This is a genomic window from Streptomyces sp. NPDC001744, from assembly GCF_042892575.1.
Classification (GTDB): Bacteria; Actinomycetota; Actinomycetes; order Streptomycetales; family Streptomycetaceae; genus Streptomyces.
In genome coordinates this window covers 148,673-201,380 of sequence record NZ_JBIAUG010000012.1, presented here as the reverse complement: position 1 = coordinate 201,380, position 52,708 = coordinate 148,673, and the positions used below count along the sequence as shown (strand labels likewise).

40 protein-coding genes, 1 tRNA gene and 1 rRNA gene (1 of these 42 only partly in view) are annotated in these 52,708 nt (G+C 72.9%); 26 read left to right on the top strand and 16 right to left on the bottom strand.

The window, feature by feature from the left end; translation table 11 throughout:
- Together rrf and ACFYZY_RS16930 are read left to right on the top strand one after the other, a co-directional pair.
- Nucleotides 1-94: ribosomal RNA gene (gene rrf / locus ACFYZY_RS16935) — 5S ribosomal RNA — on the top strand; the annotation flags it as partial.
- A gap of 4 nt (nt 95-98) precedes the next feature.
- Nucleotides 99-171 (top strand) — tRNA-Thr (locus tag ACFYZY_RS16930).
- Nucleotides 172-277: 106 nt separating this feature from the next.
- On the opposite strand, the gene ACFYZY_RS16925 is transcribed toward ACFYZY_RS16930, so the two are convergent.
- The gene (locus ACFYZY_RS16925; protein ID WP_388694357.1) at nt 278-2,923 is read right to left on the bottom strand and encodes a SpoIIE family protein phosphatase; all 2,646 of its coding nucleotides are present in this window, start codon (nt 2,921-2,923) and stop codon (nt 278-280) included.
- Nucleotides 2,924-3,189: 266 nt separating this feature from the next.
- Between ACFYZY_RS16925 and ACFYZY_RS16920 the strand changes: the two genes are divergently transcribed.
- From ACFYZY_RS16920 to ACFYZY_RS16875, 10 genes are all read left to right on the top strand, one after another.
- Nucleotides 3,190-8,670 carry a HAMP domain-containing protein gene (locus ACFYZY_RS16920; protein WP_388694355.1) on the top strand — a complete coding sequence of 1,827 codons (5,481 nt, stop codon included), beginning with the start codon at nt 3,190-3,192 and terminating at the stop codon, nt 8,668-8,670.
- Nucleotides 8,671-8,965: 295 nt separating this feature from the next.
- Nucleotides 8,966-9,637 (top strand): two-component system response regulator, encoded by a 672-nt coding sequence (locus ACFYZY_RS16915; RefSeq protein WP_388694352.1) that lies wholly within the window; start codon nt 8,966-8,968, stop codon nt 9,635-9,637.
- 137 nt (nt 9,638-9,774) lie between these two features.
- Nucleotides 9,775-12,549: a DNA translocase FtsK gene (locus tag ACFYZY_RS16910; RefSeq protein ID WP_388694350.1), complete on the top strand. Its 2,775-nt coding sequence runs from the start codon at nt 9,775-9,777 to the stop codon at nt 12,547-12,549.
- A 243-nt stretch (nt 12,550-12,792) separates the two neighbouring features.
- A complete protein-coding gene (locus ACFYZY_RS16905; RefSeq protein ID WP_388694348.1) occupies nt 12,793-13,620 on the top strand; it encodes a RodZ domain-containing protein in 828 nt (275 codons plus the stop codon).
- Nucleotides 13,621-13,707: 87 nt separating this feature from the next.
- Complete coding sequence (rimO, locus tag ACFYZY_RS16900; RefSeq protein WP_388694345.1) at nt 13,708-15,201, top strand: 30S ribosomal protein S12 methylthiotransferase RimO; 1,494 nt, start codon at nt 13,708-13,710, stop codon at nt 15,199-15,201.
- Nucleotides 15,198-15,872: a CDP-diacylglycerol--glycerol-3-phosphate 3-phosphatidyltransferase gene (pgsA, locus tag ACFYZY_RS16895; protein WP_388694343.1), complete on the top strand. Its 675-nt coding sequence runs from the start codon at nt 15,198-15,200 to the stop codon at nt 15,870-15,872. Before rimO ends, pgsA begins: the two co-directional genes overlap by 4 nt.
- The gene (locus ACFYZY_RS16890; RefSeq protein ID WP_388694340.1) at nt 15,869-16,390 is read left to right on the top strand and encodes a CinA family protein; all 522 of its coding nucleotides are present in this window, start codon (nt 15,869-15,871) and stop codon (nt 16,388-16,390) included. Before pgsA ends, ACFYZY_RS16890 begins: the two co-directional genes overlap by 4 nt.
- Before the next feature lie 109 nt (nt 16,391-16,499).
- Complete coding sequence (locus tag ACFYZY_RS16885) at nt 16,500-16,874, top strand: helix-turn-helix domain-containing protein (RefSeq protein ID WP_388694338.1); 375 nt, start codon at nt 16,500-16,502, stop codon at nt 16,872-16,874.
- 148 nt (nt 16,875-17,022) lie between these two features.
- Complete coding sequence (locus tag ACFYZY_RS16880; protein WP_388694336.1) at nt 17,023-17,493, top strand: Dps family protein; 471 nt, start codon at nt 17,023-17,025, stop codon at nt 17,491-17,493.
- A 232-nt stretch (nt 17,494-17,725) separates the two neighbouring features.
- A complete protein-coding gene (locus tag ACFYZY_RS16875) occupies nt 17,726-18,013 on the top strand; it encodes a hypothetical protein (protein ID WP_388694335.1) in 288 nt (95 codons plus the stop codon).
- A gap of 156 nt (nt 18,014-18,169) precedes the next feature.
- On the opposite strand, the gene ACFYZY_RS16870 is transcribed toward ACFYZY_RS16875, so the two are convergent.
- The 3 genes from ACFYZY_RS16870 to ACFYZY_RS16860 form a co-directional block, all read right to left on the bottom strand.
- On the bottom strand, nt 18,170-18,982 hold the full coding sequence (locus tag ACFYZY_RS16870) for an Fpg/Nei family DNA glycosylase (RefSeq protein ID WP_388694334.1): 813 nt from the start codon (nt 18,980-18,982) through the stop codon (nt 18,170-18,172).
- Nucleotides 18,983-19,050: 68 nt separating this feature from the next.
- Nucleotides 19,051-23,700, bottom strand: a complete 4,650-nt coding sequence (locus ACFYZY_RS16865; RefSeq protein ID WP_388694331.1) for a DEAD/DEAH box helicase — start codon at nt 23,698-23,700, stop codon at nt 19,051-19,053.
- Nucleotides 23,701-23,891: 191 nt separating this feature from the next.
- Complete coding sequence (locus ACFYZY_RS16860; RefSeq protein WP_388694329.1) at nt 23,892-24,821, bottom strand: hypothetical protein; 930 nt, start codon at nt 24,819-24,821, stop codon at nt 23,892-23,894.
- Nucleotides 24,822-24,900: 79 nt separating this feature from the next.
- Between ACFYZY_RS16860 and ACFYZY_RS16855 the strand changes: the two genes are divergently transcribed.
- The 4 genes from ACFYZY_RS16855 (at nt 24,901) to recX (ending at nt 28,633) form a co-directional block, all read left to right on the top strand.
- Entirely contained in the window at nt 24,901-25,095 is a 195-nt protein-coding gene (locus ACFYZY_RS16855) for a DUF3046 domain-containing protein (protein ID WP_361864935.1), read from the top strand.
- A gap of 392 nt (nt 25,096-25,487) precedes the next feature.
- Nucleotides 25,488-26,618, top strand: a complete 1,131-nt coding sequence (locus ACFYZY_RS16850) for an AI-2E family transporter (protein WP_388694381.1) — start codon at nt 25,488-25,490, stop codon at nt 26,616-26,618.
- Nucleotides 26,619-26,928: 310 nt separating this feature from the next.
- Nucleotides 26,929-28,062 (top strand): recombinase RecA, encoded by a 1,134-nt coding sequence (recA, locus tag ACFYZY_RS16845; protein WP_388694327.1) that lies wholly within the window; start codon nt 26,929-26,931, stop codon nt 28,060-28,062.
- Nucleotides 28,063-28,066: 4 nt separating this feature from the next.
- A complete protein-coding gene (gene recX, locus ACFYZY_RS16840; RefSeq protein ID WP_388694324.1) occupies nt 28,067-28,633 on the top strand; it encodes a recombination regulator RecX in 567 nt (188 codons plus the stop codon).
- 400 nt (nt 28,634-29,033) lie between these two features.
- Here recX and ACFYZY_RS16835 read toward each other — a convergent pair whose 3' ends face one another.
- The 8 genes from ACFYZY_RS16835 to ACFYZY_RS16800 form a co-directional block, all read right to left on the bottom strand.
- Nucleotides 29,034-29,441 carry a rhodanese-like domain-containing protein gene (locus ACFYZY_RS16835; RefSeq protein WP_388694321.1) on the bottom strand — a complete coding sequence of 136 codons (408 nt, stop codon included), beginning with the start codon at nt 29,439-29,441 and terminating at the stop codon, nt 29,034-29,036.
- Complete coding sequence (locus ACFYZY_RS16830) at nt 29,438-30,022, bottom strand: cysteine dioxygenase (RefSeq protein ID WP_388694319.1); 585 nt, start codon at nt 30,020-30,022, stop codon at nt 29,438-29,440. Before ACFYZY_RS16830 ends, ACFYZY_RS16835 begins: the two co-directional genes overlap by 4 nt.
- Nucleotides 30,023-30,146: 124 nt before the next feature.
- Complete coding sequence (locus tag ACFYZY_RS16825) at nt 30,147-30,233, bottom strand: putative leader peptide (RefSeq protein ID WP_388694379.1); 87 nt, start codon at nt 30,231-30,233, stop codon at nt 30,147-30,149.
- 32 nt (nt 30,234-30,265) lie between these two features.
- On the bottom strand, nt 30,266-32,002 hold the full coding sequence (locus ACFYZY_RS16820) for an FAD-dependent monooxygenase (RefSeq protein ID WP_388694317.1): 1,737 nt from the start codon (nt 32,000-32,002) through the stop codon (nt 30,266-30,268).
- 331 nt (nt 32,003-32,333) lie between these two features.
- Nucleotides 32,334-33,224 carry an amino acid ABC transporter permease gene (locus tag ACFYZY_RS16815; RefSeq protein WP_388694315.1) on the bottom strand — a complete coding sequence of 297 codons (891 nt, stop codon included), beginning with the start codon at nt 33,222-33,224 and terminating at the stop codon, nt 32,334-32,336.
- Complete coding sequence (locus ACFYZY_RS16810) at nt 33,221-33,895, bottom strand: amino acid ABC transporter permease (protein WP_388694313.1); 675 nt, start codon at nt 33,893-33,895, stop codon at nt 33,221-33,223. Before ACFYZY_RS16810 ends, ACFYZY_RS16815 begins: the two co-directional genes overlap by 4 nt.
- A 120-nt stretch (nt 33,896-34,015) precedes the next feature.
- Nucleotides 34,016-34,837 (bottom strand): glutamate ABC transporter substrate-binding protein, encoded by an 822-nt coding sequence (locus ACFYZY_RS16805; RefSeq protein WP_388694311.1) that lies wholly within the window; start codon nt 34,835-34,837, stop codon nt 34,016-34,018.
- 53 nt (nt 34,838-34,890) lie between these two features.
- Nucleotides 34,891-35,676 (bottom strand): amino acid ABC transporter ATP-binding protein, encoded by a 786-nt coding sequence (locus tag ACFYZY_RS16800; protein ID WP_388694310.1) that lies wholly within the window; start codon nt 35,674-35,676, stop codon nt 34,891-34,893.
- Between the two features lie 349 nt (nt 35,677-36,025).
- Between ACFYZY_RS16800 and ACFYZY_RS16795 the strand changes: the two genes are divergently transcribed.
- Nucleotides 36,026-36,739: a response regulator transcription factor gene (locus ACFYZY_RS16795; RefSeq protein ID WP_388694309.1), complete on the top strand. Its 714-nt coding sequence runs from the start codon at nt 36,026-36,028 to the stop codon at nt 36,737-36,739.
- An 18-nt stretch (nt 36,740-36,757) separates the two neighbouring features.
- The gene (locus ACFYZY_RS16790) at nt 36,758-38,158 is read left to right on the top strand and encodes an ATP-binding protein (RefSeq protein WP_388694306.1); all 1,401 of its coding nucleotides are present in this window, start codon (nt 36,758-36,760) and stop codon (nt 38,156-38,158) included.
- A 75-nt stretch (nt 38,159-38,233) separates the two neighbouring features.
- Here the strand turns inward: ACFYZY_RS16790 and ACFYZY_RS16785 are convergent, their stop codons facing one another.
- Entirely contained in the window at nt 38,234-39,232 is a 999-nt protein-coding gene (locus tag ACFYZY_RS16785) for a TAXI family TRAP transporter solute-binding subunit (protein WP_388694304.1), read from the bottom strand.
- A gap of 243 nt (nt 39,233-39,475) precedes the next feature.
- Between ACFYZY_RS16785 and miaB the strand changes: the two genes are divergently transcribed.
- Complete coding sequence (gene miaB, locus ACFYZY_RS16780; RefSeq protein WP_388694302.1) at nt 39,476-40,996, top strand: tRNA (N6-isopentenyl adenosine(37)-C2)-methylthiotransferase MiaB; 1,521 nt, start codon at nt 39,476-39,478, stop codon at nt 40,994-40,996.
- 111 nt (nt 40,997-41,107) lie between these two features.
- Complete coding sequence (locus ACFYZY_RS16775) at nt 41,108-41,824, top strand: hypothetical protein (protein ID WP_388694299.1); 717 nt, start codon at nt 41,108-41,110, stop codon at nt 41,822-41,824.
- A 131-nt stretch (nt 41,825-41,955) separates the two neighbouring features.
- On the opposite strand, the gene ACFYZY_RS16770 is transcribed toward ACFYZY_RS16775, so the two are convergent.
- Nucleotides 41,956-42,315: an antitoxin gene (locus tag ACFYZY_RS16770; RefSeq protein ID WP_388694296.1), complete on the bottom strand. Its 360-nt coding sequence runs from the start codon at nt 42,313-42,315 to the stop codon at nt 41,956-41,958.
- A 354-nt stretch (nt 42,316-42,669) separates the two neighbouring features.
- Here ACFYZY_RS16770 and miaA point away from each other — a divergent pair, with 354 nt between their 5' ends.
- The 6 genes from miaA (at nt 42,670) to hflX (ending at nt 50,993) form a co-directional block, all read left to right on the top strand.
- Nucleotides 42,670-43,608, top strand: coding sequence for a tRNA (adenosine(37)-N6)-dimethylallyltransferase MiaA (gene miaA, locus ACFYZY_RS16765; RefSeq protein WP_388694294.1), 939 nt, complete (start codon nt 42,670-42,672; stop codon nt 43,606-43,608).
- 108 nt (nt 43,609-43,716) lie between these two features.
- Complete coding sequence (locus tag ACFYZY_RS16760) at nt 43,717-44,229, top strand: hypothetical protein (RefSeq protein ID WP_388694376.1); 513 nt, start codon at nt 43,717-43,719, stop codon at nt 44,227-44,229.
- Between the two features lie 22 nt (nt 44,230-44,251).
- Complete coding sequence (dapF, locus tag ACFYZY_RS16755) at nt 44,252-45,130, top strand: diaminopimelate epimerase (RefSeq protein ID WP_388694291.1); 879 nt, start codon at nt 44,252-44,254, stop codon at nt 45,128-45,130.
- 221 nt (nt 45,131-45,351) lie between these two features.
- The gene (locus ACFYZY_RS16750; RefSeq protein ID WP_388694288.1) at nt 45,352-47,553 is read left to right on the top strand and encodes a RelA/SpoT family protein; all 2,202 of its coding nucleotides are present in this window, start codon (nt 45,352-45,354) and stop codon (nt 47,551-47,553) included.
- A gap of 227 nt (nt 47,554-47,780) precedes the next feature.
- Nucleotides 47,781-49,271 (top strand): M1 family metallopeptidase, encoded by a 1,491-nt coding sequence (locus ACFYZY_RS16745; protein WP_388694286.1) that lies wholly within the window; start codon nt 47,781-47,783, stop codon nt 49,269-49,271.
- Between the two features lie 228 nt (nt 49,272-49,499).
- A complete protein-coding gene (hflX, locus tag ACFYZY_RS16740; RefSeq protein WP_388694284.1) occupies nt 49,500-50,993 on the top strand; it encodes a GTPase HflX in 1,494 nt (497 codons plus the stop codon).
- Nucleotides 50,994-51,076: 83 nt separating this feature from the next.
- On the opposite strand, the gene ACFYZY_RS16735 is transcribed toward hflX, so the two are convergent.
- Together ACFYZY_RS16735 and ACFYZY_RS16730 are read right to left on the bottom strand one after the other, a co-directional pair.
- Complete coding sequence (locus ACFYZY_RS16735) at nt 51,077-52,246, bottom strand: trypsin-like serine peptidase (protein ID WP_388694281.1); 1,170 nt, start codon at nt 52,244-52,246, stop codon at nt 51,077-51,079.
- A 203-nt stretch (nt 52,247-52,449) separates the two neighbouring features.
- Nucleotides 52,450-52,708 carry the final stretch of a trypsin-like serine peptidase gene (locus ACFYZY_RS16730; RefSeq protein WP_388694278.1) on the bottom strand. Its footprint extends 917 nt past the window's final position, so 259 of the gene's 1,176 nt are visible here — the last part of the coding sequence; its start codon lies off the right edge, out of view; it ends in the stop codon at nt 52,450-52,452.

The following is a 52,708-nucleotide window of genomic DNA, read 5'->3' as shown; positions in this document are numbered from 1 at the left end:
AACGCCCGGTTACATTCCGAACCCGGAAGCTAAGCCTTTCAGCGCCGATGGTACTGCAGGGGGGACCCTGTGGGAGAGTAGGACACCGCCGAACACCTGCCCTTTTAGCTCAGTCGGTAGAGCGTCTCCATGGTAAGGAGAAGGTCAACGGTTCGATTCCGTTAAAGGGCTCAGACGAAAAGGCCCCCGCCACGTGGCGGGGGCCTTTTCGCGTTTCCGGAAGCCGGAGACCGGCACACCTCTGGGGCCTCCCCCGGAAGGGAAGGCCCCCAGAGGGTCAGCGGTCGTCCGGCTCGCGGAGGCGCATCGCGAGAATCGCCATGTCGTCGGAGGCCGGTTCCTGGGCGAAGCGCTCGACCGCGCGGAGGACCCGGGCCCCGACCGCGCCGGCCGTCAGGCCCGTACACGTCTTGAGGACGTCGGCGAGGCCGTCGTCGCCCAGCATGCGGGTGCCCTCACGACGCTCCGTCACACCGTCCGTGACACAGAGGAGGACGTCGCCCGGATCGAGCGTGACCGTCTCCTCGTACAGCTCCAGGTCCTCCATGACGCCCAGGAGCGGCTGCGGTTCGGCCGCGGGGCGGACCGTGCCGTCCGGGCTGAGGCGCAGCGGGAGGGGATGGCCGGCGCAGACGACCTTGAGGATCGCGGAGCCGTCCTCCTGCGGGCGCATCTCGCCGTAGAGGAGGGTGAGGAAGCGGCTGCGGGCGCCCTCGTCCAGGATCGCCGCGTTCAGACGCTCCAGGACGGCCGGGCCGCCCAGGCCCTCGCGGGCCAGGAGCCGCAGGGCGTGGCGGGCCAGGCCCGTGACGGCGGCCGCCTCCGGACCCGTACCGCAGACGTCGCCGATGGCGAAGCCGTACGCGCCGTCGGCGATCGGGAACAGGTCGTAGAAGTCGCCCCCGACCTCGTTGCCCTCGCCGGCCGCGCGGTAGATGACGTCGACCTCGACGCCCGGGATCTCGGGGAGGCCGGGCGGCAGGAGGCTGCGCTGGAGGGACTGGCTGATCGCCACGCGCTCCGAGTAGAGGCGGGCGTTGTCCAGGGCGAGGGCGGCCCGGCGGGACAGGTCCTCGGCCAGTTCCAGGATCTCCTGGCGGAAGTGGTCCTCGGAGGGCCGGCCGAGCGTCAGCATGCCGATGACCCGGTTGCGGGCCACCAGGGGCAGGACGACCGTCTCGCCGGCGACCGTGTGCGCGGTGGCCAGGGTGGTGTCCACGTCCGTCGGAAGAGGACCCGACAGATGGTTGAGGGCCTGCGTCGAGGCGTCCAGCGCGGCCCGGTGGGCGGCGTCGCCCGGCGCGGTCCAGACCCGGGCGCCGGGGGTCGGCACCGGGTCGGGCGGGGCGATCGAGGAGAGCAGCGCCTTGAGCCCGTCGATGCGGTCCTCGTCCTCGTGGAGCACGTACGAGAGGTACGGGTCGGAGGACTGGTCCGCGATCGTGTAGACCGCGCACCAGGTCGCGAGGGTGGGGACCGTCATCTGGGCCATCAGCGCCAGGGTCTGGTCGCGGTCGAGGGTGCCGGCCAGGAGGTCGGACGCCTCGACGAGGAAGCTGAGGGAACCGCGGCGCAGGCGCTCCAGCTCGCCGAGGCGGGCCGACTCGACGGCCAGGGCGATGCGGTCGGCGGCGAACTGGAGACGGAGGGCCTCCTCGTTCGAGTAGCGGTTCGCGGCCTCGGCCGCCACGCCCAGGGAACCCGTGAGCCGGCCCTCGACCTTGAGGGGGACGGTGACCACCGAGCGCATGCCGGTGTTCTCCAGGAGCGGCACGGCGCCGGGAACGGCGGCCAGGTCCTCGTGGACGGCGGGCATCCGGGCGGAGCCGTAACGGCTGGCGCCGGTCTCGACGGGGACGCGGGCGAAGCGCTGGCGGGCGGCCGGAAGGCCGGTGGAGGCCCGTACCTCCAGCTCCGTCTCGTCGTCGGTGGCGAGCAGCAGGAAGGCGGCGTCGCCGTCGAGCATGTCGCGGGCGCGCTCCACCGTGCGCTGGAGGAGACCGTCGAGGTCCTCCGGGGCCGGGGAGCCGATGAAGACCTCGAAGGGGTCGGTGGCGCGGCTCTCGGCGCCCGGCTCGGCGGCCGGGCGCTGCGGGGTCTGCAGGACGGCCCGCTCGTGCTCGCGCACCAGGAGGCAGACCGTGGAGGGTTCGCCCTGGGAGTCGCGGACGCGCAGGTGCGAGGCGTAGACGGGGATGATCCGGCCGTCGGCGCAGCGGATGCCGTAACTGCCCTCCCAGCGGGAGAGGCGCAGTGCCTCGGCGAGACCGGTGCCGATGCCGGGGGTGTGGGGCCAGGCGGCGAGATCGCCCAGGGGCTTGCCGGTGACCTGGCCGGAGGCGTACCCGAAGAGTTCCTCGGCGTCCTCGTTCCAGGCGTCGACCGTTCCGTCCCGGTCGATCTGGACGACGGCGACGCGGACGCGGCTGTCGGCGACCGGGAGGAGGGCGTCGGGGAGCACGGGACCGGCGGAGCGGGTGCCGACGGGGCGCTGCGGGAGGTCGAGGTGGAACCAGACGTGCTTGCGGGTGGGGGAGTAGTCGACGCCCCAGCGGTGGGCGAGGGCGGCGCAGAGCAGCAGACCGCGGCCGCTCTCGCGGTCGGGGGCGGCCAGGGTGCGGCCGCTCTGGACGGGGATCTCGCGCTCCGGGTAGCGGTCGGACACCTCGACGCGGACGCTGTCGTCGGAGAGCAGGCAGAGCACGTCGGCGGCGGTGCCGGCGTGGACGACGGCGTTGGTGACCAGTTCGCTGGTGAGGACGACGGCGTCGTCCACCAGTTCGGGGTGTCCCCAGCCCTGGAGGGTGTCCCGGACGAAGGCGCGGGCGGACGCGACGGACCGCCCGACGGGCTCGAAGGTGGCAGTCGCCCGCGCGGTGATCACAGCTCTCCTCGTACGAGTCTCGACGCCCGGCTCTGCCATGCTCGGTCTGCCCCTCCCACTGCCCGGCGGTCGTGCGCGCGCCACACCGTCCCGGCCGGGCGGACCGGAGCGGCTGGACAGCCGGATGCCAGGTTACTTACCTTCGCTGTCCCCGCGGATGCCGGTCACGCGGATTCCACCCCTGGGGGGCGAGGACACCGTCGAAGCCGCCGAACTGTTATCGCCTGGTTCGGTCACGGTGAAACACTGGGCAGGCTACCGGCAGAGCCGGAGCGGTACGGTCGACCCCTTTCGGGAGGGACACGGTGGAGTCTGGCACGGCGGCGCGTCGCGGCGGAGGCAGCGGTACGCGTACGAGAGGCGGGCGTTCCCGGGGAGGGACGGTCCAGGTGGACGCGGCGGCGCTGGAGCGGCTGCTCGCCGCGCTGGCGGCGATGCGGGACGGGAACCTCCGCAGAAGGCTCACGGTCTCCGGGGACGGGGTCATGGCGGAGATCTCCGCCGTGTTCAACGAGGTCGCCGACCGCCAGATGCACGTGACCGGCGAACTGTCGCGGGTCCGGCGGGTGGTGGGGCGCGAGGGCAAGCTGTCCGAGCGCCTGGAGACGGGGCCCACCGAAGGGGCGTGGGCGGCGGCGATCGAAGCCGCGAACGCGCTCGTCGACGACCTGGCCCGGCCGGTGTCCGAGGTGGGGCGGGTGCTCTCCGCGGTGGCCGAGGGCGACCTGGAACAGCGGATGGACCTGCGTTCGGAGGGTTCCGACGGGACGGTGCGGCCGCTGCGGGGCGAGTTCCTCAAGGTGGCGCGGACCGCCAACAACCTCGTGGACCAGCTGTCCGTCTTCGCCTCCGAGGTGACGAGGGTCGCCGTCGAGGTGGGGACCGACGGCAAGCTGGGCGGGCAGGCGCAGGTGCGCGGGGTGTCCGGTTCGTGGAAGGACCTCACGGACTCCGTCAACACCATGGCGAACCAGCTGACGGCCCAGGTGCGGGACATCGCGCTCGTGACGACGGCGGTCGCGGACGGCGACCTGTCGCAGAAGGTCACCGCGAACGTCGCCGGGGAGATGCTGGAGCTGAAGAACACCGTCAACCGGATGGTGGACCAGCTGTCGTCGTTCTCCTCCGAGGTGACCCGGGTCGCGCGCGAGGTGGGCACCGAGGGCGAGCTGGGCGGCCAGGCCGAGGTGGCCGGGGTCGCCGGCGTGTGGAAGGACCTCACCGACTCCGTCAACACGATGGCGGGCAACCTCACCAATCAGGTGAGGGGGATCGCCGAGGTGACGACCGCCGTCGCCAACGGGGACCTGTCGCAGAAGGTCCGGGTCTCGGCGCGCGGCGAGATCGCCCAGCTCGCGGACACGATCAACCAGATGACCGAGACGCTGCGGACGTTCGCCGACGAGGTGACCCGCGTCTCGGGCGAGGTCGGCGCGCAGGGCCTGCTCGGCGGGCAGGCGCAGGTGCCGGGCGCGGCGGGCACCTGGAAGGACCTCACGGACTCCGTCAACACGGTCTTCCGGAACATCACCACACAGGTCCGTGACATCGCGCAGGTGACGACGGCGGTGGCCAACGGCGACCTGTCGCAGAAGGTCACGGTGAACGTGGCCGGGGAGATGCTGGAGCTGAAGAACACCGTCAACACGATGGTGGACCAGCTCTCCGCGTTCGGCTCCGAGGTGACCCGGGTGGCCCGGGAGGTCGGCGTCGAGGGCCTGCTCGGCGGCCAGGCCGAGGTGCCGGGCGCGGCGGGCACCTGGAAGGACCTCACCGACTCGGTGAACACCGCCTTCCGCAACCTGACCGGTCAGGTCCGTGACATCGCGCAGGTGACGACGGCGGTGGCCAACGGCGACCTGTCGCAGAAGGTCACCGTGGACGTGGCCGGGGAGATGCTGGAGCTGAAGAACACCGTCAACACGATGGTGTCGCAGCTGTCGTCCTTCGCGGACCAGGTGACCCGGATGGCCCGGGACGTGGGCACCGAGGGCCGGCTCGGCGGCCAGGCACGGGTGGACGGGGTCTCCGGGCGCTGGCGGGAGCTCACCGACTCGGTGAACTTCATGGCCGGCAACCTGACCTCGCAGGTGCGCCAGATCGCCCAGGTGACGACGGCCGTGGCGCGCGGCGACCTGTCGCAGAAGATCGACGTGGACGCGCGCGGCGAGATCCTGGAGCTGAAGAACACCATCAACACGATGGTCGACCAGCTCTCCGCCTTCGCGGACCAGGTGACCCGGGTCGCCCGCGAGGTGGGCACCGACGGGCGGCTGGGAGGGCAGGCGCAGGTGCCCGGCGTGGCCGGGGTGTGGCGCGACCTGACCGACTCGGTGAACGGCATGGCCGGGAACCTCACCACCCAGGTCCGCAACATCGCGCAGGTCGCCACGGCGGTCGCGCGCGGCGACCTGTCGCAGAAGATCGACGTGGACGCGCGCGGCGAGATCCTGGAGCTGAAGAACACCCTCAACACGATGGTGGACCAGCTCTCGAACTTCGCCGAGCAGGTGACCCGGGTCGCCCGCGAGGTGGGCACCGAGGGCATCCTGGGCGGCCAGGCCGAGGTGCAGGGGGTCTCCGGCACCTGGAAGGACCTCACCCAGTCGGTGAACTTCATGGCGAACAACCTCACCATCCAGGTGCGGAACATCGCCGAGGTCACGACCGCGGTGGCCATGGGCGACCTGTCGAAGAAGATCACGGTCGACGCCCGGGGCGAGATCCTGGAGCTGGTGACGACCGTCAACACGATGGTCGACCAGCTCTCCAACTTCGCGGACGAGGTCACGCGCGTGGCCCGCGAGGTGGGTACGGAGGGCATCCTGGGCGGCCAGGCGCGCGTGCGAGGCGTCACGGGCACCTGGAAGGACCTCAGCGACAACGTCAACCTGATGGCCAACAACCTGACCAGCCAGGTGCGGAACATCTCCCGGGTCTCGGCGGCCGTGGCCAACGGAGACCTGACCAAGAAGGTGACCGTCGAGGCGCGCGGAGAGGTCGCGGAGCTGGCCGAGACCGTCAACACGATGGTGACGACCCTGTCGTCCTTCGCGGACGAGGTCACCCGGGTCGCCCGGGAGGTCGGCACGGAGGGCGAGCTGGGCGGCCAGGCCCGGGTGCCGGGGGTCTCCGGCACGTGGAAGGACCTGACCGAGTCGGTGAACTCGATGGCGTCCAACCTGACCGGTCAGGTGCGGCAGATCGCGGCCGTCACGACCGCGATCGCCAAGGGCGACCTCACCAAGAAGATCGACATCGACGCGCGCGGTGAGATCCAGGAGCTGAAGAACACCATCAACACGATGGTCGACCAGCTCTCGAACTTCGCCGAGGAGGTCACGCGCGTGGCCCGCGAGGTGGGCGTGGAGGGCATCCTCGGCGGCCAGGCGCGCGTACGGGACGTCGACGGCACCTGGCGCGACCTGACCGAGTCCGTGAACGAGATGGCCGGGAACCTGACCCGTCAGGTGCGGGCCATCGCGGCCGTCGCCACGGCGGTCACCCGGGGCGACCTGAACCTCAAGATCGACGGTGTGGACGCGGCCGGTGAGATCCAGGCGCTCCAGGACAACATCAACACGATGATCACCAACCTGCGCGACACGACCCTCGCCAACGAGGAGCAGGACTGGCTCAAGGGCAACCTGGCCCGCATCTCCGGCCTCATGCAGGGCCGGCGGGACCTGGACGACGTCGCGTCGCTCATCATGAGCGAGCTGACCCCGGTGGTCTCGGCCCAGCACGGCGCCTTCTTCGTGGCGATGCCGACCGGCTCCGCCCACGGCGACGCCGAACTGGTCGGCGAGGGCGACGGCTCGTACGAGCTGCGGATGCGCGGGAGCTACGGCTACTCCACCGGGTCCATGCCGACCTCGTTCCGTCCCGGCGAGACCCTCATCGGGACGGCGGCCGAGGAGAAGCGGACCATCCAGGTCAACGTGCCGCCGGGGTACCTGAAGATCTCCTCCGGGCTCGGGGAGGCCGCGCCCGCGCACGTGATCGTGCTGCCGGTCCTCTTCGAGGGCAAGGTCCTCGGGGTGATCGAGCTGGCCTCGTTCCAGCCGTTCACCCAGATCCAGCGCGACTTCCTCAACCAGCTCGCCGAGCTGATCGCCACCACCGTCAACACCATCAGCGTCAACACCAAGACGGAGGTGCTGCTCCGGCAGTCGCAGGAGCTCACCGAGCAGCTGAAGGAGCGCTCGGCCGAGCTGGAGCACCGGCAGAAGGAGCTCCAGGGGTCGAACCTGGAGCTGGAGGAGAAGGCGGAACTGCTCGCCCGGCAGAACCGCGACATCGAGGTGAAGAACACCGAGATCGAGGAGGCCCGGCAGGTCCTGGAGGAGCGGGCCGAACAGCTCGCCGTCTCCATGCGGTACAAGTCCGAGTTCCTGGCGAACATGTCGCACGAGCTGCGCACCCCGCTCAACTCGCTGCTGATCCTGGCCAAACTGCTCGCGGACAACGCCGAGTCGAACCTGACGCCGAAGCAGGTCGAGTTCGCGGAGACCATCCACGGCGCCGGTTCCGACCTGCTCCAGCTGATCAACGACATCCTCGACCTGTCGAAGGTCGAGGCGGGCAAGATGGACGTCTCGCCGACCCGGATCGCGCTCGTCCAGCTCGTCGACTACGTGGAGGCGACCTTCCGGCCGCTGACGGCGGAGAAGGGTCTCGACTTCTCGGTGCGGGTCTCGCCCGAGCTGCCGGCCACGCTCCACACCGACGAGCAGCGCCTGCTCCAGGTGCTGCGCAACCTCCTTTCGAACGCGGTGAAGTTCACCGACACGGGCGCGGTGGAGCTGGTGATCCGGCCGGCCGGTTCGGACGTGCCGCAGTCGATCCGCGAGCAGCTCCTGGAGGCCGGTTCGCTGCGCGACCCGGAGGCCGACCTGATCGCGTTCTCGGTCACCGACACCGGGATCGGGATCGCGGCGAGCAAGATGCGGGTCATCTTCGAGGCGTTCAAGCAGGCCGACGGCACGACCAGCAGGAAGTACGGCGGTACGGGGCTGGGGCTCTCGATCAGCCGGGAGATCGCGCGGCTGCTCGGCGGTGAGATCTTCGCCGCGAGCGAGCCCGGCCGGGGATCGACGTTCACCCTGTACCTGCCGCTGAACCCGACCGAACCGCCCGCGCAGGGGTCCGGGCAGGGGGCGCAGGAGGGCGACGCCCCGCAGCAGGACGCCGGGGAGGGGGCGGACGGGGCCGTCCAGCCGTTCCCGCACTTCCCGCCGCCCGTGCGGAAGGAGGCGCGGTCGGGGGCCGGGGCGCTGTTCCGGCACCGCAGGAAGGCCGCCGCCGAGGCGACCGGGGGGCGGGACGCGGCCCCGGGGCGGCCCGGACAGCCCGAGGCCGAGCGTCCGGAGCAGGAGGTGGCGGAGGAGCCGCGCCGCACCTTCTCCTTCTCCGGCGAGAAGGTCCTCATCGTGGACGACGACATCCGCAACGTCTTCGCCCTCACCAGCGTCCTGGAGCAGCACGGGCTCGCGGTGCTGTACGCGGAGAACGGACGGGAGGGCATCGAGGTCCTGGAGCAGCACGACGACGCGGCGGTCGTGCTGATGGACATCATGATGCCGGAGATGGACGGATACGCGACGACCACCGCGATCCGGCGGATGCCGCAGTTCGCCGGGCTCCCGATCATCGCGCTGACGGCGAAGGCGATGAAGGGCGACCGGGAGAAGGCGATCGAGTCGGGCGCCTCGGACTACGTGACCAAGCCGGTCGACCCCGACCACCTGCTGTCCGTCATGGAGCAGTGGATGCGGCGGACGTGACTCCGGACCCGGGGGCCCGCGCGGAGCACCGTGCGGGCCCCCGGCCCCGGGCGACGTACTCTCGCCACGGGCGTGTGAAGGGCCCGGTCACGGGGAACCTTCTGGGCTTCCACCGCGTTTTTCCTGCGTGCACGGTGACATCGCGGTGACAGGGTGTGGCGACGGGCGGGGTGCGGCTACGATGACCGGCACAAGGACTGACGGCGCTAGGGAGTCGTCTTCCGGGGCGGCGCCCGGTGCTTCCCCCGGTCGGGGGGACCGGGGAGAGCTGTTTCCGGGACGAGGAGGACGGGGCATGGTGCAGAAGGCCAAGATCCTCCTGGTCGATGACCGGCCGGAGAATCTGCTGGCGCTGGAGGCCATTCTCTCCGCGCTCGATCAGACGCTGGTGCGGGCATCGTCCGGGGAGGAAGCGCTCAAGGCGCTGTTGACGGACGACTTCGCGGTCATCCTGCTGGACGTCCAGATGCCGGGCATGGACGGCTTCGAGACCGCCGCCCACATCAAGCGGCGGGAGCGGACCCGGGACATCCCGATCATCTTCCTCACCGCCATCAACCACGGCCCCCACCACACCTTCCGGGGGTACGCGGCAGGGGCGGTCGACTACATCTCGAAGCCCTTCGACCCGTGGGTGTTGCGGGCCAAGGTCTCCGTCTTCGTCGAGCTGTACATGAAGAACTGCAAGCTGCGCGAGCAGGCCGCCCTGCTGCGGCTGCAGTTGGAGGGCGGCGAGAGCGGTCACGGCAAGGAGTCCGCCGGTCTGCTCGCCGAACTGTCCGCCCGTCTCGCGGCCGTCGAGGAACAGGCCGAGGCGCTGTCGAAACAGCTCGACGACGACTCGGCCGACGCGGCCGCCGTCGCCACCGCCGCGCACCTGGAGCGCAAGCTGACCGGACTGCGCCGGGCCCTGGACGCCCTGGAGCCCGGTACCGGCGCCACGTCCTCCCTGCCCTCCCCGAGCTGACGCGACGTCACCGGGCGCCCCGGTCCGTCGCGGCCGGGGTGCCCGCCGGTGAGCCCGCGTCAGCTTCGCGCCCCGGCGCGGACGACACGAACGGGTGAGTGGGGACAGCCGGTTCCCGCACGGGTAACCTCGGCCCCATGGCTTCACGTACGTCCGGCAAGGGTTCCCAGGGCACGGCGGGCACCGCAAAGCCGCGCGCCGGCCGTACGGCGGGCGCCGCGAAGAAAGCGGCGCCCGCGAAGTCCCCCGCCAAGCCGCCCGCGAAGAAGGCGCCGGCCAGGAAGGCCGCGCCCGCCAAGCGCGCGCCCGCGCGGAAGACCGCGGCGAAGAAGGCCCCGCCCCGGCCCGCCCCGTCCCCGACCGGGGGCGTCTACCGGCTCGTGCGCGGCGCCTGGCTCGGTCTCGCCCACGCGGTCGGCGCGGTGTTCCGGGGGATAGGGCGCGGCGCCAAGGGACTCGACCCCGCCCACCGCAAGGACGGCCTCGCGCTCCTCCTCCTCGGCCTGGCGCTGATCGTCGCCGCCGGGACGTGGTCCCATCTGAGCGGTCCGGTCGGCGACCTCGTCGAGATGCTGGTCACCGGGGCCTTCGGCCGGCTCGACCTGCTGGTGCCGCCGCTGCTCGCCGGGATGGGCGTACGACTGATCCTCTATCCGGAACGGCCCGAGGCCAACGGCCGGATCGTCATCGGCCTCTCCGCCCTCACCGTCGGCATCCTCGGCCAGGTGCACATCGCGTGCGACGCGCCGGGGCGCGGCGACGGCGCCGACGCCCTCCAGGACGCGGGCGGCCTCATCGGCTGGGCGGCGTCCCAGCCCCTTGTCTTCATGATGGGCGAGGTCCTGGCCGTACCGATGCTGGTGCTGCTCACCGTCTTCGGCCTGCTCGTCGTCACCGCCACCCCGGTCAACGCGATCCCGCGGCGGCTGCGCGCCCTCGGCGTCAGGCTCGGCATCGTCGAACCGGCCTACGACCCGGCGGAGGACGAGGAGTACGGGCCCGAGGGGTACGGGGACGAGTGGCGGGGGGCGGAGCCGGGGCCCGCGCGCCCGGTCCGGCGCCGCGCCCCCGCCCCGGCGGAGCCGTACGGGACGGACCCGGCCGGGGCGGAGCAGGGAGCCCGGCGCGGCCGTCCGGCGCACCGCCCCGCGTTCGATCCCGGCATGGACCCGGTGGACGTCGCCGCCGCCGCGGCCGCCGCGCTCGACGGCGCGGTGCTGAACGGCATGCCCCCGTCCCCGGTCGTCGCCGACCTGACCAAGGACGTCACCGTCGAGCGGGACGCGGCCGGGGCCCCGGGGAGGACGCCCGCGCCCGTACCGCCGGCGCGGGGAGGGGAGTCGCGTTCCGGCGCCGTGCCCGACCTGACGAAGCCCGCGCCCGAACCGACCGACCTGCCGTCGCGGGCCGAACAGCTCCAGCTCTCCGGCGACATCACGTACTCCCTGCCGTCGATGGACCTCCTGGAACGAGGAGGGCCCGGCAAGACGCGCAGCGCCGCCAACGACGTCGTCGTGGCCGCGCTCACCAACGTCTTCGGCGAGTTCAAGGTGGACGCCGCCGTCACCGGCTTCACCCGGGGGCCGACGGTCACCCGGTACGAGGTCGAACTCGGCCCCGCCGTGAAGGTCGAGAAGATCACGGCCCTGGCCAAGAACATCGCGTACGCCGTGGCCTCCCCGGACGTGCGGATCATCTCGCCGATCCCCGGCAAGTCGGCGGTCGGCATCGAGATCCCGAACAGCGACCGCGAGATGGTCAACCTCGGGGACGTGCTGCGGCTCGCGGACGCGGCCGGCGACGACCACCCGATGCTGGTCGCGCTCGGCAAGGACGTCGAGGGCGGCTACGTGATGGCCAACCTGGCGAAGATGCCGCACATCCTGGTCGCCGGTGCCACCGGCTCCGGAAAGTCCTCGTGCATCAACTGCCTCATCACCTCGGTGATGATAAGAGCGACCCCCGACGACGTCCGGATGGTGCTCGTCGACCCCAAGCGGGTCGAACTCACCGCCTACGAGGGCATCCCGCACCTGATCACCCCGATCATCACCAACCCCAAGAAGGCCGCCGAGGCGCTGCAGTGGGTGGTGCGCGAGATGGACCTGCGCTACGACGACCTGGCCGCCTTCGGCTTCCGGCACATCGACGACTTCAACGAGGCCATCCGGGCCGGGAAGGTCAAGCTCCCGGAGGGGAGCGAGCGCGAGCTCAGCCCCTATCCGTACCTCTTGGTGATCGTCGACGAGCTCGCGGACCTGATGATGGTCGCGCCCCGGGACGTCGAGGACGCGATCGTCCGCATCACCCAGCTGGCCCGCGCCGCCGGCATCCACCTGGTGCTCGCCACCCAGCGGCCGTCCGTGGACGTCGTCACCGGTCTCATCAAGGCGAACGTGCCCTCGCGGCTCGCCTTCGCCACCTCCTCGCTCGCCGACAGCCGGGTCATCCTCGACCAGCCCGGCGCCGAGAAGCTGATCGGCAAGGGCGACGGGCTCTTCCTGCCGATGGGCGCCAACAAGCCCGTCCGCATGCAGGGCGCCTTCGTCACCGAGGACGAGGTCGCGGCCGTCGTGCGGCACTGCAAGGACCAGATGACGCCCGTCTTCCGGGACGACGTCACCGTGGGCACCCAGCAGAAGAAGGAGATCGACGAGGAGATCGGCGACGACCTCGACCTGCTGTGCCAGGCCGCCGAGCTGGTCGTCTCGACGCAGTTCGGTTCCACCTCGATGCTCCAGCGGAAGCTGCGCGTGGGCTTCGCGAAGGCCGGCCGGCTGATGGACCTGATGGAGTCGCGGAACATCGTCGGACCGAGCGAGGGTTCGAAGGCGCGGGACGTCCTGGTGAAGCCCGACGAACTGGACGGGGTGCTCGCCGTGATCCGGGGGGAGCCGGCGCCCGGCGAGTAGCGGCGGCGAGGGGGCCGGGTGTGGGTGCCGGAAGGCGGGGTACCCGTTCGAGATCTCGCTGAGACTCACTCGTAAGAATGGGTGAGCAACCGTTTCCTCCGGGCGTACGTCAAGTTGGACGGAGGGACAGAAGGACGTCCCAGCCTCATGGCGTACAAACACACCCGTCCGGTTGCCCCACCCTTTCGTACCACCCATAGACTGAACGTCCAGCAGGTGGCTACACGCTCGAAAGGCGCTCTCGTGTCCATCGGCAACTCCCCCGAAGACGACCGGATCTTCCCGGCAGACGACCGGGACTCGATCGGTCGCGCTCTCCAGCAGGCCCGTATCGCCGCCGGTCTCACCGCCGAGGAGGTCAGTGCCTCCACCCGCGTCCGGACCCCGATCGTGCACGCGATCGAGCAGGACGACTTCTCGCGCTGTGGCGGGGACGTCTACGCCCGCGGCCACGTCCGCGCCCTCGCGCGCGCCGCCGGCCTCGACCCGGCTCCGCTGGTCGAGCGGTTCGACGCCGAGCACGGCGGTCGGCCCGCCCCCACCCCCGCCGCCCCGCTCTTCGAGGCGGAGCGCATCCGCCCCGAGCCGCGCAGGCCCAACTGGACCGCCGCGATGGTCGCGGCCATCGTCGCCGTCGTCGGGTTCGTCGGCTTCACGATGTTCAACGGGAACGACGCCCCGAAGGGGACCACCGCGGCCGACGGCGGCCCGGCGCCCGCCCCGGAGAAGGCGACCTCGGCCGCCAAGCCGAAGCCGATCAAGCCCGTCGCGCCCAAGGCCACCGAGAGCGCGATCGCCGCCGTTCCGCGGGACAAGGTGACGGTCAAGCTCACCGCCGTCGACGACAAGAGCTGGATCTCGGCCAAGGCCCACGACGGCAAGCTGCTCTTCGACGGCCTGCTCCTCAAGGGCGAGTCCAAGACCTTCCAGGACGACGAGCGCGTCGACCTGGTCCTCGGCAACGCCGGGGCCATCGAGCTGTACGTGAACGGCAAGAAGGTCGCGGACACGTTCGAATCCGGCCAGGTCGAGCGGCTCACGTACACCAAGGGCGACCCCCAGGCCGGCTGAGCCGCCCCGGCGCCGTGATGTGACCTCCGTCGCGCGGACGAACCCTGCGCGACGGGGGAACGGCCGGGACGAAGTAGTCTTGAGCCCATGCCCGAACGCCGTACCGTCGCCCTTGTCACTCTTGGCTGCGCCCGTAACGAGGTGGACTCGGAGGAGCTCGCAGGCCGCTTGGCAGCGGACGGCTGGCAGCTCGTCGAGAACGCCGAGGAAGCGGACGTCGCCGTCGTCAACACCTGCGGATTCGTCGAGGCCGCCAAGAAGGACTCCGTCGACGCCCTGCTCGAAGCCAACGACCTGAAGGACCACGGCAGGACCCAGGCCGTCGTCGCCGTCGGCTGCATGGCCGAGCGCTACGGCAAGGAACTCGCCGACGCCCTCCCGGAGGCCGACGGAGTCCTCGGCTTCGACGACTACGCCGACATCTCCAACCGCCTCCAGACCATCCTCAGCGGTGGCAGTGTCGAGGCCCACACCCCCCGTGACCGGCGCAAGCTGCTGCCGCTCTCGCCCGTGGAGCGCCAGGAGGCCGCCGCGGCCGTGGCCCTGCCGGGACACGGCGACGCCGCCGAGCCCCCCGCCGAAGCCCCGGCCGACCTGCCCGAGGGGGTCGCCCCCGCCTCCGGCCCGCGCGCGCCGCTCCGCCGGCGGCTGGACACCAGCCCCGTCGCGTCGGTGAAGCTGGCCTCCGGCTGCGACCGCCGCTGCACCTTCTGCGCGATCCCCTCCTTCCGCGGCTCCTTCGTCTCGCGCCGCCCCTCGGACGTGCTGAACGAGACGCGCTGGCTCGCCGAGCAGGGCGTGAAGGAGATCATGCTGGTCTCCGAGAACAACACCTCCTACGGCAAGGACCTCGGCGACATCCGCCTCCTGGAGGGCCTGCTGCCCGAGTTGGCGGCGGTGGACGGCATCGAGCGCGTCCGCGTCAGCTACCTCCAGCCCGCCGAGATGCGCCCCGGCCTGATCGACGTCCTCACCTCCACCGAGAAGGTCGCTCCCTACTTCGACCTGTCCTTCCAGCACAGCGCTCCGGACGTGCTGCGGTCCATGCGCCGCTTCGGCGACACCGACCGCTTCCTGGAGCTCCTGGAGACCATCCGCGCCAAGGCCCCGACGGCCGGAGCGCGCTCCAACTTCATCGTCGGCTTCCCCGGCGAGACCGAGGCGGACTTCGCCGAGCTGGAACGCTTCGTCACCCACGCCCGCCTCGACGCCGTCGGCGTCTTCGGCTACTCCGACGAGGACGGCACCGAGGCCGCCACCTACGAGCACAAGCTCGACCAGGAGGTCGTCGACGAGAGACTCGCCCACCTCTCCCGGCTCGCCGAGGAACTCACCGCCCAGCGTGCGGAGGAGCGGATCGGAGAGACCCTGGAAGTACTCGTGGAGTCCCTGGACGAGGAGGACGGCTGGATCGGCCGCGCCGCCCACCAGGCTCCCGAGACCGATGGGCAGACGCTCCTCGTCACGGCCGACGGGGCGGAGCCCGACCTGGCTCCGGGCCGTATGGTCAGGGCGAAGGTCGTCGGCACGGAAGGCGTCGATCTGGTGGCCGAGTGTCTTTCCGAGGAGGCGGGCAGATGACCGGAGTCCCGGCATCCGCGACGGGCGGGACCGGCAGGCCGGCGCCCCGCGGCAAGCTGGGCACGGCGGCCGTCAACCAGGCCAGTCTGTGGAACATCGCGAACATCCTCACCATGATCCGGCTCGTGCTCGTGCCGGCCTTCGTGCTGCTGCTGCTCCAGGACGGCGGGCACGACCCCGCCTGGCGGGCCTGGGCCTGGGCGGCGTTCGCGGTGGCCATGATCACGGACGTCTTCGACGGGCACCTCGCCCGCGCCTACAACCTGGTCACCGACTTCGGGAAGATCGCCGACCCCATCGCGGACAAGGCGATCATGGCGGCCGGACTGGTCTCCCTGTCCTGGCTGGGGGACCTGCCCTGGTGGGTGACGGGGGTCATCCTGGCCCGGGAGCTGGGGATCACCCTGATGCGGTTCTGGGTCATCCGCCACGGGGTCATCCCGGCCAGCCGCGGCGGCAAGATGAAGACGCTCGCCCAGGGCACGGCCGTGGGCATGTACGTGCTGATGCTCGTCGGGCCGCTGGCCACCCTCCGCTTCTGGGTGATGGCGCTGGCCGTCGTGCTGACGGTCGTCACGGGCCTGGACTACGTACGGCAGGCCCTCGCACTGCGGCGGAGGGGCATGGCCGCCGAGCGGGCGGCCGCGCGGGCGGAGGCGGCGGCCCGGTGACCGGGGCCGCCCGCGTGCTCGCGCTGCTCGCCGGACGCGGTCAGACCGTGGCCGTCGCGGAGTCCCTCACGGGCGGCCTGGTGGCCGCCGAGCTGACCGGCGTCCCCGGGGCCTCGGCCTCCTTCCGGGGATCCGTGACCGTCTACGCCACGCCCCTCAAGCACGAGCTGCTCGGCGTGGACGGGGACCTGCTCGCCGAGCGCGGAGCGGTGGACCCGGAGGTCGCGGTGCAGATGGCGGTCGGCGTACGCGACCGGCTCGGCGCCGACTGGGGCGTCTCGACGACCGGGGTCGCGGGTCCCGATCCGCAGGGCGGGCAGGCCGTGGGAACCGTCTACGTGGCGGTCGCGGGCCCGGCCGCGACGAAGACCGGGCCGGGGAAAGTGGTGTCGTTGAGGTTGAACGGCGACCGGGGGGAAATCCGTAGGGAGAGCGTGCGGAGCGCGCTGGAACTGCTCCACGGGGAACTCCTGGGAAATGTGCGGGCACAGGATACGGAACAGAACGGGGGGACTTGATGTTTGCAGCCCTGAGTGAACACGACATCGCTCCCCGCACGGCCGCGTCGCGAGGCGGTACGGTGGGGCGTGAAGGATGCGGCTACGCGGTCCGAGGAGGGAGCCACCGATGATTCTGCTCCGTCGCCTGCTGGGTGACGTGCTGCGTCGGCAGCGCCAGCGCCAGGGCCGTACTCTGCGCGAAGTCTCCTCGTCCGCCCGAGTTTCGCTCGGCTATCTCTCCGAGGTGGAGCGGGGGCAGAAGGAGGCTTCCTCCGAACTGCTCTCCGCGATCTGCGACGCGTTGGACGTACGGATGTCCGAGCTCATGCGTGAAGTGAGCGACGAGCTGTCACTGGCCGAACTGGCCGAGTCGGCAGCCGCGAGCGAACAGGTGCCGGCACCCGTTCGTCCGATGCTCAACTCGGTGTCGGTGGCAGGTGTGCCCACCGAGCGGGTGACCCTCAAGGCACCCGCGAAGGCGGTCGACGTCGTCGCCGCCTGAACCGAAACGGGAAAAAGCCCCGGTCAACGCCCTCACAGGGTGTTGACCGGGGCTTTTCCCTTTGGGCTTTGCCTTGATTTGTTTGAGATGCCGGTTTCCGGAGACCCGTGCCATGGTGGAACAACGTTCGACTGGTTGGAGATTCCGCATGTCTGTCGTGAAGAGCACGCTGTCCGAAGCCGACCTCAAGACGGTCGGCAACGCACTCCAGGGGGCACTGGCCGACCTGGTCGACCTCTCCCTGGTCGCCAAGCAGGTGCACTGGAACGTCGTGGGACCGCGCTTCCGCTCCATCCACCTCCAGCTCGACGAGGTGGTCACCACCGCCCGGACGCACTCCGACACCGTCGCCGAGCGCGCCTCCGCCCTGGGGGTCAACCCGGACGGGCGCGCGGCGACCGTGGCCTCGTCGAGCGCGATCGGGACGGTGCCGGAGGGCTGGATCAAGGACGTGGACGCGGTGAAGATCCTCGTCGACGCCCTCGGCGCCGTCACCGGCCGGATGCGGGAGCGGATCGACGCGACCGGCGACCCGGACCCGGTCACCCAGGACATCCTGATCGCGCTGACGGGCGAGCTCGAGAAGCATGCGTGGATGTTCCAGGCGGAGAGCGTCTAGGAACGGGTCGGCCGTGCAGGTGCCGGTCGTGAAGACGCCGGCCACGACGGCTTCGGTCCGGGTGGTGCCGGAAGCGGTGTCCTCGGTTCCGGGCATTGGCCTACCGGGTGTCGTGTCCCCGGTCCCGGTACCGCCGGGCGTGGCGATAGGTGCGGTGCGCGCCGGGGCTCACCCCGGTGCGCCCTCCCCCAGGGTGATCCTGCCGGTCTAGCGTCGACCGCGGGAGGCGGCCATGGTACGGCGAGGGTTTCCACCGGCGGCGCTCGCGCTGGTCGCGGTCGGGCTGGTGGCCGGGGGGCTCTGGTGGTGGGCGGTGCTGCGCGTGCTGCTCGTCCCGGAAGCCGCCGGGCCGGTGGAGGGCGTGGTGGCCGCGGGCGGCTGGGGTCTGAGCCTGCTGCCCGTCCACGTGACCGCCTCGTCGGGACGGCCCAGCACGATCGCCCGGCGCATCGGCAGGATGACGCGGAGCCGTCGCAGGGGCGCGGGCTCCGACGCGGCACGAGCGCGGGTCCGAACGTGAGGCCGGTACGGGACGCGTGCGGTCGGTACGAGGGTGCGTGCGGTCGGTACGGGAACGCGTGAGGCCGGTGCGGTACATCCGTGAGACGGGTACGACGTACATGAGAGATGAGCACGGAGCCGCGAGGCACGCCATCGGGCCCGGGGGCGGCCCGCGTCACGGTGAGGAGCGCGCACCGGTTTCCCGGTGCGGGCCCTTTTGGCATCCCGGACACCAGTAGGTGATCCGGTCGCCGAGTTCCGCCTTGCGGACCGGAGTACCGCAGCGCAGGCACGGGTGGCCCGCGCGACCGTAGACGTGGAGCGGGACGCCGGGGCGACGCGTGGTGGTGACGCGCCGGTCCGGGTGGTCCTTGTTCGTGTCGAGCAGGCGGTGGGCGGTCGCGACCAGGCGCGCGGGGGTGTCGGGGTCCAGCTCCCCCACGGGGAGCCAGGGGCTGACGGCGGCGAGGAAGGCCAGCTCCGACTTGTAGATGTTGCCGATGCCGGCCAGGTTGCGCTGGTCGAGCAGGGCCTCCCCGAGCGTCCTCGCCGGATCGGCCGCCAGCCGTCGCACCGCCTCCTCCGGGTCCCAGTCGGGGCCGAGCAGATCCGGGCCGAGATGGCCCACGACACGGGACTCCTCGGCGGTACGGATCAGTTCCAGGACCGGGAGCCGGTAGCCGTACGCGGTGGACTCCGCGTTGCCGAGGACGGCCCGGATCTGGTGGTCGGGGCCGCCGCGCGGGCGCTCCCCGGCGGCGTGGATCCGCCAGGCGCCGTCCATGCGCAGATGGGAGTGGAGGGTGAGACCGCCCTCGATGCGGGCGAGCAGGTGCTTGCCGCGCGGAGTGAAGTCGAGGAGCGTGCGGCCGGTGAGGTCGGCGGTGGCGAACCGGGGCACCCGGAGGTCCGAGCGGGTCAGCACCCGCCCGGCGAGCGCGGTGTGCAGGCGGTGGGCCGTCTGCCAGACGGTGTCTCCTTCGGGCACGGGTCCATGATGCCCGGCGGCGGACGACGGGGGCGGGGGAAGGGCCCGCGAGCGTCCCTCCGGGCGGTTCACGCGCGCAGGCGGAGACCTCTGGGGGTCGCCAGGAAGCCCGCCGCCTCCAGGGGGCGGGCCAGGGGAGAGGTCAGGGCCGGAGTGCCGTTGAGCCGTTCCACCGTGACCGTGCCGAGGGAGCCGGTGCGGGCGGACGCGGCCAGGGCCTCGGCCGCCGCTGTCAGGGCGGGATCGTCCGGGTCGTCCGGCCAGCACAGCAGGGTCTTGCCGCCCCGCTCCATGTAGAGCGTCAGTTCTCCGTCGACCAGGACCACCAGCGCGCCCGCCTTGCGTCCCGGCTTGTGCCCGGCACCGGAGGGCGGCTCCGGCCAGGACAGCGCGGCGCCGTACGCGTTCGCCGGGTCCGCGGCCGCGAGGACCAGGGCGCGCGGACCGGCCGCCGCCTCGACGCCCCGGTCGCGCGCGGTCGCCGCCGCCCGCAGCCGGTCCACCGCCCCGTCCATCGCGAACTGGGCCGCGCCGAGTCCCTCCACGACGTAGCCGCGGCGGGCCTGCCCACTGTCCTCGAAGGCGGACAGGATCCGGTACGTGGCCGAGAAACCGCCCTCCACCCCCTCGGCGGCCACCGCGCCCCGGGTGACCACCCCGTGCCGGTCCAGGAGGGTGCGGGCCAGGGCGTGTGCCCGGTGGGTCGGCTCCGGTTCGGCGGGCGGAAGCAGGGACCACCGGCCGGAGACCGTGGGCGGTCCCGTGCGGGACACGGGCCGGGCGGAGGCGGTCGGGGTGCCGTACCGGCCGCGGGGGACGGTGCGGCGTGCCCGGTGCGCGGTCGAGCCGGCGGTGCGGCCCGATCCGAGCAGCGCGCGCAGCGGGGCGAGGGTGTCGTTGGTGAGCCGGCCCGACCAGGCCAGGTCCCAGAGGGCGTCGGCGAGCTGCGGGTCGGTCACCTCCGGATGGGTGGTCGCCCGGACCTGGTCGGCGACCTGGCGGAAGAACAGTCCGTAGCCCCCGGAGAGGACGGTGAGCACCGACTCGTGCAGCGCGGACAGCTCCAGCGGGTGGGGCGGGGGGAGGAGCAGCGGCGCGGCGTCCGCGAGGTAGAGCGAGACCCAGCCGTCCTTGCCGGGCAGCGATCCGGCGCCGGCCCACACCACCTCGCCGGTGGTCGTCAGCTCGTCCAGCATCGCCGGGGAGTAGTCCCGGACGCGGGACGGCAGGACCAGCTTCTCCAGGGCGGAGGCCGGGACGGGCGCGCCCTGGAGCTGCTCGACCGCGCGGGCCAGGCCGTCGATGCCGCGCAGGCTGTTGCCCCCCAGGTGCTGCCACTGGGGCAGGAAGGTGGCGAGGGCGGCCGGGGGCACCGGCTCCAGCTCGTGACGCAGGGCCGCCAGGGAACGCCGTCGCAGCCGGCGCAGAACGGTGGCGTCGCACCACTCCTGGCCGATGCCGGCGGGGTGGAACTCGCCCTGGACGACCCGGCCCGACGCGGCGAGCCGCTGGAGGGCGCCGTCGGTGACGGCCGTGCCCAGGCCGAAGCGGTCGCCCGCCCGGGAGGAGGTGAACGGACCGTGCGTGCGCGCGTACCGGCCGAGGAGGTCTCCCAGCGGGTCCTTGACCGGTTCGGTGAACGCCTCGGGCACGCCGACCGGCAGGGCGGTGCCCAGGGCGTCCCTGAGCCGGCCCGCGTCCTCGATCGCCGCCCAGTGCTCCCGGCCCCCGATCCGCACCCGGATCGCGCGCCGGGCGGCCTCCAGGGCCGGTGCCCAGTCCGCCTCGGCACCGCGCTCGGCGAGTTCGGCGTCGGTGAGCGGCCCCAGCATCCGCAACAGGTCCGCGACGCCCTCCGCGTCCTTGATCCGGCGGTCCTCCGTCAGCCACTGGAGCTCCCGCTCCAGCTCCGTCAGGACGTCCGCGTCGAGCAGTTCGCGCAGCTCCGCCCGGCCCAGCAGTTCCGCGAGCAGCCGGGAGTCCAGGGAGAGCGCGGCGGCCCGCCGCTCCGCCAGCGGCGAGTCGCCCTCGTACAGGAACTGCGCCACGTATCCGAAGAGCAGCGAGCGGGCGAAGGGGGACGGCTCGGAGGTGGTGACCTCGACCAGGCGGACCCGGCGGGCCTCGATGTCGCCCATCAGCTCCGTCAGGCCGGGGAGGTCGAAGACGTCCTGGAGGCATTCGCGGACGGCCTCCAGGACGACCGGGAACGAGCCGAACTCGCCCGCCACCTGGAGGAGCTGGGACGCGCGCTGGCGCTGCTGCCAGAGCGGGGTGCGCTTGCCCGGGTTGCGCTTCGGCAACAGCAGGGCGCGGGCGGCGCATTCGCGGAAGCGGGAGGCGAAAAGGGCGGAGCCGCCCACCTGGTCGGTGACGATCTGTTCGATCTCGCCCTTGTCGAAGAGGGTGTCGGCCGCGCCGACGGGCGCCTTGTCGGCGTCGTACGCGGCGTCCGCGTACCGGCCCGGGTCGACCGGTTCGTGGTCGAGGAGGTCCAGGCCCATGTCCAGACCCATCAGATCGGCGTCCGGCAGCCGCAGCACGATGCCGTCGTCCGCGTGCATCACCTGCGCGTCCATGCCGTACCGCTCGGAGAGCCGGGCGCCGAGCGCCAGCGCCCACGGGGCGTGCACCTGCGCTCCGAAGGGGGAGTGGATGACGACCCGCCAGTCCCCCAGCTCGTCCCGGAAGCGCTCGACCAGGACGGTCCGGTCGTCCGGCACGTGGCCGCAGGCGTCGCGCTGCTCCCGGAGGTACGCCAGGACGTTCTCGGCGGCCCACGCGTCGAGACCGGCGGCGAGCAGCCGCAGCCGTGCCTCCTCGTCTCCGAGGGCGCCGATCTCGCGGAGGAACGCGCCCACCGCCCGGCCCAGTTCGAGCGGCCTGCCCAGCTGGTCGCCCTTCCAGAACGGCAGCCGGCCCGGCGCGCCGGGCGCGGGGGTGACGAGCACCCGGTCCCGGGTGATGTCCTCGATCCGCCACGAGGTGGTGCCGAGCGTGAACACGTCGCCCACCCGTGACTCGTACACCATCTCCTCGTCCAGTTCCCCGACCCGGCCCCCGCCCTTCTTGGGGTCCGAGCCCGCCAGGAACACGCCGAACAGGCCCCGGTCGGGGATCGTGCCGCCCGAGGTGACGGCGAGCCGCTGCGCACCCGGCCGACCCGTGACCGTCCCGGCCACCCGGTCCCAGACCACGCGCGGGCGCAGCTCGGCGAAGGCGTCCGACGGATACCGGCCCGCCAGCATGTCGAGGACGCCCGTGAACGCCGACTCGGGCAGCGAGGCGAACGGTGCCGCCCGGCGCACCAGCGCGAGCAGGTCGTCCGCCTGCCAGGTGTCGAGGGCGACCGTCGCGACCAGTTGCTGCGCGAGCACGTCCAGCGGGTTGGCGGGAATCCGCAGGGACTCGATCGCCCCCGCGCGCATCCGCTCGGTGACCACGGCCGCCTGCACCAGGTCGCCCCGGTACTTGGGGAAGACCACGCCGGTGGAGACCGCGCCGACCTGGTGGCCGGCGCGGCCCACCCGCTGGAGCCCGGAGGCCACCGAGGGCGGTGACTCGACCTGCACGACCAGGTCGACCGCGCCCATGTCGATGCCCAGCTCCAGGCTGGAGGTGGCCACGACGGCGGGCAGCCGGCCCGCCTTCAGGTCCTCCTCCACCTGGGCGCGCTGCTCCTTCGAGACCGAGCCGTGGTGGGCCCGGGCGAGCAGCGGTGGAGCGCCCTGCGCCGCTCCCGACTGGGCCATGACCTCGGCCGGAGGGGCTCCCTCGGGCAGGGGCTCGCCGGTCGCCCGTTCGTACGCGATCTCGTTGAGCCGGTTGCACAGGCGCTCGGCGAGGCGGCGTGAGTTGGCGAAGACGATGGTGGAGCGGTGGGCCTGGACGAGATCGGCGATCCGTTCCTCGACGTGCGGCCAGATCGACGGCTTGTCGCCGCCCTCCTTGCCCTCGGAGGCCGGGGAACCGCCCAACTCGCCCATGTCCTCGACGGGGACGACGACGGAGAGGTCGAACTCCTTGCCCGAAGGCGGCTGCACGATCTCCACGGCCCTCCCGGGGGAGAGGTAGCGGGCCACCTCCTCGACCGGTCGGACCGTGGCCGAGAGGCCGATCCGGCGTGCCGGGCGGGGCAGCAGCTCGTCGAGCCGTTCCAGGGAGAGCGCCAGGTGCGCGCCCCGCTTCGTGCCCGCGACCGCGTGGACCTCGTCCAGGATGACCGTCTCCACGCCCGTCAGGGCCTCGCGCGCGGCGGAGGTCAGCATCAGGAACAGGGACTCGGGGGTGGTGATCAGGATGTCCGGCGGCCGGGTCGCGAGCGTCCGGCGTTCGGCGGCGGGGGTGTCGCCGGAGCGGATGCCGACCCGGATGTCCGGCTCGGGCAGCCCGAGCCGGACCGACTCCTGGCGGATGCCGGTCAGCGGGGAGCGCAGGTTCCGCTCGACGTCCACGGCGAGCGCCTTCAGCGGGGACACGTAGAGCACCCGGCAGCGCTTGACCGCCTCGGCGGGCGGCGGGGAGGACGCCAGCCGGTCGAGGGAGGCGAGGAAGGCCGCCAGCGTCTTGCCCGAGCCGGTCGGGGCGACGACGAGGACGTCGGAGCCCGCCCCGATGGCCTTCCAGGCGCCCTCCTGCGCCGCCGTGGGCGCGTCGAAGGCCCCGGTGAACCAACCACGGGTGGCGGGTGAGAACGAGTCGAGCGCGGACCTGACCATGCCCCCCATCCTGCACCCGGCCACCGACAGTCGCCCGGACCTGTGGAAAACAGCCTGTGGAAAACGACCTGCGGGCCGGGCCCGCGAGAACCGCCCGGACGGGCGCCGGCGGGAACGACCGGGGTTTCCCGGCCGGGGGCTTCCGGGCCGCCCCCCGCTCGACGCCGGGACGCCGTTCCGGCGCGCGGCCCTCAATCGAGGGGACGGCCGTGCGCGCGGAGGGTGCGCAGCGCCTCCACGGTGGCGATCGGGCGCCACTCCAGAGCCGGACCGGGCGCCCAGGCGCGCCGGCGGGCGGGCCAGCCGCCGTCCTCCTCCTGGTCGGCCGCGAGCCGGTCCAGGGACCGGGCCGTCTCCTCCTGCGTGAACCAGCGCGCGGCCAGCGAGTCCGGCACGCGCGCGTAGTCGTGCGGGAAGTGGTGCTCCCCGGGTGCGTGCCCCTCCGCCGCCGGGTAGTCCTCGGGCCGGTCCGGGTCGAGGACGGCGAGCCCCCGCTCCCGGACGAGCCGGCCGAGCCGGTCGGCGGCCGCCTCCGCGCGCGGGCGGTCGGGGGCCCCGTCGAGGAAGGCGACGGCCGCCCGGACCTCGTACGGGTGGGACTCCTCCAGGTTCTCCACGGCCGACCAGCAGAACTCGGTAGCCCGGAACAGCCACGCGTGCCACACCTGGTTGCGGTGCAGCAGCCCGACCACCGGGCCGGTCGAGAGCAGCGCGCTCGGCGGGGAGTCGACGACCGGGAGGAAGGGCGCCGAGGGGTGGCCGTGCTGGGACGGGTGGATCGCGGGGAGCGCCCCGTCGTGCGTGGACACCGCCGTGAGGTAGCGGCAGATCCGCTCGATCCGGGGTCCGCCGCAGCGTCCGACGGAGTCCAGGACCCGCAGGGCGTGCGCGGTGTGCAGCGGCTGGCTGACGGGTCCGCGCAGGTCCGGTTCGAGCGCGTGACCGTAGCCGCCGTCCTCGTTGAGGTACGCGGTGAGGGCCGTCTCGACCTGGTCCGCGCCACCGCGCCGGAAGTGGTAGGCGAACCGGCGCTGTTCGAGGATCCGGGCCGTCAGCCAGACGAAACGCTCGGCGCGGGCCAGAGGGGTCGAGGACGGGGAGGGAGGGGTGGTTTCCGCCATGCTCCGACCGTAGGGCGGAAAGCCGTGGTGAGAGGGCCCATGAGGCGGTCTGCACTCTTGGGGGCGGGATACTGGGGTCATGCGGTTGACGATTTTCTGGGAGCGGATGGCCGATCACTTCGGCGCGTCGTACGCCGAGTCCTTCGCGCGCGACCACGTGATGTCGGAGCTCGGGGGCCGGACCGTACGGGAGGCGCTGGACGCCGGCTGGGAGGCGAAGGACGTGTGGCGCGCCGTCTGCGCGGCCGTCGACGTGCCCGCCGACAAACGCTGAGGGGCCGCCCCCGGTGTGCGGGAGCCGGATCGCGCCCGGAGGCGCGCGGCGGAAGGGCCGGAGGTGAACGGGGGAGGGCGACGAAGCGACCCCCGGTGTGACGGGAGCCGTACGGCGGGGCACCCGGCGGGGATGCGCGGGGTCCCGGGCGGAACGCCGGCGCGGTGCGCGAGACTGGCGGGGTGGCCCCGACTGACGACAGCGACGACATCACCCCTCCCGACACGCCCGCCGAGCCCGGTGGGCCCCGGCCGTCCGGCGTGAGCGACGCGGCGGTTCCCCCGGTCCCGGCCCCCGGGACCGGGAAGGGCGTCGCCGCGGGCACGTCCCCCGCCCCGGGGGCCGCGTCTCCGGGCCCCGCCGCCACGGCGCCCCCGGCGGGCTCCGAGCGGATGCCCCGCTGGCTGCCCCGCGCGCTGGTCCTGGCCCTCGCCCTCTACGCCTGCTTCCGGCTGGGCGACTGGGCCTTCCACCAGCTCATCGGCCTCCTCGTCAACATCCTCCTGGCCTTCTTCCTCGCCCTCGCCATCGAGCCGGCGGTCGGGCGCATGGCCGCACGCGGGATGCGCCGGGGCCTCGCCACCTTCCTCGTCTTCCTCGCCGTCCTGGTCTTCGGCGCCGGCTTCGTCTTCCTCCTGGGGTCGATGCTCGCCGGACAGATCATCGACATCGTCGAGAACTTCCCCAAGTACCTCGACTCGCTGATCAAGTGGATCAACGACAGCTTCCACACGGACCTGTCGCGGGTCGAGGTCCAGGACAGCCTGCTCCGCTCCGGCTGGCTGCAGAAGTACGTGCAGAACAGCGCGTCCGGGGTCCTCGACGTCTCCGCCACCGTCCTCGGCGGTCTGTTCCGGCTCCTCACGATCTTCCTGTTCTCGTTCTACTTCGCGGCCGACGGACCCCGGCTGCGGCGCGCGCTCTGCTCCGTCCTGCCGCCCGCCCGGCAGGCCGAGGTGCTGAGGGCGTGGGAGATCGCGGTCGACAAGACCGGCGGCTACCTCTACTCGCGCGGTCTGATGGCCCTCGTCTCGGGCATCGCGCACTTCGTGCTCTTCGAGATCCTGGACGTGCCGTACGCCCCGGCGCTCGCCGTGTGGGTCGGCCTGGTCTCGCAGTTCATCCCGACCATCGGCACCTACCTGGCCGGTGCCCTGCCGATGCTGATCGCCTTCACCGTCAACCCCTGGTACGCGGTGTGGGTGCTCGGCTTCGTCGTGGTCTACCAGCAGTTCGAGAACTACGTCCTCCAGCCGAAGCTCACCTCGAAGACCGTGGACATCCACCCGGCGGTGGCCTTCGGCTCGGTCATCGCGGGGACGGCGCTGCTCGGCGCCGTCGGCGCGCTGATCGCCATTCCGGCCGTCGCCACCCTGCAGGCGTTCCTGGGCGCCTACGTGAAGCGGTACGACGTGATGGACGACCCGCGCGTCCACGGCCACCGCAGGTACGGCGAGGCGGTGGTCGCCCGGCTGCAGAAGGCCCTCCAGCACAAGAAGGAGTCCGCTCCGGAGGACTCCTGACCCGGCGGCGGTGCCTCCGTGCCCATGCCGTGTACGCGCCCGTGCCGCCGGGCCGGTGGCCGCAAGGGAACCGGCCCTCCCCGGTCCTTCCGGAGCGGTCCCGGGCGGTCGGACCGCGTTCCCTACGGCCCCGCGTGGCACGCTTGACACTAAAATCGAACATACATTCTTATGGGAGTCCGGGCCTTGGAATCACGGGGTTGCAGCGGAGTTGTCCACAGGCCGGGCGGGAGCGCGAGGCCCATTGTCAGTGGCAGGGGTTAGCGTCTTTCACATGAAGCGATCGACTCAAGCAAACCGGGTGGAACCCATGGCAGGAACCGACCGCGAGAAGGCGCTCGACGCCGCGCTCGCACAGATTGAACGCCAATTCGGCAAGGGCGCGGTCATGCGCATGGGTGACCGCACCCAGGAGCCGATCGAGGTGATCTCCACCGGATCGACCGCCCTGGACGTCGCCCTCGGCGTCGGCGGGCTGCCGCGCGGCCGTGTCGTGGAGATCTACGGACCGGAGTCCTCCGGCAAGACGACCCTGACCCTGCACGCCGTCGCGAACGCGCAGAAGGCCGGCGGCCAGGTCGCCTTCGTGGACGCCGAGCACGCCCTCGACCCCGAGTACGCCAAGAAGCTCGGCGTCGACATCGACAACCTCATCCTGTCCCAGCCGGACAACGGTGAGCAGGCCCTCGAGATCGTCGACATGCTGGTCCGCTCCGGCGCCCTCGACCTGATCGTCATCGACTCCGTCGCCGCGCTCGTCCCGCGCGCGGAGATCGAGGGCGAGATGGGCGACTCGCACGTCGGCCTCCAGGCCCGACTGATGAGCCAGGCCCTCCGCAAGATCACCAGCGCGCTCAACCAGTCCAAGACCACCGCGATCTTCATCAACCAGCTCCGCGAGAAGATCGGCGTGATGTTCGGCTCGCCGGAGACCACGACCGGTGGCCGCGCCCTGAAGTTCTACGCCTCGGTGCGCCTCGACATCCGCCGCATCGAGACCCTCAAGGACGGCACGGACGCGGTCGGCAACCGCACCCGCGTCAAGGTCGTCAAGAACAAGGTCGCGCCGCCCTTCAAGCAGGCGGAGTTCGACATCCTCTACGGCCAGGGCATCAGCCGCGAGGGCGGCCTGATCGACATGGGCGTGGAGCACGGCTTCGTCCGCAAGGCGGGTGCCTGGTACACCTACGAGGGCGACCAGCTCGGCCAGGGCAAGGAGAACGCCCGCAACTTCCTGAAGGACAACCCCGACCTCGCCAACGAGATCGAGAAGAAGATCAAGGAGAAGCTGGGCGTCGGTGTCCGGCCCGAGACCCTGCCGACCGAGCCGGGCGCGGACGCGGCGGGCGCGGACGCGACCGGTGCGGACGACGCCGCCAAGAGCGTCCCGGCAGCCGCCGCGAAGACCGTGAAGGCGACCAAGGCCACCGCGGTCAAGAGCTGAACCGGTGACCGGTCGCACCGAATGGCCGGGTGACGGCCCCGACTCGTCGAGGGCCGAGAAGGAGCCGTCACCTCAGGAACCGGCTGAGCGGGCGCGCGCGATCTGCCTGCGCCTGCTCACCGGGACCCCCCGCACGCGCAAGCAACTGGCCGACGCGTTGCGCAAGCGGGAGATCCCCGACGAGGTGGCGGAGGAAGTGCTCTCGCGCTTCGAGGACGTCGGCCTCATCGACGACGCGGCCTTCGCGGGCGCCTGGGTGGAGTCCCGTCACCACGGCCGGGGCCTCGCCCGGCGGGCCCTCGCCCGGGAGCTGCGTACCAAGGGCGTCGAGCCCGCCCTCGTCCAGGAAGCGGTGGACCGGCTCGACTCCGAGCAGGAGGAGGTCACGGCGCGCGAACTCGTGGCCCGCAAGCTGCGTGCCACCCGCGGTCTGGACCGCGACCGGCGGCTGCGGCGGCTCGCCGGCATGCTCGCCCGCAAGGGGTACCCCGAAGGCATGGCCCTGCGCGTCGTCCGCCAGGCTCTGGAAGCGGAGGGCGAGGACACCGACGGGCTGGACGAGCCCTTTTGATGTCGCCCTGAGACGGGGGAGGGCGGGAGGCCCCGGCCGGGGGAGCGTTCTGCCGCCTGCCGCCTGCCGCCTGCCGCCTGCCGCTGCCCTGCCGCCCTCTCCGCCGTACTGTCCGGGGCGAGGGGGTCCGCCCGGGACAGCACGGCGGAGTGGGCCGACGGCAGGGCCCGGGGACAGGAACCGACGGCAGGTTCGACGGCCCGGGACGCAGCTGTCAGGACGCGACGGTCTGGATGCGGTGGCATGGCGCGACATGCGGTGGCATGGTGCGGCGGCCGTCGACCGGCGACCGGATCTCGTGAGGTCCGGCGGCGTTCTCGCCGCCCCCCGTCCCCGCCGCCGCGCTCGGTCCGCTTTCCTTCCCGTTGCGGTTTCCGTTCCCGTTCCCGTTCCGTTGCCGTCAGCGGCGGAAGGGCGGGAGCAGGACCGGGAGGCCCGCGGCCTTCCACGCCTGGAAGCCGCCGATGAGATCGGTCGCCCGGTGGAGACCCAGGCGGCGCAGGGACTCGACCGCGAGGGAGGAGGCGTAGCCCTCATTGCAGAAGACGACCACCCGCAGGTCGTGGCTGTCGGCCTCCGCCGCACGGTGACTGCCCAGCGGGTCGAGCCGCCACTCCAGCTCGTTGCGCTCCACGACGAGCGCGCCCGGGACCAGGCCGTCCCGTTCCCGCAGGGCCGCGTAGCGCGTGTCCACCAGGAGGGCGTCCCCCGCCCCGTACGCCTCGTACGCGGCCCGGGGGCCGATCCGGTCGAGGCCCGACCTGACCCGTTCCAGAAGGACGTCGATGCCCACGTGCTCGCCGCTCACCGCCAGTCCTCCGGACGCTCGACCTGCTCCAGACGGAGCACCGCGCCCGTCCGGCTGAAACGCCGGATCAGCGGGAGCGGCGGATGGTAGACGTGCACCGACACCGCGTGGGTGTCCTGTGACTCGTTGAACACCTCGTGCACGTGGTGGCGACCGAAGGCCCGCCCCACGCCCGTCCCGAGCCGGCGGGAGCGGTCGACCCCGCCGGTCAGTTCCAGGGTCTTCCAGCCGCTCGTCGGCAACCGGACCGCGAGCGCGTTCTCGGTCAGCGTGCCGCGCGCGGTGGCGAAGGCGCCCCGCGACTCGGCGTGGTCGTGCCAGCCGGTACCGGTGCCGGGGGGCCAGCCGATGAGCCATGCCTCGCTGCCGCCGGGGCCGTCGAGCCGTACCCAGGTGCGGCCCTCGGGGTCGAGCGGCAGGGCGGAGACCAGGTCCTGGTCGGCGGCCGTACGCCGGACGAACTCCAGGAGTTCGTCCGCTGTCGGAGCTGTCGGAGCTGTCGGAGCGGGGGCAGGGGAAGAAAGGGAGGTGGCGGCGGGGACGCCGCGTACGGGCGGGGGGAAGGCGACGTGCTGGGACACGGGTGACCGTCCTGGGGTTCGCGAAGGGCGCGCGGCGGCACACGGCGCACACGGACCCGTGTCGGTGCGCGGAGGGCGACGGGACACGGACGGGCGGCGGGGCGCGCGGGGGAGAGGAGCGAGATCAGCGGGACGGACGACACACGCAGCCCGCATAGCGGAGGAGGTCCACATGGACCCTCCGCCACAGGCGCGCATCGGTGTCGGTCACGTTCCGGAGTACACCACGCGGCCCCGGCGGAATCAATGCGTGTCCGCCGTGCGGTCGCTCCCCACGGCCGCTTCGGGGGACACGCCGGAACCCTCCCCGTCGCCGTTTCTTCCGCCGTCACCCTCCCCGGCGTCACTTCCTCCGCCGGCGCTCTCCCCGTCGGCGACCGAGCCGCCGCGCACCGCGTCCGCCGCCGCGTACAGCTCCTCGGGGCGGACCCCGGAGAAGGAGGCCACGAGGTGCCCGTCGGGCCGCACCAGCAGGACGGCGTGGGCGGGGGCGCCCGGGTACGCCTCCGTCACCAGGACCTCGGCCTTCACGGGGAGGGCGCGGACGGCCTCTTCGAGGCGGGGCATCACCCCGGCGGTCCGCCAGTGGCGCCGGTCCCACACGCCGGTGCCGGGGGCGACCAGGACGACCAGGAGAAGGCCCCGCCCGAGCCGGTCCCGGAGCCGTACGGTCGTGCCGTCGGGGGCGGTCACGTGGACGTCCTCGACCGGGGCGCCCGGCGGGGTGCCGACCGGGGCCCAGCCCTCGGTGTACGGGGGCGCGAGGGGGGAGTGCGGGTACGCGGGGGGCGCGCCGAGCGGCCCGCGCCCCACGTGGCCGTCGGTCAACAGGGCGTCGTGACCGCGCGCGGCTCCCGGGAGGTAGGTCCGCAGCCCCCCGCCGCCGCGCAGCACCGGCAGGGACTGGTCCGCCGCCCGCAGTCGGGTGGCGACGGCCGCCCGCCGTTCGCTCTGGTAGCTGTCGAGCAGCCGGTCCGAGCCGCCGTGGTGCCAGGTCAGGGCGAGTTTCCAGGCGAGGTTGTCCACGTCCCGGAACCCCTCGTCGAGCCCCTGCGTGCCGACCGCGCCGAGCAGGTGCGCCGCGTCCCCGGCGAGGAGCACCCGGTCGACCCGCCAGCGGCGGGCGAGCCGGTGGTGCAGCGTGTACACCCCGGTGTCGATGAGTTCGTACGGCGGCGTCACCCCGTCGCACCAGCCGGCCAGGGTCTCGCGGACGCGGGCGATCAGCGCGTCCGGGGTGACCAGGTCGCCGCGGGGCGGCAGCAGCCAGTCGATCCGCCACACCCCGTCGGGCAGCGGGCGCGCGCCGATCTCCTCGGCGGCGCCGCGCCAGGCGGGCTGACGGTGCAACAGGGCCTCGCCGGGCCAGGGGAGTTCGGTGCGCAGGGCGGCGACGGCGTGCCGTTCCACCGCCGTGCGGCCCGGGAAACGGATGCCGAGCAGCTTGCGCACGGTCGAGCGGGCGCCGTCGCAGCCGACGAGGTGACTGCCGCGCCACCAGGTGCCCGCCGGGCCCCGGGTGTGGGCGACGACCCCGTCCCGGTCCTGCTCGACGGAGTCGAGCCGGGCCCCGGTGACGAGCCGGACCAGTTCCTGTCCGGCGACGGCGGCGCGCAGTCCGCGCGCCAGGGCGTGCTGGGGGATGTGCAGCGGGGCGGCCGGGGCCGCGGGCGCGGCGGGGTCCTCGGACCACTCCTCCGTACCGCCGAGCCCCAGGTCGAGGTCCAGCCGGCGCACCACCTGGCGGCGGCGCATGCCGCGCCAGCCGATCCAGCGGACGCCCTCGTCACGGAGGGTCGTGCAGCCGAGGCGTTCGACCATGGCGGCCATGTCGGCGCGCAGGACGACGCTCCGCGCCGGGCGGGGCTCCTCCTTGCCGGAGCCCTCGTCGAGGACGACGCTGGGCACGCCCTGGGCGGCGAGCGCGAGGGAGAGCGCGAGACCGACCGGCCCCGCGCCCACGATGATCACCGGGTCCACGGCGCGGCTCCTGAAGGCCGGACGGTCATGAGGGCAGCACACCTGAGTGTGGCACGAACCCGGTGCTTGATCACAGAACGTATGCAACCCACTGAGAGTGCCCGCGTCAAGCGACGGGTGTCCGCGTCAGGCGTCGGGGTGCTTGCGCCGGGGGAAGGAGCGTGGTGAGCCCCGCACGGGGTGACGGACGCGGTCCGTCACCCCGTGCGAAAGGGCGGGCCCGGCGCGGTCGGCGCGATGCCGGTACCGCGCCGGCCCGCCCCACCGTTCCGGGCCCCGTCACGGGGGCGGGCGAACGCCTCGCGGGATTCGCCGGGCCCCCCTTCCGGCATCAGGCGCCGCTCGTGGCCTCCGCCGGGGTCTCGCCGGTCTTCACGACGGCGCTCTTGGTTACGCCGGACGTCTTCCGGCCCTGCCGCAGCCGCTGTTCGAGCCGGCTCGCGAAGGTGGTGAGGGCGAAGTTGAGGCCGATGAAGATCAGCGCGATGACCGTGAAGGTGGCGATCGTGTTGGCGCCGTAGTTGGCGGTGATCTGCCGGTTCTGGCTGAGCAGTTCCGGGAAACCGAGCAGGGCGCCGCCGAGCGCGGTGTCCTTGACGATCACGACGAGCTGGCTGACCAGGGCCGGCAGCATGACGGTCACGGCCTGCGGGAGCAGGACGTACACCATGGTCTGGCCCTTGCGCATGCCGAGTGCGACGGCCGCGTCGCCCTGGCCCCGGGGCAGCGAGAGGACGCCGGCCCGGACGACCTCGGCGATGACCGAGGCGTTGTAGAGCACCAGGCCGGTGACGACCGCGTACAGCGGACGGAAGTCGGAGCTGACCGTCGTGAACTCCCGGTAGATCGCGCTCGCGAACATCATCAGGAGCAGCACCGGGATGGCGCGGAAGAACTCCACGACCACGCCGACGGGCACCCGCACCCAGCGGTGGTCCGAGAGCCGGCCGATGCCGAGGAGGGCGCCGAGCGGCAGCGCGATCAGGATGGAGAGCGCGGCGGCCTTGAGGGTCTCGACCAGACCCGGCAGCAGGTACGTCGTCCAGACCCGGGAGTCGGTGACGAACGGGCTCCACTTGTCGGCCGACAGCTGGCCCTTCTCGGCCAGGGCGGAGAGCACCCACCAGGTCAGCAGGGCGAGGACGGCGACGAAGCCGACCGTGTAGAGGACGTTGCGCCGCTTGGCGCGCGGGCCGGGGGTGTCGTACAGGACGGAAGTCATCGCTTCACCGCCAGTCGCTTGGCCGCCCAGCCCAGGACCAGGCCGGTGGGGAGGGTGAGGACGATGAAACCGAACGCGAACACGGCGAAGACCGCGAAGAGCGCGTCGGCCTCGTTCTCGATCATCTCCTTCATCAGGAACGCCGCCTCTGCGGCGCTGATGGCCGCCGCCACGGTGGTGTTCTTGGTGAGGGCGATGAGGACGTTGGCGAGCGGGGTCACCACGGCGCGGAAGGCTTGCGGGAGCACCACCAGGGTGAGGACCTGGAAGAAGCTCAGGCCCAGCGCGCGGGCGGCCTCGGCCTGGCCGGGCGGGACGGTGTTGATGCCGGAGCGCAGCGCCTCGCAGACGAAGGTGCCGGTGTACGCGATCAGTCCGAGGACCGAGAGCCGGAAACCGATCTCCTTGAAGTCGGAACCGCCGAGTGTGACCCCGAGAGTCTGGTTGAGACCCAGCGAACAGGCCACGATGACCACGGTCAGCGGGGTGTTCCGGACGAAGTTGACGTACGCGGTGCCGAAGCCCCGCATGAGCGGAACCGGGCTGACCCGCATGGCGACCAGGGCGGTACCCCAGATCAGTGAGCCGATCGCCGAGTAGAAGGCGAGTTTCGCCGTCACCCAGAAGGCGCCGAGCAGGTCGTACTGCCCGGAATCAAGAAAGTCGAACACGATGCCCCGCGCTCTCCCCTGGTGGTCGGTCGGTGTGGAGGCCGCCGCGAGGGCGGCGGCCGGTGCCCGCGCGACGGCCGTCCCGCACGGGGGAGGCCGTCACGATGGGGGCGGGGTGGGTCAGTTCTCGACCTTCGGCGCGGGCTCGGACTTGTAGCCGGAGGGGCCGAAGTGCTCCTTGACGAGCTTCTCCCAGGTGCCGTCGGAGACCATCTTCTCCAGCGCCTTGTTGATCTTGCCGCGCAGCTCGGCGTCGCCCTTCTTGAGGCCGATGCCGTACTTCTCGTCGCTCATGCGCAGGCCGGCGAGCTTGAACTTGCCCTGGTGCTCCTTCTGCGAGGCGTAGCCCGCGAGGATGGAGTCGTCGGTGGTGAGGGCGTCGACGGCCTTGTTCTCCAGGCCGGTCAGGCACTCGGAGTAGCCGCCGAGCTGCTGGAGGTCGGCATTCGGGGCCAGCTTGGCCTTCACGTTCTGCGCGGAGGTAGAGCCGGTGACCGAGCAGAGCTTCTTGGAGTTGAGGTCCTCGACCTTGGTGATCGAGGTGTCGTCGGCGCGCACGAGCAGGTCCTGGTGGGCCAGGAAGTACGGGCCGGCGAAGTCGACCTCCTTCTTGCGCTTCTCGTTGATCGAGTAACTGGCGACGATGAACTTCACGTCGCCGTTCTTGATCAGGTTCTCGCGCTCGGCGCTCGGCGCCTGCTTGAAGTTGATCTTGTCCTCGGCGTAACCGAGCTCCTTGGCCACGTACCGGGCCACATCGACGTCGAAACCGGCGTACTTGCCGTCCGGGGTCTTCAGGCCCAGGCCCGGCTGGTCGAACTTGATGCCGACGGTGATCTTGTCGCCGTTGCTCCCGGAGTCGGACCCGCCACCACAGGCCGTCGCGGTCAGCGCGAGCAGGACGACGGCCGCGGCGGCGGCGGAGGTGTTGCGAAGCTTCATCGAGGAAAGTCCCTTGGCTAGGCGTGAGTGGGGAAGAATAGGCCCGAACTCGCTCAGTGGTGAAGGATCTTGGAGAGGAAGTCCTTGGCGCGATCGCTGCGCGGGTTGCTGAAGAACTCCTCGGGCGACGCCTGCTCGACGATCTTCCCGTCCGCCATGAAGACGACCCGGTTGGCGGCGGAGCGCGCGAAGCCCATCTCGTGGGTCACGACCACCATCGTCATGCCCTCCTGGGCCAGCTGCTGCATGACCTCCAGGACCTCGTTGATCATCTCGGGGTCCAGCGCCGAGGTCGGCTCGTCGAAGAGCATGACCTTCGGGTCCATCGCCAGCGCGCGGGCGATCGCCACGCGCTGCTGCTGACCGCCGGAGAGCTGGGCGGGGTACTTGTCCGCCTGGGTGCCGACGCCCACCCGGTCGAGCAGGGCGCGGGCCTTGGCCGCGGCGGCCGTCTTCTCCGTACCGCGGACCTTGATCTGCCCCAGCATCACGTTCTCGAGCACGGTCTTGTGCGAGAACAGGTTGAACGACTGGAAGACCATGCCGACGTCGGACCGCAGCCGGGCGAGCTCCTTGCCCTCCTGCGGCAGCGGCTTGCCGTCGATGGTGATGGTGCCGGAGTCGATGCTCTCCAGCCGGTTGATCGTGCGGCACAGCGTCGACTTGCCGGACCCCGAGGGCCCGATGACGACCACGACCTCGCCGCGGGTGATCGTCAGATCGATGTCCTGGAGGACATGCAGTGCGCCGAAGTGCTTGTTCACGTCGGACAGTACGACCAGGTCGTCCGCGGCACGCGGGGCGTTCTCCGGACCCTTGGACACTGACTCTCCGCTCATCGGCCTCTTGCTCCGTCCTCCTCGGTTGGGGAGGACACTAGAGAGCGGGTGTGACGAGCGTCATCACATCTGAGCGGAAATTGAGGATAACGATCCGGCCGCGAGCGGGCACGGCGTGTGAAGACGGCGCCGCCGGCCGCCCCGGACGCGCCGCGCGGGCGTCTCCGTCACGGAGGGAGACTCGGCCGCGGCGCCGATGAACGGTGTTCATGCCCCGGTACCACCTGATACACAGAGAGCCGTCACCCGGCGCGAACGTCCGGGGGCGCGCAGGAAACCGAAGAAGAAGCCGCAGAACCCGCAGAGCCCGTAGAGGCCGCGGAACCCGGAAAGGACGGAGGAGGTACGCATGCGACTGCTGCTCGTGGAGGACGACGACCACGTCGCCGCCGCCCTCTCCGCGATCCTCGCCCGGCACGGCTTCAGCGTCACCCACGCGCGCAACGGCGAGGAGGCGCTCCAGGCCGTCCTGCCCACCGCGCAGGGGGAGCGCCCCTCCTACGGCGTGATCCTGCTCGACCTCGGCCTGCCCGACCAGGACGGCTACCAGGTCTGCGGCCGCATCCGGAAGCTCACCACCACCCCGGTGATCATGGTGACCGCGCGCGGGGACGTGCGCTCCCGCATCCACGGGCTCAACCTCGGCGCCGACGACTACGTCGTCAAGCCCTACGACCCCGGCGAGCTCCTCGCCCGCATCCACGCCGTCAGCCGGCGCAGTACCGGGCCCGAAGAGGCGTCCGGCGGCGCGGGAGCCACCGACGGCACTTTGCTGCGGCTCGGCTCCGTCACCGTCGAGCTGCCCACCCGCAGGGTCAGCGTCGACGGCGAGGGCGTCCAGCTCACCCGCAAGGAGTTCGACCTGCTCGCCCTCCTCGCCCAGCGGCCCGGAGTCGTCTTCCGCCGGGAGCAGATCATCAGCGAGGTCTGGCACACCAGTTGGGAGGGGACCGGACGCACCCTGGAGGTGCACGTCGCCTCCCTGCGCTCCAAGCTGCGGATGCCCGCCCTGATCGAGACCGTGCGGGGCGTCGGCTACCGCCTGGTCGCCCCCTCCGCGTAACCCTCCGGCGGTCCCTCCGTGCGCACTCGACTCCTTCCCCTGCTCATCGTCCTGATGGCGGGCGTCCTGCTCGCCCTCGGCTTCCCGCTCGCCGCCGCCCTCGCCGCCTCCGAACAGCAGCGGGTCGTCGTCGACCGGCTCGACGACGCCGCGCGCTTCGCCGCCCTCGCCCAGTTCGTCAGCGAGAGCGGCCCCGGCGTGGACGAGCGGCGCGTCACGCTCGGCGGTGAACTCGCCAGCTACCACGACGTGTACGACATCCGGGCCGGGGTCTTCTACCGGGGCAACCGCGCGATGGCCGCCGCCCCCGGGGACTGGGTCGTTCCGTACGACGGGGAGGGCAGGCGCGCCTTCAACGAGGCGCTGCTCGGCCGCCGCAGCCACGATCCTCCCCAGGTCTGGCCCTGGCAGGACGGTGCGCGGCTCATCGTCGCCTCCCCGGTCGTCCGGGACGGCGACGTCGTCGCCGTCGTCGTCACCGACTCGCCCACCCGGCAGCTCCGCTCCCGCATCCTGCACGGCTGGCTGCTGATCTTCGCGGGCGAGGCCGCCGCGATGCTGCTCGCCGTCGGCGCGGCCTTCCGGCTCACCGGCTGGGTGCTGCGGCCGGTCCGGGTCCTCGACGCCGTCACCCACGACATCGCCACCGGGCGGATGAACTCCCGGGTCGCCGCCGCCGGGGGCCCGCCCGAACTGCGGCGCCTGGCACGCTCGTTCAACGAGATGGCCGACAACGTGGAGGAGGCGCTCGAACAGCAGCGGGCCTTCGTCGCCGACGCCTCCCACCAACTGCGCAATCCGCTCGCGGCCCTGCTCCTGCGCATCGAGCTGCTCGCCCTGGAGCTGCCCGAGGGCAACGAGGAGATCGCCTCCGTACGGACCGAGGGCAAGCGCCTCGCCCGGGTCCTCGACGACCTCCTCGACCTGGCGCTGGCCGAGCACGCGGCGGCCGAACCGCGGCTCACCGACGTCGGCGCGCTCACCGCCGAGCGGGTCGCGTCCTGGCGGCCGGTCGCCGAGGACAAGGGAGTCGTCCTGGCGGGGGAGTGCGGCGCGGTCACGGCCTGGGCGGACCCGGTGGCCCTCTCCAGCGCCCTCGACGCGGTGATCGACAACGCGCTGAAGTTCACTCCGGCCGGGGAGCGGGTCACGGTCGGCGCGGCGCCGGACGGGGAGAACGTCACCGTCGTCGTGGCCGACCACGGCCCCGGCCTCACGGAGGAGGAACTGGGCCGTGTCGGCGACCGCTTCTGGCGCTCGGGCCGGCACCAGAACGTCAAGGGCTCCGGTCTGGGCCTCTCCATCGCGCGCGTCCTGCTGACGGCGGGCGGGGGCGGGGTGGCCTTCTCCCCGAACGAGCCGCACGGGCTCCGGGTGACGGTCACCGTCCCCCGGAACGCGCCGGCGGAGAGGGCGTAGGGGCACCGCCGGGCCCGCGTCCCCGGACCGGGGGACTTCACAGGGCCGTCGTCCCGCCGGACCGGCGCCCCCGGGTCAGGGTTTCACCGAGCGGTAGTAGCGGCGGGCGCCGTCGTGAAGTTTCAGGGGTTCCGTGTAGACGGCGGTGCGCAGGTCCACCAGCTGGGCCGGATGGACCTGGCGGCCGATCCCGTCCCTGCTCCCGATCACCGTACGGGTGAAGCCCTCCACCAGGCCCGGGTCGGCCTCCTCCGTGGTGACCAGGAGGTTCGCGACGGCCAGCGTCTCCGTCGGCCGGCCGTCCTGCGCCTTGGCGTACGCCTCGGCCGGTATCACCGCCGAGCGGTAGTGGCGGGTCGAGGCGCCGACGTCGTGCAGCCGGTCGATCAGGTCCGCGTCCAGCGGGAGCAGCCGGACGGGAAAGCGTTCGGACAGCGTCTGCACCGCCTGCGTGGGCAGCCCGCCCGACCAGAAGAAGGCGTCCAGTTCGCCGCGCTCCAGGAGTTTGGGCATCGTGTCGATGCCGGCCGGGACCGCCTTCACGTCCCGGGAGGGCGCGAGCCCCGCCGCCGCGAGGACCCGGTCGGCTATCAGCCGTACACCGGACCCGTCCTGGCCCACCCCCACCCGGAGGCCCTTCAGGTCCCGCACCCTCTGCCACGGCGCCCCCTTGCGCACCACGAGCTGCACGTAGTCGTCGTACAGCCGGGCGCAGCCCCGCAGCCGCTCGAACCCGGGCCTGCGTTCCCGCTGGTACTGGGCCACCGCGTCGGCCGTGGCGACGGTGAAGTCCGCCTCGCCCGTGGCCACCCGGGCCAGGTTCTGCTGGGAGCCCTCGCTGTCCTCGAGGGTGACCGAGACCTCGGGCAGGTCCTTGGCCAGGGAGTGTTTGAGGAGTTCCCCGTACCGCTGGTAGACGCCGGTGGGGACGCCCGTGCTGAAGGTGACCGAGCCCCTCGGGGCGGGGGAGCCGAAAGGAACCAGCCACCACACGAGGACCCCGCACACCGCGAGCAGCGCGCCCGAGGCCGCCAGAGCACGGCGGCGGGCTGCGCGGGAGAGCGAGGCGAACATGGAAGCGATCCTGCCAGCCGGCCGCCGTCCCTGGCCAGGGACGGCGAAGGTCCGGCCGGGCCCGCGACGGATCCCGACGGTTCCGTTCGGCGCCCCGGCGTCCCGGACCCGGTGACCGCCCGGCCCCTCCCGGCGTCCCGGACCGGGCGGCCGCCCGGCCACCCGGTCCCCTGACCCGGCGGCCGCCGGTCCCCGGCACGGAACCCGGAAGGGGACCCCTTCCGGACCGCCTACCCTGGACGCATGACGAGCAGCAGCGACCGGAGCACCGCAGTGAGCGTTGACGGCACCAAGACCTACGAGATCCGCACCTACGGGTGCCAGATGAACGTCCACGACTCCGAGCGGCTCTCCGGTCTGCTGGAGGAGGCGGGTTACGTACGGGCGCCCAAGGGCGCCGACGGCGACGCCGACGTCGTCGTCTTCAACACGTGCGCGGTCCGTGAGAACGCCGACAACAAGCTGTACGGCAACCTCGGCCGGCTCGCCCCCATGAAGACCGTCCGTCCGGGCATGCAGATCGCCGTCGGCGGCTGCCTCGCCCAGAAGGACCGCGACACCATCGTCAAGAAGGCCCCGTGGGTCGACGTGGTCTTCGGCACGCACAACATCGGCAAGCTGCCGGTCCTCCTGGAGCGCGCCCGCGTCCAGGAGGAGGCGCAGATCGAGATCGCCGAGTCCCTGGAGGCGTTCCCCTCCACGCTGCCGACCCGCCGCGAGTCCGCGTACGCCGCCTGGGTCTCGATCTCCGTCGGCTGCAACAACACCTGCACCTTCTGCATCGTCCCGGCCCTGCGCGGCAAGGAGGAGGACCGCCGGCCCGGCGACATCCTCGCCGAGATCGAGGCGCTGGTCGCCGAGGGCGTCTCCGAGATCACCCTGCTCGGCCAGAACGTCAACGCGTACGGCTCCGACCTGGGCGACCGCGAGGCGTTCTCCAAGCTGCTGCGCGCCTGCGGGGGGATCGAGGGCCTGGAGAGGGTCCGCTTCACCTCCCCGCACCCCCGCGACTTCACCGACGACGTGATCGCCGCGATGGCCGAGACCCCGAACGTCATGCCGCAGCTGCACATGCCGCTGCAGTCCGGCTCGGACGCGATCCTCCGGGCGATGCGCCGGTCCTACCGGCAGGAGCGCTTCCTCGGCATCCTGGAGAAGGTCCGGGCGGCGATCCCGCACGCGGCCATCTCCACCGACATCATCGTGGGCTTCCCCGGCGAGACCGAGGAGGACTTCGAGGAGACGATGCACACCGTCCGCGAGGCCCGCTTCGCGAACGCCTTCACCTTCCAGTACTCCAAGCGCCCCGGGACCCCGGCGGCCGAGATGGAGGGGCAGATCCCCAAGGAGGTCGTGCAGGAGCGCTACATGCGGCTCGTCGCGCTCCAGGAGGAGATCTCCTGGGAGGAGAACAAGAAGCAGGTCGGCCGCGTCCTGGAGGTCATGGTCGCCGAGGGCGAGGGCCGCAAGGACGGCGCCACCGACCGCCTCTCGGGCCGCGCCCCCGACAACCGGCTCGTCCACTTCACCAAGCCGGACGAGGACGTGCGCCCCGGTGACGTCGTGACCGTCGGGATCACCTACGCCGCCCCGCACCACCTCCTGGCCGAGGGGCCGGCCGTGTCGGTGCGCCGCACCCGCGCGGGCGACGCCTGGGAGAAGCGCACCGCCGAGAAGCCGAAGGGCGTCCTCCTCGGCCTCCCGAAGATCGGCGTCCCGGCGCCCCTCCCGGCGGCCGAGGTTCCGGCCTGCGGGACCCACTGACCCCGGCGAACCACCCCGGCGAACCACCCCGGCGGCCGTCGCGAGGCGCCGTCCCTCCGTGAACCCGGCCGCCCCCGGACGGCGCGGACCGGGAGCAGTAAGGTGCGGATCATGCTTGTCGCCGCAGCCGTCTGTCCCTGTCCGCCGCTTCTCGTGCCCGAGGTCGCGACCGGCGCCGCTCCCGAACTGGACGCCGCGCGAGCGGCCTGCGCGGACGCCGTGGGGGCGCTCGCCGCCGCGCGTCCGGACCGGCTGTACGTGGTCGGTCCCGCCGCCGAGGGCACGGAGGGCGTCTTCCCGTCCGGCACCACGGGCTCCTTCGCGGGCTTCGGCGTCGAGCTCTCCGTACGGCTCGGCGACACCCCCCTGGCGGTCGACGCCGACCGGCCCCTGCCCGCTTCCCTCGCCGTCGGGGCCTGGCTCCTCGGCCGGGCCGACTGGGCCGGCGTGCCCGTGGACGGCCTGGGCGTGGCCGAGTCGGCCGACGCCGACCTCTGCGCCGGGGCCGGGCGCGCCCTCGCCGCCTCCGCCGAGCGCGTCGCCCTCCTCGTGATGGGCGACGGCAGCGCCTGCCGGACCGTGAAGGCCCCCGGCTACCTGGACGAGCGGGCCGCGGACTTCGACGCGGAGGCCGTCCGGGCGCTGGGCGGCGCCGACGGACCCGCGCTGCTCGCCCTCGACGCCCGGCTCGCCCGCGAACTGAAAGCGGCGGGCCGGGCGCCCTGGCAGGTCCTCGCCGGCGCCGCCGAGGGAGCCGGTCTCGGCGGCCGGATCCTCCACGAGGACGCCCCTTACGGGGTGGAGTACGTCGTCGCCGTCTGGTCCTAGGGGCCGACAAGAACCGGCAGGAGCCGACAGGGGCGGACGATCGCCGGTACGACGGCGGACGGCCGCGGAGCGCTTCGCTCCGCGGCCGTCCGCGACGACGGGGAACAGCCCGCCGGGTGTCTCCGGAGCCGTCAGGCCGCCGGCGGCGGCGTACCGCCGCTCCCCGGGAAACCGCCACCGGTGCCGGGCGTGGGGCTACCGCCCGGCGTGCCCCGGGTCTCGGGCGTGGCGCCGCCGGGTGCGCTCGCGGTCCCGGGGGTACCGCCGCCGGGCACGCCCTCGTCCTTGTGACCCATCCGGTCGATGGCTTCCTTCGCCTTGCCCGTGCCGGACCGGATCTTGTCGCTGTACTTGCCCTTGGTCCGCTCGTCGACCGCCTTCGCGGCCTTGTCCAGGCCCTGGTCGATCTTGTCTCCGTGCTGCTGCGCCAGGTCGGCCACCTTCTCCTTGGCCGGGCCGAGCTTCGCCTTCAGCGAGTCCATGAGACCCATGGGGCACCTTCCCTCCACGAGCCCTCGCGGGCCCGTCGTCGTGTCCTGTCCCCGGTGTCCCGGGGGCACCGACCGCACGCGTCCTCGCCGACCCGCGGTCCGCTCCGGCCGACGCCGAGGCCGTGCCGGCGGCCGCCGTACCGTCCGCGTTCCCGCTCCTGCCCGGAGAACTCCCGATCGCGTCCGTTCGTTCCGCTTCCCGGGAAGGAAAATTGCCAAAACGCCCATATCCACTCTCCAGCCTACTCGGCGGAGGGGGTCCGGACGGTGACCGACGGTCGCGACACCGCACCGGACGGGGTCCGTCGCACGGCTCGTTCGGGGAGGGGCCGGGAGGTTTGCGAGACTGTGGCGGTGAGAAGCGCAGCTCCCGCCCCGCGGGTCATCGCCGTCGTCGGCCCCACGGCGGCCGGAAAGTCCGATCTGGGTGTGTTCCTGGCCCAGCAGCTCGGCGGCGAGGTCGTCAACGCCGACTCGATGCAGCTGTACCGGGGGATGGACATCGGGACCGCCAAACTGACGCCCGAGGAGCGCGGCGGCGTCCCGCACCACCTCCTCGACGTCTGGGACGTCACGGAGACCGCCAGCGTCGCCGAGTACCAGCGCCTCGCCCGCGCCGAGATCGACCGGCTGCTCGCCGCCGGCCGCACCCCCGTCCTCGTGGGCGGCTCCGGACTGTACGTGCGGGGAGCCGTCGACGCGCTGGAGTTCCCCGGCACCGACCCCGCCGTCCGGGCCCGTCTGGAGGCCGAACTCGACGCGCACGGTCCCGGCGCCCTGCACGCCCGGCTCGCGGCGGCCGACCCCGACGCGGCCCGCGCGATCCTGCCCGGCAACGGGCGCCGCATCGTCCGGGCCCTGGAGGTGATCGAGATCACCGGCAAGCCCTTCACCGCCAACCTCCCCGGACCCGACTCCGTCTACGACACCGTCCAGATCGGCGTCGACGTCGCCCGCCCCGAACTGGACGAGCGGATCGCCACGCGCGTGGACCGGATGTGGGAGGCCGGTCTGGTGGACGAGGTGCGCGCCCTGGAGGCGCGGGGCCTGCGCGAGGGGCGCACCGCGGCCCGCGCGCTCGGCTACCAGCAGATCCTCGCCGCGCTCGCGGGGGAGTGCACCGAGGACGAGGCGCGCGCCGAGACCGTGCGCGCCACCAAGCGTTTCGCCCGCCGCCAGGACTCGTGGTTCCGCCGCGACCCGCGCGTGCACTGGCTCAGCGGGGCCGTCGACCACCGGGGGGAACTCCCGGGGCAGGCGCTCGCGTTGGTCGAACGAGCGGTTACAGCCTGATCACGTGATGGCATCGGGACGCCCTGCCCGTCATTCCGGCGGGCGGGAGCGTGCCATCATCGAGCATCGATCGACCGAGTCGAGTCCGAGTGGGGAGGGCGCGTGGCGATGGAGGCCGGCCCTCGCGACAGAGAACAGCACGGAGCGGCCCTGGGCGACCCGACGGCGGACCCGTCGGGCGAGGTGCCCGGGCGGCCGGCCGGCGGTGTCCCGGCGGCGGTCCCCGGGCTGACCCCGGACGGCCCCGACGACGCGGTCGGCACCGCCGTCGAGGTGGACGCCGACGAGGTCGAGGTCGAACTGCGTCCCCAGCGGCGCCTGCGGATCTGGCAGCTGGCGCCGATCGTCGGTCTGGCCGCCGTCGGCTCGCTGATGTTCGCGTTCCCGCTCGCCTTCGGTTCCGGCGACGGCGGCGCCGTCCTCGCCATGCTCGGACTGCTCATCAGTTCCTGCGCGGCGGGCTGGGGGGTGATGGCGGCCCGCAAGGTCGGCCACACCTGGCCCGGCCTTCCGGCGCGCGGCTCCGGCGAGCGCCCGGACTGGCGCGTCCTCGCCCTGTACGCGGCGACCATCGCGGTCCTGGTCGCCCTCGCGGTCTGGCGCGTGGCCCGCCTCCGCTGACCCGCCCCGTACAGTTGATCCCGTGACCAGCGCGCAGACCTCCCCGTTCCGTTTCCTCAAGGGCCACGGCACCGAGAACGACTTCGTGATCGTCCCCGACGCGGAGAACGCCCTCGACCTGCCCCCCGCGGTCGTCGCCCGGCTGTGCGACCGGCGGGCCGGCATCGGGGGCGACGGGCTGCTGCACGTCGTGCGCAGCGCCGCCCACCCCGAGGCCCGGCACCTGGCCGGCGAGGCCGAGTGGTTCATGGACTACCGCAACGCCGACGGCTCGGTCGCCGAGATGTGCGGGAACGGGGTCCGGGTCTTCGCCCGCTACCTGGAGCACGCCGGGCACGTCACCACGGGCGAGGTGGCCGTCGCCACCCGGGGCGGCACCAAGCGCGTCCGCCTCGGCGAGGACGGCTCCGTCACCGTCGCCATGGGGCGCGCGGTCCTCCCCGGGGCCGGCGTCACCGTCACCGTCGACGGGCGCAGTTGGCCCGCCCGCAACGTGAACATGGGCAACCCGCACGCGGTCGCCTTCGTCGAGGACCTCGACCACGCCGGGAGCCTGTTCACCGAGCCGTCCTACGCGCCCGCCTCGGTCTACCCGGACGGGGTGAACATCGAGTTCGTCGCCGACCGGGGCCCCTACCACGTCGCCATGCGGGTCCACGAGCGCGGCGCCGCCGAGACCCGCTCCTGCGGCACGGGCGCGTGCGCCGTCGCCGTCGCCGCCGCCCGCCGGGACGGCGTCGACCCCGCCGGGAGCGGCGCCCCCGTCACGTACACCGTCGACGTCCTCGGGGGGACCCTGATCATCACCGAGCACCCCGACGGGCGGATCGACATGACCGGCCCGGCCGTCATCGTCGCCGAGGGCACCGTCGACCCGGCCTGGCTCGCCGCGGGCGCCTGAGGGGCCCCGGGGCGGCCTGGCCCCGCGAGTGGAACGGGGCCGGGAAACGAGACATCCCCGGAATCGAAACTGTCAACGACTGATTTATCGCTCGAATGGGTGATCCGTTTCACGCTGAGCGAGAGCGTGACTGCGCCGCGTGGTGGGGTCGGTAGCATCAAGCACCGGCCCCGGGCACGCCTGGCCCGCCCACCGCCGGTCGATGTCGCCGGAGGTGCCCCATGAGCCCAGAGGCCACCAACCCCGTGAGCGCGGCCGAGGACGCCGCCACCGACGTGACCGTCCGCAGACGCGGGCGCGCCCGTATCGATCTGCGCCGGCTCGGCCGGGCCGCCCTCCTCGGCGCCACCGCCGGACCGTCCCCCCGCGACCGGCTGCCCGACGCCATCGGTCACGTCGCGGAGGCCCACCGCGCCCACCACCCCGAAGCCGACCTGGGCGTGCTGCGCCGGGCGTACGTCCTCGCCGAGTCCTCGCACCGCGGTCAGTTCCGCAAGAGCGGCGAGCCGTACATCACCCATCCGCTCGCGGTCACCCTCATCCTCGCCGAACTCGGCGCGGAGACCACCACCCTGACCGCCTCCCTCCTCCACGACACCGTCGAGGACACCGAGGTGACGCTCGATCAGGTGCGCCGGGAGTTCGGCGAGGAGGTCGCCTACCTCGTCGACGGCGTCACCAAGGTGGAGAAGATCGACTACGGTGCCGCCGCCGAACCCGAGACCTTCCGCAAGATGCTCGTCGCCACCGGCAACGACGTCCGGGTCATGTCGATCAAACTCGCGGACCGCCTCCACAACATGCGCACCCTCGGCGTGATGCGCCCCGAGAAACAGGCCCGGATCGCCCGGGTCACCCGGGACGTCCTCATCCCGCTCGCGGAACGGCTCGGAGTCCAGGCCCTCAAGACCGAACTGGAGGACCTCGTCTTCGCCATCCTCCACCCCGAGGAGTACGAGACCACGCGCGCCCTCGTCGCCGGCGCCCCGCACGCCGCCGGCGAACTCGGCGCCGTCGCGGAACAGGCCGAAACGGTCCTGCGCGAGGCGGGCATCGGCGCCGAAGTCCTCGTCCGCCCCCGGCACTTCGTCTCCGTCCACCGCGTCCGCCTCAAACGGGGCGAGCTGCGCGGCTGCGACTTCGGACGGCTCCTCGTGCTCGTCGCGGAGGACGCCGACTGCTACGCGGTCCTCGGCGAACTGCACACGTGCTTCACCCCGGTGGTCTCCGAGTTCAAGGACTTCATCGCGGCGCCCAAGTTCAACCTGTACCAGTCCCTGCACACCGCGATCGCCGCTCCCGACGGGGCCGTGGCCGAGGTCCTCATCCGGACCCACCGGATGCACAGGGTCGCGGAGGCCGGGGTCGTCGCCCTCGGCAACCCCCACGGGGGCCAGGAGGCGGCCGGACCGCCGGACGGCGCCGCCGCCGCGTCCCCGGACGCCGCCGCGCCCCCGGCCGAGGACGGCGAGCGCGTCGACCCCACCCGGCCCGGCTGGCTCTCCCGCCTCCTCGACTGGCAGCAGGCCGCCCCGGACCCCGACACCTTCTGGTCCTCCCTCCGCGCCGACCTCGCCGAGGACGAGGAGATCACCGTCTTCCCCACGGACGGCGCCGCTCCCGGCCCGCTCAGCCTCCCCGCCGGCGCCAGCTGTGTCGACGCCGCCTACGCCCAGCACGGCGAAGCCGCCCACGGCTGCCTCGGCGCCCGCGTCAACGGACGCCTCGCGCCGATGAGCACCGTCCTCGGCGACGGCGACACCGTCCAGCTCCTGCTCGCCCGGGACGCCGTGTCCGCCCCGTCCCCCGAATGGCTGGACCACGCCCGGACCCCCGCCGCCCGGATCGCCATCACCGGCTGGCTGCGGGCCCACCCCGAGAGCACCGCGCCCGCCGCCGCGCCCGCCGACCCCCGGCCCCCGGCGGGCCCGGCCGCCGACCGCCGCACGGGCACCGAAGTCCACGCCGACCTGGACGGGGAGCGGCCCGCGGCCGTCCGGCCCGCCGGGTGCTGCACCCCCGTGCCGCCCGACGAGATCACCGGCTTCCGGGTGCACGGCGGATCGGTCACCGTCCACCGCTCCGGCTGCGCGTCCGCCGCCGCCATGCGCCGGGTGGGCCGCGCGCCCGTCACCGTCCGCTGGGGCGACACCGCCCAGGGCAGGGTCACCCTCGTCGCCGAGTCCTTCGGGCGGCCCGGCCTCCTCGCCGATCTCACCGACGCCATCGCCACCGCCGGCGCCGCCGTCGTCTCCGCGACCGTCGAACCGCCCAGCGAACAGCGGGTCCGCCACACGTACACCCTCCACCTCCCCGACGTGGCGGAGCTCCCCGCCCTCATGCGGGCCATGCGGGACGTGCCCGGGGTGTACGACGTGCGCCGCGCCCGCCACCGGGCGTCACCGAGACCGCGCCGGGCGTGACCGGGCACGGGCGCCGCGGGGCGGGGAAGAGGTGGCCCGCCGCCGCGGCCGGAGGCGGGCATTCCGGGGCGCGCGGGCGGCGGGGCACCGGTACGACCGGGTGCGAGGGCGACACCGTCCGTGGCCGTGGCCGTGACGCCCTTCGGGTGGCGGGCGTGCGCGCCGCCCCCGAGATCGGGGGAACCCCTGGTAGCCGTAGGTCCAGTCCTCCGGAAAGGCCCTGGCCCATGCCGTTCGTCCGATCCCCCCTGTCCCGTGCGCGGCGGCTCCGTTCCGCCGCCGCGGTCGCCGCGACGGCCGCGCTCGTCGCCGCCGCACCGCCCGCCCCCGCGCCGCTCGGCATCGGAGACCCGCTCTTCCCTCACCTCGGCAACCCGGGCTACGACGTCCTGGCGTACGCCATCGACGTGGCGTACCCCGGGGTGAACACGAAGCCCCTCTCCGCCGTGACCCGGATCGACGCGCTCGCCACCGACGACCTGGAACGGATCAACCTCGACTTCGCCCGGGGCGAGGTCTCCGCCGTCACCGTCGACGGACGGCCCGCCGCGTACACGAGCCGCGGTGAGGACCTGGTCGTCACCCCCGCCGAGCCGGTCGGCGCGGGCGAGCCGGTCCGCATCACCGTCACCCACACCAGCGACCCCACGGGGCCCGCCGCCACCGGGGGCTGGGTCCGCACCGGCGACGGCCTCGCCATGGCCAACCAGGCCGACGCCGCCCACCGGGTCTTCCCGTCCAACGACCACCCGGCGGACAAGGCGTACTTCACCTTCCGGATCACCGCCCCCAGCGGCTTCACCGCCGTCGCCAACGGCCTGCCCGCCGGACGCGTCCGCCACGGCTCCACCACCACCTGGACCTACCGCACCCGCCATCCCATGGCCACCGAGCTGGCCCAGATCTCCGTCGGCCGCTCCGCCGTCGTGCGCCGCGAGGGCCCGCACGGCCTGCCCCTGAGGGACGTGGTGCCCGCCGCCGACCGGGAGCGCCTGGAGCCCTGGCTCCGCAGGACCCCGGGCCACCTGGAGTGGATGGAGCGGCAGGTCGGCCGGTACCCCTTCGAGACGTACGGCGTGCTCGTCGCGGACGCCGCCACGGGGTTCGAGCTGGAGACCCAGACCCTCTCGCTCTTCGAACGCTCCCTCTTCACCGAGCCCGCCTACCCGGAGTGGTACGTCGACTCCGTCATGGTCCACGAGCTGGCCCACCAGTGGTTCGGCGACAGCGTCTCGCCCCGCACCTGGTCCGACCTGTGGCTCAACGAGGGACACGCCAGCTGGTACGAGGCGCTGTACGCCGAGGAGCACGCCGGTCCGTCCCTGGAGCGGCGCATGAAGGCCGCCTACGCCGCCTCCGACGGGTGGCGCGCGGCCGGCGGCCCGCCCGCCGCCCCCGAGCCCCCCTCGCCGGGCCACAAGATCAGTCTCTTCCGGCCGGTCGTCTACGACGGCAGCGCCCTGGTCCTCTACGCCCTCCGCCGGGAGATCGGCACCGAGGCGTTCCGGCGCCTGGAACGCCTCTGGGTCGCCCGGCACCGGGACGGGAACGCCACCACCGCCGATTTCGTCGCCCTGGCCGGCCGGACCGCCGGGCGCGACCTCACCGGCTTCCTCCGGGGCTGGCTGTACGGAACGAAGACTCCGCCCATGCCCGGACACCCGGACTGGCGCAGCGACCCGGTCAGGACGGCGGGGAACGCGCCGAAACGCGGGTGACGGGTCCGGCGGAGCCCCGGACGGGCGGGCCCAGGGGCAGGAGCCGGCGTCCGCCGGGGGCCCGGGGACCGGGGACGGCGGGCACCGCGAAACCCGGATGACGGGCCGTGGCGGGCCGTGTCACCATCGTCGGGTCGGCGGCGCGGCCGGGCCGGGAATCTTCCGGCGTCCACGGACGTTGTCACCGGCGGACACCTCTTTCCTCTCATCGATCGACGTAAGGACCCAATGACCTCCTCTTCATCCCCTTCCCAGGACGAGCAGCGCTTCGCGGAGACGAGCCGTACCGAGAGCCTTCGGGCCGATGCCCTGATGGAAGAGGACGTCGCCTGGAGCCACGAGATCGACGGAGAGCGGGACGGCGACCAGTTCGACCGCTCCGAGCGCGCGGCCCTGCGCCGTGTCGCGGGCCTCTCCACCGAACTCGAGGACGTCACCGAGGTCGAGTACCGCCAGCTGCGCCTGGAGCGCGTCGTGCTGGTCGGCGTCTGGACCTCGGGGACCGTGCGGGACGCCGAGAACTCCCTCGCGGAACTCGCGGCCCTCGCCGAGACGGCGGGCGCCCTCGTGCTCGACGGCGTGATCCAGCGCCGCGACAAGCCGGACCCGGCGACCTTCATCGGCTCCGGCAAGGCGCGCGAGCTGCGGGACATCGTGGTCGAGACCGGCGCCGACACCGTCGTCTGCGACGGCGAGCTCAGCCCCGGCCAGCTCATCGCCCTCGAAGACGTCGTCAAGGTGAAGGTGGTCGACCGGACCGCCCTCATCCTCGACATCTTCGCCCAGCACGCCAAGTCCCGGGAGGGCAAGGCCCAGGTCGCGCTCGCGCAGATGCAGTACATGCTGCCGCGCCTGCGCGGATGGGGCCAGTCGCTCTCCCGGCAGATGGGTGGCGGCGGCGGTGGCGGCATGGCCACCCGCGGTCCCGGTGAGACCAAGATCGAGACCGACCGGCGCCGCATCCGCGAGAAGATGGCGAAGATGCGCCGGGAGATCGCCGAGATGAAGACCGGCCGCGACGTCAAGCGGCAGGAACGGCGCCGCAACAACGTGCCGTCGGTCGCCATCGCGGGCTACACCAACGCCGGCAAGTCCTCCCTGCTCAACCGGCTCACCGGCGCGGGCGTCCTCGTGGAGAACGCCCTGTTCGCCACCCTCGACCCGACCGTCCGCCGGGCCGAGACGCCCACCGGCCGGGTCTACACCCTGGCCGACACCGTCGGCTTCGTGCGGCACCTCCCGCACCACCTGGTCGAGGCGTTCCGCTCCACCATGGAGGAGGTCGGCGACTCCGACCTCATCCTGCACGTGGTGGACGGCTCGCACCCCGCCCCGGAGGAACAGCTGGCCGCCGTCCGCGAGGTCTTCCGGGACGTCGGCGCGGTGAACGTGCGGGAGATCGTCGTCATCAACAAGGCCGACGCGGCGGACCCGCTGGTCCTCCAGCGCCTGCTGCGGACGGAGAAGCACTCCATCGCGGTCTCGGCCCGCTCGGGCCGGGGCATCGCGGAGCTGCTCGCGCTCATCGACGCCGAGCTGCCGCGGCCGCAGGTCGAGATCGAGGCCCTCGTGCCGTACACGCAGGGCGGTCTGGTCTCGCGGGTGCATGCCGAGGGCGAGCTGGAGTCCGAGGAGCACACCCCCGAGGGCACCCTGGTCAGGGCCCGGGTGCACGAGGAGCTGGCGGCGCTGCTCGCGCCGTTCGTCCCCGCCGCGCACTGACGGACCGACGGTCCGATACGGAGGCGCCGGCCTCCTCCCGCGAGGGAGGGGACCGGCGCCTCCGGCCGTTCCGCGGGACGGCGTCAGCGGGCGAACTTCTTGCTGACCGCCTCGTGGGCCGCCCTGGCCCCCTGGCCCAGCTGCGGTCCGGCGAGCCATCCGTTGCCGCCGGCCGGGCCGATCGAGGTGTTCGACACGAGTGCCGTCTTCCCGTTCGGCAGCACCCGGAACCAGCCGCCGCCGGACGATCCCGCCGTCATCGTGCAGCCGATCCGGTACATCACCGGGGTGGCGGGCGCCGTGGTCAGCCGGGTCGCCCGGTCCAGGCACTTGTGCATGATCACGCCGTTGTACGGAGCGGCCTGGGGGTAGCCCCAGGCCCCGACCGTCCCGGCCCGTGCGGGCGCCGGGGCGGAGAAGTCGACCGGCAGGGCGGCGCCGACGGTCTCCTCCAGGGACTTGGTGCCCCGCTGCGGCTTCACGTGCAGCACGGCGTAGTCGTACGGCCATGCCCGGTTGGTGCCGCCGGACCTGATCCACTCGCCGGAGGCCACGGCCCAGTCGGCCCAGTACTGGCCGTACGGGTACACCTCGTGCGGCTTCGCGTTCCGGAGCGCGGCGGGCGGCTTCCCCAGGTCGTTGAAGGCCGGGACGAAGGTGATGTTGCGGTACCAGCCGCCCTTCCCGCCCGCGTGGACGCAGTGACCGGCCGTCCAGACCAGGTTGGACCTCCCGGGGCGCCGGGGGTCCTTCACGATGGTGCCGGAGCAGACCATGTGGCCCTGCGGCGCGTCGAAGAAGATCTTGCCGACCGGGGCCGCGTTGCGGTGGTACGGCGTCTTCTCGCGCTGCGCCCCGACGGGCCGGGGCACCGGATCGGTGCCGCCGGTGCCGGCCTGCGCGGTGATCGCCTGGTCCGGGCTCTTCGCCGACTGCATGCGTGCGGGGTCCCAGAGGCCCTCGATCACCGGATTGACGAAGTCCTCGGCCTCACGGAGCCAGGTCTCCCGGTCCCAGTTCCTCCACTCGCCGTTCTTCCACTTCTCCAGGTCGACGCCGTGCTCCTTGAGCTTGCCGGCGAGGTCCCCGGGAAGGGCGGGGCCGCCGTAACCGCCGTCGGTGGCGGGCGCGGAGGCGGTCGTCCCGGCCGGTTTGCCGGCAGCCGGGGTCTCGGTGGGACCGCAGGCGGTGGCGGTCAGCGCGAGCGCCGAGGCCAGACCGAGGACGGCCGGTATGAGTCGTACGGAACGCATGTGGTGGTCTCCCCCTGAAGAGTGTTTCCGCCGGGGCACGTCCCTCAAGGACGTGCCCCTGACAAGCGTGCTCCCGTCGGGCCCCGCCCGTTCTCGCCGGTGCGCGGGGCGGCCGGGGCGTGTTCCCGTGTCCCGGGCCGGGCCGGCACGGCTCCGGCACGGAGGGAGGCGGGACCCACCGGGCCCCGCCTCCCCGGTACGGCCTACCGGCCGGCGTACTTCTTGCTGACCGAGTCGAAGACGGCCTTGGCCTCCGGACCCAGCCGCGGTCCCGCGAGCCAGCCCGCCGACGAGGGGCCGATCGAGGTGTTCGACACCAGCGCGGGCTTGCCGTCGCGACCCTTGGCCACCCACCCGCCGCCGGACGAACCGCCGGTCATCGTGCAGCCGATCCGGTACATCGTCGGCTGGTTCGCCTTCAGGGACAGCCGACCCGGCTTGTCCTGGCACTGGAACATCTTC

Coding starts and splice junctions, on each gene's coding strand:
- ACFYZY_RS16860 (WP_388694329.1), bottom strand. CDS start 24,821: ATGGCGGAAACCACCCCTCCCTCCCCGTCCTCGACCCCTCTGGCCCGC.
- ACFYZY_RS16925 (WP_388694357.1), bottom strand. CDS start 2,923: ATGGCAGAGCCGGGCGTCGAGACTCGTACGAGGAGAGCTGTGATCACC.
- ACFYZY_RS16745 (WP_388694286.1), top strand. CDS start 47,781: ATGCCGTTCGTCCGATCCCCCCTGTCCCGTGCGCGGCGGCTCCGTTCC.
- hflX (WP_388694284.1), top strand. CDS start 49,500: ATGACCTCCTCTTCATCCCCTTCCCAGGACGAGCAGCGCTTCGCGGAG.
- ACFYZY_RS16775 (WP_388694299.1), top strand. CDS start 41,108: ATGCTTGTCGCCGCAGCCGTCTGTCCCTGTCCGCCGCTTCTCGTGCCC.
- recA (WP_388694327.1), top strand. CDS start 26,929: ATGGCAGGAACCGACCGCGAGAAGGCGCTCGACGCCGCGCTCGCACAG.
- ACFYZY_RS16805 (WP_388694311.1), bottom strand. CDS start 34,837: ATGAAGCTTCGCAACACCTCCGCCGCCGCCGCGGCCGTCGTCCTGCTC.
- ACFYZY_RS16760 (WP_388694376.1), top strand. CDS start 43,717: ATGGAGGCCGGCCCTCGCGACAGAGAACAGCACGGAGCGGCCCTGGGC.
- pgsA (WP_388694343.1), top strand. CDS start 15,198: ATGACCGGAGTCCCGGCATCCGCGACGGGCGGGACCGGCAGGCCGGCG.
- ACFYZY_RS16865 (WP_388694331.1), bottom strand. CDS start 23,700: ATGGTCAGGTCCGCGCTCGACTCGTTCTCACCCGCCACCCGTGGTTGG.
- ACFYZY_RS16880 (WP_388694336.1), top strand. CDS start 17,023: ATGTCTGTCGTGAAGAGCACGCTGTCCGAAGCCGACCTCAAGACGGTC.
- ACFYZY_RS16770 (WP_388694296.1), bottom strand. CDS start 42,315: ATGGGTCTCATGGACTCGCTGAAGGCGAAGCTCGGCCCGGCCAAGGAG.
- ACFYZY_RS16910 (WP_388694350.1), top strand. CDS start 9,775: ATGGCTTCACGTACGTCCGGCAAGGGTTCCCAGGGCACGGCGGGCACC.
- ACFYZY_RS16815 (WP_388694315.1), bottom strand. CDS start 33,224: ATGACTTCCGTCCTGTACGACACCCCCGGCCCGCGCGCCAAGCGGCGC.
- ACFYZY_RS16855 (WP_361864935.1), top strand. CDS start 24,901: ATGCGGTTGACGATTTTCTGGGAGCGGATGGCCGATCACTTCGGCGCG.
- ACFYZY_RS16850 (WP_388694381.1), top strand. CDS start 25,488: ATGCCCCGCTGGCTGCCCCGCGCGCTGGTCCTGGCCCTCGCCCTCTAC.
- ACFYZY_RS16785 (WP_388694304.1), bottom strand. CDS start 39,232: ATGTTCGCCTCGCTCTCCCGCGCAGCCCGCCGCCGTGCTCTGGCGGCC.
- ACFYZY_RS16800 (WP_388694310.1), bottom strand. CDS start 35,676: ATGAGCGGAGAGTCAGTGTCCAAGGGTCCGGAGAACGCCCCGCGTGCC.
- miaB (WP_388694302.1), top strand. CDS start 39,476: ATGACGAGCAGCAGCGACCGGAGCACCGCAGTGAGCGTTGACGGCACC.
- ACFYZY_RS16735 (WP_388694281.1), bottom strand. CDS start 52,246: ATGCGTTCCGTACGACTCATACCGGCCGTCCTCGGTCTGGCCTCGGCG.
- ACFYZY_RS16915 (WP_388694352.1), top strand. CDS start 8,966: ATGGTGCAGAAGGCCAAGATCCTCCTGGTCGATGACCGGCCGGAGAAT.
- ACFYZY_RS16750 (WP_388694288.1), top strand. CDS start 45,352: ATGAGCCCAGAGGCCACCAACCCCGTGAGCGCGGCCGAGGACGCCGCC.
- ACFYZY_RS16885 (WP_388694338.1), top strand. CDS start 16,500: ATGATTCTGCTCCGTCGCCTGCTGGGTGACGTGCTGCGTCGGCAGCGC.
- ACFYZY_RS16875 (WP_388694335.1), top strand. CDS start 17,726: ATGGTACGGCGAGGGTTTCCACCGGCGGCGCTCGCGCTGGTCGCGGTC.
- ACFYZY_RS16795 (WP_388694309.1), top strand. CDS start 36,026: ATGCGACTGCTGCTCGTGGAGGACGACGACCACGTCGCCGCCGCCCTC.
- rimO (WP_388694345.1), top strand. CDS start 13,708: ATGCCCGAACGCCGTACCGTCGCCCTTGTCACTCTTGGCTGCGCCCGT.